This window comes from Streptomyces sp. NPDC044719 (assembly GCF_056433405.1).
On record NZ_JBWKHE010000003.1, the window covers coordinates 226106 to 283776 of the forward strand.

At 68.5% G+C, this 57671-nt stretch carries 51 protein-coding genes and 2 tRNA genes (2 of these 53 running past the window's edge); 30 read left to right on the forward strand and 23 right to left on the reverse strand.

Annotated elements, in window-relative coordinates; translation table 11 throughout:
* A protein-coding gene (locus AC07DF_RS12570) for an MFS transporter (protein ID WP_478969846.1) crosses the window boundary here: on the reverse strand, window positions 1-125 show its start. The gene continues 1084 nt to the left of window position 1, outside the view; the window shows 125 of its 1209 coding nt (coding positions 1-125); it begins with the start codon at window positions 123-125; its stop codon lies off the left edge, out of view.
* 141 nt (window positions 126-266) lie between these two features.
* On the opposite strand from AC07DF_RS12570, the gene AC07DF_RS12575 reads away from it, so the two are divergent.
* On the forward strand, window positions 267-731 hold the full coding sequence (locus AC07DF_RS12575) for a MarR family winged helix-turn-helix transcriptional regulator (protein WP_478969848.1): 465 nt from the start codon (window positions 267-269) through the stop codon (window positions 729-731).
* Window positions 732-770: 39 nt separating this feature from the next.
* Window positions 771-1223: an N-acetyltransferase family protein gene (locus AC07DF_RS12580; protein ID WP_478969850.1), complete on the forward strand. Its 453-nt coding sequence runs from the start codon at window positions 771-773 to the stop codon at window positions 1221-1223.
* A gap of 58 nt (window positions 1224-1281) precedes the next feature.
* Here the strand turns inward: AC07DF_RS12580 and AC07DF_RS12585 are convergent, their stop codons facing one another.
* Both AC07DF_RS12585 and dnaB read right to left on the reverse strand, forming a co-directional pair.
* Entirely contained in the window at window positions 1282-2667 is a 1386-nt protein-coding gene (locus AC07DF_RS12585; RefSeq protein ID WP_478969852.1) for a serine hydrolase domain-containing protein, read from the reverse strand.
* A gap of 80 nt (window positions 2668-2747) precedes the next feature.
* Complete coding sequence (gene dnaB, locus AC07DF_RS12590) at window positions 2748-4229, reverse strand: replicative DNA helicase (protein ID WP_478969854.1); 1482 nt, start codon at window positions 4227-4229, stop codon at window positions 2748-2750.
* Between the two features lie 460 nt (window positions 4230-4689).
* On the opposite strand from dnaB, the gene AC07DF_RS12595 reads away from it, so the two are divergent.
* A complete protein-coding gene (locus tag AC07DF_RS12595; protein ID WP_478969856.1) occupies window positions 4690-6027 on the forward strand; it encodes an MATE family efflux transporter in 1338 nt (445 codons plus the stop codon).
* Window positions 6028-6185: 158 nt separating this feature from the next.
* Here the strand turns inward: AC07DF_RS12595 and rplI are convergent, their stop codons facing one another.
* The 4 genes from rplI to rpsF form a co-directional block, all read right to left on the reverse strand.
* On the reverse strand, window positions 6186-6632 hold the full coding sequence (gene rplI, locus AC07DF_RS12600; RefSeq protein WP_184593844.1) for a 50S ribosomal protein L9: 447 nt from the start codon (window positions 6630-6632) through the stop codon (window positions 6186-6188).
* 18 nt (window positions 6633-6650) lie between these two features.
* Window positions 6651-6887 carry a 30S ribosomal protein S18 gene (gene rpsR / locus AC07DF_RS12605; protein ID WP_003949403.1) on the reverse strand — a complete coding sequence of 79 codons (237 nt, stop codon included), beginning with the start codon at window positions 6885-6887 and terminating at the stop codon, window positions 6651-6653.
* A 44-nt stretch (window positions 6888-6931) separates the two neighbouring features.
* Window positions 6932-7525 carry a single-stranded DNA-binding protein gene (locus AC07DF_RS12610; protein ID WP_432962592.1) on the reverse strand — a complete coding sequence of 198 codons (594 nt, stop codon included), beginning with the start codon at window positions 7523-7525 and terminating at the stop codon, window positions 6932-6934.
* A 76-nt stretch (window positions 7526-7601) separates the two neighbouring features.
* Window positions 7602-7892 (reverse strand): 30S ribosomal protein S6, encoded by a 291-nt coding sequence (gene rpsF, locus AC07DF_RS12615; RefSeq protein ID WP_030847098.1) that lies wholly within the window; start codon window positions 7890-7892, stop codon window positions 7602-7604.
* Window positions 7893-8156: 264 nt separating this feature from the next.
* Between rpsF and AC07DF_RS12620 the strand changes: the two genes are divergently transcribed.
* The 3 genes from AC07DF_RS12620 to AC07DF_RS12630 all read left to right on the forward strand — a co-directional run bounded on the left by AC07DF_RS12620 (window position 8157) and on the right by AC07DF_RS12630 (window position 10849).
* Entirely contained in the window at window positions 8157-8474 is a 318-nt protein-coding gene (locus AC07DF_RS12620; RefSeq protein WP_478969859.1) for a hypothetical protein, read from the forward strand.
* A 166-nt stretch (window positions 8475-8640) separates the two neighbouring features.
* Window positions 8641-9762 (forward strand): peptidoglycan bridge formation glycyltransferase FemX, encoded by a 1122-nt coding sequence (femX, locus tag AC07DF_RS12625; protein WP_399022192.1) that lies wholly within the window; start codon window positions 8641-8643, stop codon window positions 9760-9762.
* A 55-nt stretch (window positions 9763-9817) separates the two neighbouring features.
* A complete protein-coding gene (locus tag AC07DF_RS12630; protein WP_478969862.1) occupies window positions 9818-10849 on the forward strand; it encodes an alanine racemase in 1032 nt (343 codons plus the stop codon).
* Window positions 10850-10943: 94 nt separating this feature from the next.
* Here the strand turns inward: AC07DF_RS12630 and AC07DF_RS12635 are convergent, their stop codons facing one another.
* On the reverse strand, window positions 10944-12455 hold the full coding sequence (locus AC07DF_RS12635; RefSeq protein WP_478970955.1) for a glycosyltransferase family 87 protein: 1512 nt from the start codon (window positions 12453-12455) through the stop codon (window positions 10944-10946).
* 122 nt (window positions 12456-12577) lie between these two features.
* A complete protein-coding gene (locus tag AC07DF_RS12640) occupies window positions 12578-15214 on the reverse strand; it encodes a transglycosylase domain-containing protein (RefSeq protein WP_478969864.1) in 2637 nt (878 codons plus the stop codon).
* A 390-nt stretch (window positions 15215-15604) separates the two neighbouring features.
* Between AC07DF_RS12640 and AC07DF_RS12645 the strand changes: the two genes are divergently transcribed.
* The 4 genes from AC07DF_RS12645 to AC07DF_RS12660 all read left to right on the forward strand — a co-directional run bounded on the left by AC07DF_RS12645 (window position 15605) and on the right by AC07DF_RS12660 (window position 19398).
* Entirely contained in the window at window positions 15605-16288 is a 684-nt protein-coding gene (locus AC07DF_RS12645) for a PadR family transcriptional regulator (RefSeq protein ID WP_478969866.1), read from the forward strand.
* Window positions 16289-16333: 45 nt separating this feature from the next.
* Window positions 16334-17416 (forward strand): inositol-3-phosphate synthase, encoded by a 1083-nt coding sequence (locus AC07DF_RS12650; RefSeq protein ID WP_478969868.1) that lies wholly within the window; start codon window positions 16334-16336, stop codon window positions 17414-17416.
* 89 nt (window positions 17417-17505) lie between these two features.
* Complete coding sequence (locus AC07DF_RS12655; protein ID WP_478969870.1) at window positions 17506-18768, forward strand: MFS transporter; 1263 nt, start codon at window positions 17506-17508, stop codon at window positions 18766-18768.
* 123 nt (window positions 18769-18891) lie between these two features.
* Window positions 18892-19398 carry an LppU/SCO3897 family protein gene (locus tag AC07DF_RS12660; protein WP_478969872.1) on the forward strand — a complete coding sequence of 169 codons (507 nt, stop codon included), beginning with the start codon at window positions 18892-18894 and terminating at the stop codon, window positions 19396-19398.
* Between the two features lie 100 nt (window positions 19399-19498).
* Here the strand turns inward: AC07DF_RS12660 and AC07DF_RS12665 are convergent, their stop codons facing one another.
* Window positions 19499-20944 carry a CCA tRNA nucleotidyltransferase gene (locus AC07DF_RS12665; RefSeq protein WP_478969874.1) on the reverse strand — a complete coding sequence of 482 codons (1446 nt, stop codon included), beginning with the start codon at window positions 20942-20944 and terminating at the stop codon, window positions 19499-19501.
* Between the two features lie 258 nt (window positions 20945-21202).
* Here AC07DF_RS12665 and AC07DF_RS12670 point away from each other — a divergent pair, with 258 nt between their 5' ends.
* The 7 genes from AC07DF_RS12670 (at window position 21203) to trxA (ending at window position 30990) form a co-directional block, all read left to right on the forward strand.
* Window positions 21203-23608 carry a DUF6049 family protein gene (locus AC07DF_RS12670; protein ID WP_478969876.1) on the forward strand — a complete coding sequence of 802 codons (2406 nt, stop codon included), beginning with the start codon at window positions 21203-21205 and terminating at the stop codon, window positions 23606-23608.
* Window positions 23609-23650: 42 nt separating this feature from the next.
* Window positions 23651-25960 (forward strand): murein biosynthesis integral membrane protein MurJ, encoded by a 2310-nt coding sequence (murJ, locus tag AC07DF_RS12675; protein ID WP_478969878.1) that lies wholly within the window; start codon window positions 23651-23653, stop codon window positions 25958-25960.
* A 141-nt stretch (window positions 25961-26101) separates the two neighbouring features.
* Window positions 26102-27799, forward strand: a complete 1698-nt coding sequence (locus AC07DF_RS12680) for a protein kinase family protein (RefSeq protein WP_478969880.1) — start codon at window positions 26102-26104, stop codon at window positions 27797-27799.
* Window positions 27800-27826: 27 nt separating this feature from the next.
* Window positions 27827-28552: an RNA polymerase sigma factor SigM gene (gene sigM / locus AC07DF_RS12685; protein ID WP_478969882.1), complete on the forward strand. Its 726-nt coding sequence runs from the start codon at window positions 27827-27829 to the stop codon at window positions 28550-28552.
* Window positions 28549-29475: an anti-sigma factor family protein gene (locus AC07DF_RS12690; RefSeq protein WP_478969884.1), complete on the forward strand. Its 927-nt coding sequence runs from the start codon at window positions 28549-28551 to the stop codon at window positions 29473-29475. Before sigM ends, AC07DF_RS12690 begins: the two co-directional genes overlap by 4 nt.
* Before the next feature lie 167 nt (window positions 29476-29642).
* Window positions 29643-30611, forward strand: a complete 969-nt coding sequence (gene trxB / locus AC07DF_RS12695) for a thioredoxin-disulfide reductase (RefSeq protein ID WP_478969886.1) — start codon at window positions 29643-29645, stop codon at window positions 30609-30611.
* Window positions 30612-30657: 46 nt separating this feature from the next.
* Window positions 30658-30990 (forward strand): thioredoxin, encoded by a 333-nt coding sequence (gene trxA / locus AC07DF_RS12700; RefSeq protein WP_184593875.1) that lies wholly within the window; start codon window positions 30658-30660, stop codon window positions 30988-30990.
* A gap of 89 nt (window positions 30991-31079) precedes the next feature.
* Here the strand turns inward: trxA and AC07DF_RS12705 are convergent, their stop codons facing one another.
* The 9 genes from AC07DF_RS12705 to rpmH all read right to left on the reverse strand — a co-directional run bounded on the left by AC07DF_RS12705 (window position 31080) and on the right by rpmH (window position 38066).
* Complete coding sequence (locus AC07DF_RS12705) at window positions 31080-31697, reverse strand: GNAT family N-acetyltransferase (protein ID WP_399022164.1); 618 nt, start codon at window positions 31695-31697, stop codon at window positions 31080-31082.
* A gap of 320 nt (window positions 31698-32017) precedes the next feature.
* Complete coding sequence (locus AC07DF_RS12710; RefSeq protein ID WP_478969888.1) at window positions 32018-33118, reverse strand: ParB/RepB/Spo0J family partition protein; 1101 nt, start codon at window positions 33116-33118, stop codon at window positions 32018-32020.
* Window positions 33115-34191 (reverse strand): ParA family protein, encoded by a 1077-nt coding sequence (locus AC07DF_RS12715; protein ID WP_189727359.1) that lies wholly within the window; start codon window positions 34189-34191, stop codon window positions 33115-33117. The genes AC07DF_RS12710 and AC07DF_RS12715 overlap by 4 nt, the downstream gene beginning before the upstream one ends.
* Before the next feature lie 328 nt (window positions 34192-34519).
* Window positions 34520-35236, reverse strand: coding sequence for a 16S rRNA (guanine(527)-N(7))-methyltransferase RsmG (gene rsmG / locus AC07DF_RS12720; RefSeq protein ID WP_184593881.1), 717 nt, complete (start codon window positions 35234-35236; stop codon window positions 34520-34522).
* Window positions 35237-35361: 125 nt separating this feature from the next.
* Entirely contained in the window at window positions 35362-35871 is a 510-nt protein-coding gene (locus tag AC07DF_RS12725; protein WP_478969891.1) for a Jag family protein, read from the reverse strand.
* Between the two features lie 15 nt (window positions 35872-35886).
* A complete protein-coding gene (gene yidC, locus AC07DF_RS12730) occupies window positions 35887-37161 on the reverse strand; it encodes a membrane protein insertase YidC (RefSeq protein WP_478969894.1) in 1275 nt (424 codons plus the stop codon).
* Window positions 37162-37164: 3 nt separating this feature from the next.
* Window positions 37165-37539, reverse strand: a complete 375-nt coding sequence (gene yidD / locus AC07DF_RS12735; protein WP_184593887.1) for a membrane protein insertion efficiency factor YidD — start codon at window positions 37537-37539, stop codon at window positions 37165-37167.
* Entirely contained in the window at window positions 37536-37907 is a 372-nt protein-coding gene (gene rnpA / locus AC07DF_RS12740; protein WP_376645736.1) for a ribonuclease P protein component, read from the reverse strand. Before rnpA ends, yidD begins: the two co-directional genes overlap by 4 nt.
* 21 nt (window positions 37908-37928) lie before the next feature.
* A complete protein-coding gene (gene rpmH, locus AC07DF_RS12745) occupies window positions 37929-38066 on the reverse strand; it encodes a 50S ribosomal protein L34 (protein WP_005482975.1) in 138 nt (45 codons plus the stop codon).
* Window positions 38067-38493: 427 nt separating this feature from the next.
* Here rpmH and dnaA point away from each other — a divergent pair, with 427 nt between their 5' ends.
* The 10 genes from dnaA (at window position 38494) to AC07DF_RS12795 (ending at window position 52111) form a co-directional block, all read left to right on the forward strand.
* Complete coding sequence (gene dnaA / locus AC07DF_RS12750; RefSeq protein ID WP_478970958.1) at window positions 38494-40560, forward strand: chromosomal replication initiator protein DnaA; 2067 nt, start codon at window positions 38494-38496, stop codon at window positions 40558-40560.
* A gap of 859 nt (window positions 40561-41419) precedes the next feature.
* Window positions 41420-42550: a DNA polymerase III subunit beta gene (dnaN, locus tag AC07DF_RS12755; RefSeq protein ID WP_478969896.1), complete on the forward strand. Its 1131-nt coding sequence runs from the start codon at window positions 41420-41422 to the stop codon at window positions 42548-42550.
* A 266-nt stretch (window positions 42551-42816) separates the two neighbouring features.
* Complete coding sequence (gnd, locus tag AC07DF_RS12760; protein WP_478969898.1) at window positions 42817-43692, forward strand: phosphogluconate dehydrogenase (NAD(+)-dependent, decarboxylating); 876 nt, start codon at window positions 42817-42819, stop codon at window positions 43690-43692.
* A 54-nt stretch (window positions 43693-43746) separates the two neighbouring features.
* Window positions 43747-44868, forward strand: coding sequence for a DNA replication/repair protein RecF (gene recF, locus AC07DF_RS12765; RefSeq protein ID WP_478969900.1), 1122 nt, complete (start codon window positions 43747-43749; stop codon window positions 44866-44868).
* Window positions 44865-45392, forward strand: a complete 528-nt coding sequence (locus AC07DF_RS12770) for a DciA family protein (protein WP_478969902.1) — start codon at window positions 44865-44867, stop codon at window positions 45390-45392. Before recF ends, AC07DF_RS12770 begins: the two co-directional genes overlap by 4 nt.
* Window positions 45393-45780: 388 nt before the next feature.
* Window positions 45781-47841 carry a DNA topoisomerase (ATP-hydrolyzing) subunit B gene (gyrB, locus tag AC07DF_RS12775; RefSeq protein ID WP_478969904.1) on the forward strand — a complete coding sequence of 687 codons (2061 nt, stop codon included), beginning with the start codon at window positions 45781-45783 and terminating at the stop codon, window positions 47839-47841.
* A gap of 42 nt (window positions 47842-47883) precedes the next feature.
* Window positions 47884-50478 (forward strand): DNA gyrase subunit A, encoded by a 2595-nt coding sequence (gene gyrA, locus AC07DF_RS12780; RefSeq protein WP_478969906.1) that lies wholly within the window; start codon window positions 47884-47886, stop codon window positions 50476-50478.
* Window positions 50479-50496: 18 nt separating this feature from the next.
* Window positions 50497-51330: a DUF3566 domain-containing protein gene (locus AC07DF_RS12785; protein WP_478969908.1), complete on the forward strand. Its 834-nt coding sequence runs from the start codon at window positions 50497-50499 to the stop codon at window positions 51328-51330.
* A 112-nt stretch (window positions 51331-51442) separates the two neighbouring features.
* Window positions 51443-51519 (forward strand) — tRNA-Ile (locus tag AC07DF_RS12790).
* Between the two features lie 193 nt (window positions 51520-51712).
* Window positions 51713-52111 carry a hypothetical protein gene (locus AC07DF_RS12795; RefSeq protein WP_478969910.1) on the forward strand — a complete coding sequence of 133 codons (399 nt, stop codon included), beginning with the start codon at window positions 51713-51715 and terminating at the stop codon, window positions 52109-52111.
* Between the two features lie 318 nt (window positions 52112-52429).
* Here AC07DF_RS12795 and AC07DF_RS12800 read toward each other — a convergent pair whose 3' ends face one another.
* Window positions 52430-52756, reverse strand: a complete 327-nt coding sequence (locus AC07DF_RS12800; protein WP_478969912.1) for a DUF6344 domain-containing protein — start codon at window positions 52754-52756, stop codon at window positions 52430-52432.
* 336 nt (window positions 52757-53092) lie between these two features.
* On the opposite strand from AC07DF_RS12800, the gene AC07DF_RS12805 reads away from it, so the two are divergent.
* Window positions 53093-53221, forward strand: a complete 129-nt coding sequence (locus tag AC07DF_RS12805) for a DLW-39 family protein (protein WP_003999697.1) — start codon at window positions 53093-53095, stop codon at window positions 53219-53221.
* A gap of 183 nt (window positions 53222-53404) precedes the next feature.
* Window positions 53405-54700, forward strand: coding sequence for a hypothetical protein (locus tag AC07DF_RS12810; protein WP_478969914.1), 1296 nt, complete (start codon window positions 53405-53407; stop codon window positions 54698-54700).
* Between the two features lie 53 nt (window positions 54701-54753).
* On the opposite strand, the gene AC07DF_RS12815 is transcribed toward AC07DF_RS12810, so the two are convergent.
* Both AC07DF_RS12815 and AC07DF_RS12820 read right to left on the reverse strand, forming a co-directional pair.
* The gene (locus tag AC07DF_RS12815) at window positions 54754-56355 is read right to left on the reverse strand and encodes a serine/threonine-protein kinase (RefSeq protein ID WP_478969915.1); all 1602 of its coding nucleotides are present in this window, start codon (window positions 56353-56355) and stop codon (window positions 54754-54756) included.
* A gap of 280 nt (window positions 56356-56635) precedes the next feature.
* Window positions 56636-57184, reverse strand: a complete 549-nt coding sequence (locus tag AC07DF_RS12820; RefSeq protein WP_189727172.1) for a helix-turn-helix domain-containing protein — start codon at window positions 57182-57184, stop codon at window positions 56636-56638.
* Between the two features lie 181 nt (window positions 57185-57365).
* On the opposite strand from AC07DF_RS12820, the gene AC07DF_RS12825 reads away from it, so the two are divergent.
* Window positions 57366-57438: transfer RNA gene (locus AC07DF_RS12825), tRNA-Ala, on the forward strand.
* A gap of 71 nt (window positions 57439-57509) precedes the next feature.
* On the opposite strand, the gene AC07DF_RS12830 is transcribed toward AC07DF_RS12825, so the two are convergent.
* A protein-coding gene (locus AC07DF_RS12830; protein WP_478969918.1) for an MFS transporter crosses the window boundary here: on the reverse strand, window positions 57510-57671 show its 3' end. It continues 1161 nt past the right edge of the window; only the last 162 of its 1323 coding nucleotides appear in the window; its start codon lies beyond the right edge, outside the window — the gene reads right to left on this strand; it ends in the stop codon at window positions 57510-57512.

Genomic DNA, 57671 nt, shown 5'->3' on the forward strand with positions numbered 1-57671 from the left:
AACCCGGCGGTGGGGATGGAGACCCCGTAATCGCCCGCGACCTGGGGCAGCAAGCCCATGATCACGAATTCCGTCGTTCCGATCCCGAAGGCCCCGATCGCGAGGGCCAGAAGCGCGAGAGGCATGGAGGGTTACCTTCCCAGAAGATTGCAGGAGCGCTTTACGTGCGTCCACAATAGTTGCATGCGCGGGCTATGGGCAAATGCCGTCAATTGCGATGCTGCTCTACCCTGGGTGTCAGCCGCTCCGGGACGGAGGAAACGCCAATGACAGCGACGGACCCCGCGCTCACCGCGCTCGCCCAGGGCTGGTGCGCCCTTTCCCTGCTGCACGGGAGGATCGAGGGCCACATCGAGCGCGCCCTACAGGCCAAGCACGACCTGAGCGCGCGGGAGTACTCCCTGCTGGACGTGCTCAGCCGGCAACACGACGGGGACGGCGGCCATCTGCAGATGAAGCAGGTCGCCGACGCGGTCGTGCTCAGCCAGAGCGCCACCACGCGCCTGGTCACCCGCCTCGAGGACCGCGGGCTCCTGGAGCGCTATCTGTGCCCCACCGACCGCCGGGGCATCTACACGAACGTCACCGAGACCGGCCTCGCGTTGCTGGAAGCGGCACGGCCGACCAATGACGCCGCCCTGCGTGAGGCTCTGGACGAGGCGGCGAAGAACCCCGAGCTGGCCCCACTGGTCCGGGTGATCGAGACACTGAAGGCCCCGGTGCCCGCATAGGACGCTTCCGCGCCGACCGTCTCTGCGTAGGGTGCGTCCATGGGAGATCTTGAGATACGTGCCGCCGTCGCCGACGACGTCCCGGCGATCGTCGGAATGCTCGCTGACGACCCTCTGGGCGCACAGCGTGAGTCACCGGACGACCTGGCGCCATACCTGACCGCGCTCGAGCGGCTCAGCGCCGACCCCAACCAGCGTCTGGTCGTGGCGGTCCGAGAGGGCCGGGTCGTCGGCACACTCCAGCTCACGATCGTTCCCGGGCTGTCCCGACGCGGTACGACCAGGTCGATCATCGAAGGCGTGCGCATCCACGCCGACGAGCGCGGCAGCGGCCTGGGAACACAGCTCATCGAATGGGCGATCAGCGAATCCCGGGACTCGGGCTGCCAGTTGGTCCAGCTGACTTCCGATACTTCGCGCACCGACGCCCACCGCTTCTACGAGCGGCTGGGCTTCACGGCCTCCCACACGGGCTTCAAGCTCCCCCTGTGACCGGCATGCGAGGGGCGCTCTGTTTCACGTGAAACAGAGCGCCCCTTGTTGTCGCCGCCTAGCCGATCCCGCGCCACCCCTCCGGATCGACTCCACCCGGCACAGGAGCCGCCTCGTCGTACGGCTGACGCGTGAACACGAACGAGCCGAGGTCCAGATGGCTCACGGATCCGTCCGGCCGCTGTACGGCCTTCAGGAGCTCGCCCGCGTAGTAGCCCTCCAGCCCCGTCCATGTGCCGTCGCCGTTCGGGCGGAACCGCGAGCGGCGGCCACTGCCGGTCAGCGGCCCCAGCGAGAGGAGCCCGTCGGCCGTCAGCCGTAGCGCGAACGCGTGCGTCCCCCAGTACCACTGGCCCGTCAGATCCAGCACCGAAGGATCCACCTCGCTCAAGGGCTTCCACGGGGAGGGGATGCGGGGTTCCGCCTCGGCGACGATGCGAACCAGGTCGGCCGCGACGGAGAACAGCAGCGGGCCCGAGGTGCAGTTGGCCAGGACGACCGCCGCCACGTCCTCCTCGACACCGATCATGAGACACGCGAGGAAGCCGGGCAGCGAACCGGTGTGTCCGACCAGAGAGCGCCCGTTCCGCCGCCGGATCTCCATCCCCAGGCAGTAGGCGTAGCCGCTCGCCACGTCCGCCGCGTCGTGGGGCGCTGCCGGTGTCCTCATCTCCCGCAGCGACTCGGCGCTCAATACCCGTTCGTCGCCGTTGACCAGGAAGGCCGCGAAGCGCGCCAAGTCGCCCGTGGTCGACCACAGTTGCCCTGCCGGGGCCATGCGCCCCAGATCCTCGGTGGGCTCCGGGAGCATCACGTCGGCCCAGGGATGCACCGCCCAGCCCCCCGCATGCGGCGCCTGAGGTCGCACGCTCGTGCGATGCAGACCCAGGGGTTCGAGCACTTCGCGCCGAAGGACTTCCTCCCAGGAGGCGCCGCGCAGCCTCTCGACGAGCGCGCCGAGCAGCGCGTAACCCGGGTTCGAGTAGTGGAACCGTCGGCCGGGAGCAGACAGCCGGGGCCGCTCGCCCAGCACATCGGAGAGTTCGGGCCGCAGCGACCCGGGGCTCCGCTCCCACCACGGCCCCGGCGTCTCGGCCGCCAGCCCTCCGGCGTGCGCGAGCAGTTCGGCGACGGTCGCCTCCCCCACACCGGTGCCCGGGAGGTGCTTCTCCAGCGGATCCCCGAGGTCCAGCGCACCCTCGTCGCGCAGCCGCAGGACGAGAACCGCCGTGAAGGTCTTGGTGATCGAGCCGATCCGGTACTGCACGTTCTCATCCGGCGCATGCCCCTCAACCGAGGTCCGCGCACCTGTCCACACCGGTTTCCCGTCCCGCACGACGGCCGCGACGAGCGACGGAGCCCGTCCTTCGGCCTGAGCGACGGCGATCCGGTGCAGCAGTGCGCGACGCGTGCCGGGAAGCAGCTCTTCCTGAGATGTCGTCATGGGCCCCAGTCCACCCGCCCCGGCCTCGCCGCGTCGAGCACATTCCGGGCTGGCGTCGCGAGCGCGAGACCACGGTCAGGTCAGGTCTGCGCCATGTCGACGAACCGCGAGTAGTGGCCCTGGAAGGCGACCGTGATCGTCGCCGTCGGGCCGTTACGGTGCTTGGCCACGATCAGGTCGGCCTCGCCCGCGCGCGGCGACTCCTTCTCGTAGGCGTCCTCGCGGTGCAGCAGGATGACCATGTCGGCGTCCTGCTCGATGGAGCCGGACTCACGCAGGTCGGAGACCATCGGCTTCTTGTCCGTGCGCTGCTCGGGACCGCGGTTCAGCTGGGAGAGCGCGATGACCGGGATCTCCAACTCCTTGGCGAGGAGCTTGAGGTTACGGGACATGTCCGAGACCTCCTGCTGACGGTTCTCGGCACGCTTGGACCCACCGGACTGCATCAGCTGGAGGTAGTCGATGACGACCAGCCTGATGTCGTTGCGCTGCTTCAGGCGGCGGCACTTGGCGCGGATCTCCATCATCGACAGGTTGGGCGAGTCGTCGATGAAGAGCGGTGCCGCCGAGACGTCCGGCATGCGCCGGGCCAAACGTGTCCAGTCGTCGTCGGTCATCGTGCCGGAACGCATGTGATGCAGAGCGACACGGGCCTCGGCGGACAGCAGACGCATCGCGATCTCGTTGCGGCCCATTTCCAGGGAGAAGATGACGCTCGGCAGGTTGTTCTTGATAGACGCGGCCCGGGCGAAGTCCAGCGCGAGCGTGGACTTACCCATGGCGGGACGCGCGGCGATGACGATCATCTGGCCCGGGTGCAGACCGTTGGTGAGCGAGTCGAAGTCCGTGAACCCCGTGGGCACGCCGGTCATCTCGCCGCTGCGTGAGCCGATCGCCTCGATCTCGTCGAGCGCGCCCTCCATGATGTCTCCGAGCGGCAGGTAGTCCTCGCTGGTGCGCTGCTCGGTGACCGCGTAGACCTCTGCCTGGGCGCGGTTGACGATCTCGTCGACGTCGTCGTCGGCCGCGTATCCCATCTGGGTGATGCGCGTGCCAGCCTCGACCAGGCGCCGCAGGACGGCACGCTCGTGGACGATCTCGGCGTAGTAGGCGGCGTTCGCCGCTGTGGGCACGGTCTGGACGAGGGTGTGCAGATACGAGGCCCCGCCGACCTTGTTGATCTCACCGCGCTTGGTGAGCTCGGCGGCGATGGTGATGGGGTCGGCCGGCTCGCCCTTGGCGTAGACGTCGAGGACGGCCTGGTAGATCGTCTCGTGGGCCGGCTTGTAGAAGTCGTGGCCCTTGAGGATCTCCACGACGTCGGCGATGGCGTCCTTGGACAGGAGCATGCCGCCGAGGACAGACTGCTCGGCCTCGATGTCCTGCGGCGGCACCCGCTCGAACGGTGTGCTGCCGCCGCCGTCCCACTCCCCGTTGTCCCTGCCGCGCTCGTGCTGTTCGTCGCGGCCTCGGGTGCCGTCACCGCGTCGGCGGGCGGAGGGCAGACGATCACTGGGCCCGCTGTCGGCCCACGGGTCGTCCAAGGGCTCGGAAATGCTCACCGAGCCACCTCCTCCCGTCCGCCGCAGCAGACCTCGCCGTGCCCCTCTTTTCTACGGCACGGCACTGACAAATGAGAGGCCCAACTCCGGTTACTGGACGTCGGTTTTGTGACGTTTTCAGAACCGACGGACGGAGCGGGCGCCGGACTACCGTAGGCCCGTCGGCACCGTCAGCCAATCTGGTTATCCACAGGCCATGTGGACGACGGCCCAGATGCTGTGGAGAACTCGGCGAAACCTGTGCACGACCCGGTGGACAGGCCTGTGAACAAGCACCGACCCGTCACAGAGGAACCGCCCTGACCTGCAGCTTTGCCGTCCACCGGCTGTGCAGAAGAAAAACTTCCCCAACCGGCCCAAGATCGCTTCGAATGCTGCACAGCAGTGCGCACCTCTGGCCGAATGGTAAGGGTCACAAAAGCTTTGCATCTCTTACCTGTGGACGATTAGATTGGTGCACATGACACAGGCCCCCGCGCGCCCTCGATCCGGCCGGAGACAGCACGACCGAGAGATCGTCGCACTCGCCGTGCCGGCCTTCGGCGCGCTCGTCGCCGAGCCTCTCTTCCTCATGACCGACACCGCCATCGTCGGTCATCTGGGCACGGTCCAACTCGCCGGTCTCGGCGTCGCCTCAGCCCTGCTGATGACCTCCGTCAGCGTCTTCGTCTTTCTCGCCTACGCCACGACAGCGGCGGTCGCCCGCCGCGTCGGCGCGGGCGATCTCCCGGCCGCCATCCGGCAGGGCATGGATGGCATCTGGCTGGCTCTGCTCCTCGGAGCCGGTGTCGTCGCCGTCGCCCTGCCGACGGCACCCCAACTCGTCGACCTCTTCGGCACCTCGGATGCGGCAGCTCCCTACGCGATCACGTATCTGCGCATCTCCGTGCTCGGCATACCGGCCATGCTCGTCGTCCTCGCCGCGACCGGCATCCTGCGCGGCCTGCAGGACACCAAGACCCCGCTCTACGTCGCCATCATCGGCTTCGTGGCCAACGGCGCTCTCAACGCGGGGCTCGTCTACGGGGCAGGCCTGGGGATCGCCGGCTCCGCCTGGGGCACCGTCATCGCCCAGTGCGGCATGGCCGTGGTCTACCTCGCGGTGGTTCTGCGTGGAGCGCGGAAGCACGGCGCCTCCTTGCGCCCGGACGCCGCCGGCATCAGGGCCTCCGCTCAGGCCGGTGTGCCCCTGCTGGTCCGCACCCTCTCCCTGCGGGCGATCCTGATGATCGCCACGGCGGTCGCCGCCCGACTCGGGGATGCCGACATCGCCGCCCACCAGATCATCCTGTCCCTGTGGAGTCTGCTCGCCTTCGCTCTCGACGCCATCGCCATCGCAGGGCAGGCCATCATCGGGCGCTATCTCGGAGCCGGTGACACACATGGCGCCCGCGCCGCATGTCGTCGCATGGTGGAGTGGGGTATCGCCGTCGGGGTCGTGCTCGGTGTCCTGGTCGTCCTCACCCGCCCGGCGTTCCTGCCTCTGTTCACCAGTGACTCGGCAGTCAAGGACGCGGCCCTGCCCGCCCTGATCATCGTCGCCCTCTCGCAGCCGATCTCCGGCATCGTCTTCGTCCTGGACGGAGTCCTGATGGGCGCCGGCGACGGTCCCTACCTCGCCTGGGCGATGGTGCTCACCCTGGCGGTCTTCACCCCGGCCGCCCTGCTGGTTCCGGTACTGGGCGGTGGACTCACCGCCCTCTGGGCCGCCATGACACTGATGATGACCATGCGGATGCTGACCCTGTGGCTGCGGAGCCGCTCAGGCCGCTGGATCGTGACGGGTGCGACCCGCTGATACCGACTCGGCCGACGGACTGTTTCACGTGAAACACGCTGTTTCACGTGAAACCAGATACGGCTCACCCAGACGCCGCGCACGCATCCGAATACGACGATGGGGCCGCACCCCGAAGGGTGCGGCCCCATCGCTCACTGCATCAGCGAGCGCGGCACTCAGGCCGCGACGACCTCGATGCTGACCTTGGCGTCAACCTCGGGGTGCAGACGCACGGACGTCTGGTGAGCGCCCAGCGACTTGATCGGCGAACCGACCTCGATGCGGCGCTTGTCGACCTCGGGGCCACCGGCAGCCTTGATCGCCGAGGCGATGTCGGCCGGCGTGACGGAACCGAAGAGGCGTCCGGCGTCGCCGGCACGGACGGCCAGGCGGACCTTGACGCCCTCGAGCTGGGCCTTCACCTGGTTGGCCTGCTCGATGGTCTGGATCTCGTGGATCTTGCGAGCACGACGGATCTGCTCGACGTCCTTCTCGCCGCCCTTGGTCCAGCGGATAGCGAACTTCCGCGGGATCAGGTAGTTGCGAGCGTAACCGTCCTTGACGTCGACGACGTCGCCCGCGGCGCCGAGGCCGGAGACCTCGTGGGTGAGGATGATCTTCATGTGTCGGTCACCCTTCCCTTATCGCGCGGTGGAGGTGTAGGGCAGCAGCGCCATCTCACGGCTGTTCTTCACGGCCGTGGCGACGTCACGCTGGTGCTGAGTGCAGTTGCCGGTCACGCGGCGGGCACGGATCTTGCCGCGGTCGGAAATGAACTTCCGCAGCATGTTCGTGTCCTTGTAGTCCACGTACGTGACCTTGTCCTTGCAGAATGCGCAGACCTTCTTCTTCGGCTTGCGCACAGGCGGCTTCGCCATGGTGATTCTCCTGTGTGATCAAGAAGTTTGGGTGCGAACCCGCCCTAGAAGGGGGGCTCGTCCGAGTAGCCGCCGCCACTGCCGCCGCCGGAGTTTCCACCCCAGCCGCCGCCACCGCCCTGGTTGCCACCGGCGGGAGCGCCGGTCGCCCACGGGTCGTCAGCGGGAGCGCCGCCGCCCTGCTGGCCGCCACCGGGGCCGCCGCCCCAGCCGCCGCCACCCTGGCCGCCACCGCCACCGCTGCCGCCGCCGTAGCCGCCCTGGCCACCGCGGCCGGTGGTCTTGGTGACCTTGGCCGTGGCGTTGCGCAGGCTGGCGCCGACTTCCTCGACGTCCAGCTCGTAGACCGTGCGCTTGACGCCCTCGCGGTCCTCGTAGGACCGCTGCTTCAGCCGGCCCTGCACGATGACGCGCATGCCTCGCTGGAGCGACTCGGCGACGTTCTCAGCCGCCTGACGCCAGACCGAGCAGGTCAGGAAGAGGCTCTCGCCGTCCTTCCACTCGTTCGTCTGGCGGTCGAAGGTGCGGGGAGTGGACGCGACACGGAACTTCGCGACGGCCGCACCGGACGGGGTGAAGCGCAGCTCGGGGTCGTCGACAAGATTGCCGACCACCGTGATGACGGTCTCGCCTGCCATGGGGAACCTCTCGGCGGGTTTGCTGCTGGCTGCTTGTGCTGCTACTCGAATCCCGGGATCAGCTGAGCGGGAGAGCTCAGTGGGTCTCGGGGCGGAGGACCTTGGTCCGGAGGACCGACTCGTTCAGGTTCATCTGGCGGTCGAGCTCCTTGACGACCGCAGGCTCGGCCTGCAGGTCGATGACCGAGTAGATGCCCTCGGGCTTCTTCTTGATCTCGTACGCGAGACGACGACGGCCCCAGGTGTCGACCTTCTCGACCTTTCCGCCGCCGTCACGGACGACAGAAAGGAAGTTCTCGATCAACGGAGAGACAGCGCGCTCCTCGACCTCGGGGTCGAGGATGACCATCACCTCGTAGTGACGCATGTGGAACCCACCTCCTTTGGACTCAGCGGCCACGGTCGATCCGTGGCAGGAGGGTTGTGATGCGTATCCGACGGTATCGGCCACCACTGACAGTCGGGGGTTCTGTCGAGAACCCCTCGCCGTGACATGGGCAGACACCGGTGCGGACGGTACAGAGTACCCGCACAGCTGCTTGCGGTTGAAATCCGGCCGCGCGGGCAGCCAATCTGTACACATCGGGTGTGTATGGCGCTACGATGCGCCGACTTTCGCAGGAGGTGCCCTATGGCACAGGCATTGCGACCCAACAGCGCCGGCGGCCTCTTCGCCACGGACGGCAAGCCCCACCCCCTCCAGGACACCCTGCTCGCGGTGACCCTGGTGCTGGGCATCACGTCGTTCGTCACGGCACTCGTCGACGATGACCTGCACCTGCTCAGCTCCTGGACCGGCCTGGTGGGCATTCTCACCGGTGCGTACGGCCAGTGGATCTCGGAGACGACCCGTGAGCGCTTCGGCCTGATCCTGGGCCTGGGAGCCTCGGCTGTCGGGTTCTTCCTGGGCATGGCGCACGGCGGGTTGTTCGGCGGGCTCATCGACTGACGGCAGGCACACCCCACCTGAACATCGTGTGACGCCCCGGCCGCCCACGGGCCGGGGCGAAGGTTCCGTACGCCCAACCGGCGCGCTCCCAAGGCGCAGTAGGCTTCGCGCGAGAGCCGGAGCCCCTGAACCCATGGGGACACACCAGCCCGAGGAGCGCCCCGAAATGAGCCTGACCCTGAGGACCATCAGCCGCGAGCAGCATCTGGCCTACATCCAGAGCCTGCCGTCGGCGAGCCACATGCAGGTCCCGGCCTGGGCTGACGTCAAGGCGGAGTGGCGCTCCGAGCACCTCGGGTGGTTCGACGACAGGACCGGCGAGCTCGTCGGTGCCGGCCTGGTCCTCTACCGGCAGCTCCCCAAGATCAAGCGCTACCTCGCGTACCTGCCCGAGGGCCCGGTCATCAACTGGTTCTCGCCGAATCTGCAGGAATGGATCGAGCCGATGCTGGCTCACCTGAAGCAGCAGGGCGCCTTCTCCGTGAAGATGGGCCCGCCGGTGATCATCCGGCGCTGGGAGGCCGCCTCGATCAAGGCGGGCATCCAGAACCCGGACGTCAAGCGCCTGCGCGACATCGAGGCCGACCACATCGAACCGCGTGCCTTCGAGGTTGCCGACAAGCTGCGCCGCATGGGCTGGCAGCAGGGCGAGGACGGCGGCGCCGGCTTCGGCGACGTCCAGCCCCGGTACGTCTACCAGGTGCCGCTGGCCAACCGTTCCCTGGAAGAGGTCCACAAGAACTTCAACCAGCTGTGGCGCCGCAACATCAAGAAGGCCGAGAAGGCCGGCGTCGAGGTCGTCCAGGGCGGTTACCAGGACCTCGAGGAGTGGCAGCGCCTATACGAGATCACGGCTGTGCGCGACCACTTCCGGCCGCGCCCGCTGTCGTACTTCCAGCGCATGTGGACGGCCCTCAACACCGAGGACCCCAACCGCATGCGGCTGTACTTCGCCCGCCACAACGGCGTGAACCTGTCGGCGGCGACGATGCTGATCGTGGGCGGCCACGTCTGGTACTCCTACGGCGCCTCCGACAACATCGGCCGAGAGGTCCGGCCCTCCAACGCGATGCAGTGGCGGATGCTGCGCGACGCCTACGCGCTCGGCGCCACCGTCTACGACCTGCGCGGCATCTCCGACTCGCTGGACGAGACCGACCACCTCTTCGGCCTGATCCAGTTCAAGGTGGGTACGGGCGGCCAGGCGGCCGAATATCTCGGCGAGTGGGACTTCCCGCTGAACAAGCTGCTGCACAAGGCGCTCGACATCTACATGTCGCGCCGCTGACCGACACACCGCAACCGACACACGTCAACCACGGAGAAAGGTTCCAGGTCCGGCCATGGCGCTCACGCTCTACGTCGACACCGCGCGCTGGCGTGCGCACCACAAGCACGTGCAGGATCAGTTCCCTGGGCTCGTCCCGGTCTGCAAGGGCAACGGCTACGGCTTCGGGCACGAGCGGCTGGCGGAGGAGGCCACCCGGCTGGGCTCGGACGTCCTCGCCGTCGGCACGACGTACGAGGCCGCGCGCATCAAGGACTTCTTCGGCGGCGACCTGCTGGTGCTGACGCCGTACCGGCGCGGCGAGGAGCCGGTGCCGCTGCCGGACCGGGTCATCCGCTCGGTGTCGTCGATAGACGGCGTCTACGGCCTGGTCGGCGCCCGGGTGGTGATCGAGGTGATGTCCTCGATGAAGCGGCACGGCATCAGCGAGCAGGACCTCGCCCAGCTGCACGCCGCCATCGAGAACGTCCGCCTGGAGGGCTTTGCCATCCACCTGCCCCTGGACCGCACCGACGGCTCGGACGCGGTCGAGGAGGTCATCGGCTGGATGGACCGGCTGCGTGCGGCCCGGCTGCCCCTGCACACCATGTTCGTCAGCCATCTCAAGGCCGATGAACTCGCCCGTCTCCAGCAGCAGTTCCCGCAGACCCGGTTCCGTGCCCGCATCGGCACACGGCTGTGGCTGGGGGACCACGAGGCCACCGAGTACCGCGGCGCGGTCCTGGACGTCACACGCGTCGCCAAGGGCGAGCGCTTCGGCTATCGGCAGCAGAAGGCGGCCTCCGACGGCTTCCTGGTGGTCGTGGCGGGCGGTACGTCGCACGGGGTGGGTCTGGAGGCCCCCAAGGCGCTGCACGGCGTCATGCCGCGCGCCAAGGGCGTCGCCCGCGCCGGCCTCGCGACGGTCAACCGGAACCTTTCACCGTTCGTCTGGGGCGGCAAGCAGCGCTGGTTCGCCGAGCCGCCGCACATGCAGGTCTCGATCCTGTTCGTGCCCTCGGACGCGCCGGAGCCGAAGGTCGGCGAGGAGCTGGTGGCCCATCTGCGGCACACCACCACGCAGTTCGACCGGCTCATGGACCGCTGACCGGCGCGGTGCCCTGACTCGCACAGCGCAGCAAGAAGGCCGTACACGGTTTCCGTGTACGGCCTTTCGCTGTACTGCCTTCCGCCTCGTTCGCTCAGAGCGAACCGCCGGTCGCGTCGCGTTTGCCCCACTGGACCTGCGCCCCGCCGAACCGAGCGGTCATGTGCCGCGAGGGACGGGCCGCCGGGCCGAGGACGAAGACGTCCTCGGCGCCGTCGAGCACTCCGCCCGAGGGATCGTCGTCGCCGGACCGGCGCACCGGATCCCGATCCGGCATGAGGATGTCGCGCACGATCATGGCGCACAGGTACAGCGTCCCCAGCAGATGCAGACCGATGGCCCAGTGGTAGCCGTCGGTCGGCAGGCCCTTGTGGGCCTCTCCGCTGGTCGTGTACGCGAGGTACAGCCAGATCCCCAGGAAGTACGCCACCTCGCAGGCCTGCCAGATCAGGAAGTCCCGCCACTTCGGCCGGGCGAGGGCGGCCAGGGGAACCAGCCACAGGACGTACTGCGGCGAGTAGACCTTGTTGGTGAGGATGAACGCCGCGACGATCAGGAAGGCGAGCTGGGCGAGCCGCGGGCGGCGCGGGGCGGTCAGGGCGAGCGCCGCGACAGCCGCGCAGCACACCAGCATCAGCAGGGTGGCGAGCGTGTTCACGGTGTCGGTGCTGAGCGGGTCGTCCGAGTTCTGGCCCATGATCAGCCAGAAGGAGCCGAAGTCGACGCCCCGTTCCTGGCTGAAGGTGTAGAACTTCGACCAGCCCTCGAACGCGAAGAGCATCACCGGCCCGTTCACGACGATCCAGGCGACGATCGCACCGCCCAGAGCCGTCCCGAAGGCACGCCACCTGCCCGCGCGCCAGCACAGCACCATCAGCGGCCCGAGGATCAGGAAGGGATAGAGCTTGGCGGCCGTGGCGAGCCCCAGCAGGACGCCGAAAGCAAGGGGGCGGCCACGTGACCACATCAGCATCGCCGCGGCCGTCAGTGCGACCGCCAGCAGGTCCCAGTTGATGGTCGCCGTCAGCGCGAAGGCAGGTGCCAGAGCCACCAGCAGACCGTCCCAGGGGCGCCGGGCATGGGTACGGGTCACGCAGACGGCGATGACCGACGCACACACCATGAGCATCCCGGCGTTGACCATCCAGTACCACTGCTCCTGGAACTGGATGGTGCCGCTGCCGGGCGTGAGCCAGGCGGCGACCTCCATGAAGACACCGGTCAGCACCGGGTACTCCAGGTACTGCATGTCACCGGGGAGCCGGTCGAAGTACGGCACGAGCCCGTCGGCGAAGCCGCGCCCCTGGTAGAGGTGCGGGATGTCCGAATAGCACGCGTGCGTGTACTGGGAGCTGGCACCGAAGAACCAGGCTCCGTTGAAGCAGGGCGCCTTCTGGACCAGGCCGAGAGCGAACATGCCGATCGCCACCAGCGCGATCACCCGCACCGGAGTCCACCGGGACGCCCCGATCAGGGCACGCCGCCCCAGCGGGCCGCCGATCAGCTCGCTGCCGGCCGCGGCGACCTCGTCCTCCTTGGTCGGCCGCACCGGGTCCGGCTCGTGGACGCTCGATTGCGTCGATTCTGCACTGGGCATGCCGCACATCCTGCCGTACGTCTCTATCAAAACGCCGAGGGCCGCCGTACCCGAGTGGGTGCGGCGGCCCATGTTTCACGTGAAACAGCTTCGCGTTTCACGTGAAACACCCAAGCCGGGCGATCGGTCGGCTATCCCTCGGGGCCTCCGAAGATGCCTCCGTTGCCGTTTCCTCTGCTGCTGCCACCGTTCTCGCTCGTATCCGTTGGCGAAGGCGAGTTGCTCGGCTCTCCGCCCGTGCCGCCGTTCTCCGTTCCACCGTCTTCCTCATCGCAGCCGAAGAAGCCGCAGGTGTCGGTGGGCGAGGGCGACGGAAGCGACGGCGTCTCGCTGGGCGTGGCGCTCGGCGACTCGGGCGCGGTCTCGCTGGGCTCCACACTCGGCGTCGGCGTCGGCGTCGGTGCGCCCACCGCGTCCTGGATGTCGCCGATCTTCTCGGGCTCCGGGAAGCCGAGGTCCGGCTTGCCGTTCAGCGCGGCCTTCATGTACTCGGTCCACACCAGCGTGGGGACGTCACCACCGTGGATGGACACCTCGCCCGCCGTGCCGTTCATGGAGAGCAGTTTGGCGCTCTTGGGGTCCTCACGGAACATCGCGACCGAGGTCGAGAGCTGCTGGGTGTAGCCGACGAACCAGGCCGACTTGTTCTCGTCCGTGGTACCGGTCTTACCGGCCGCCGTACGGCCCAGGGACAGCGCGTTCTTACCCGTACCGTTCTGGATGACGTTCTCCAGAACGTTCGTGACGTTGTTCGCCACGTTCTCGGGCATCGCCTGCGTGATCCTCGGCTTCTCGAAGCCGGGAGCCTCCTGCCCGTTGAACTTGACGCTCGTCACCGAGTACGGAGCGGCCTGCTTCCCAGCGGCGGCGAACGTCGCGTAGGCGTCGGCCATGCGGATCGCGCTGGGAGTCGACGTACCGAGCGCGAACGACGCGTTGAGGCCGGCGAAGCTGCTGTCCAGAATGCCGGCCTTCTCGGCCAGGTCGGCCACGTTCTTCATCCCCACGTCCATGCCGAGCTGCACGAACGGGGTGTTGACGGACTGCTCCATCGCCTTGCGCAGGGAGATGTAACCCCACGGGCGATCACTCTCGTTCTCCTGGAAGAAGGGCGTGTTGTCCTTCTTCATGACGTAGGAGCCGTCGTTGTTCCTGATCTTGAGATGGTCGTTGCCGTTGTACTTGCTGAGCGGCGAGAGGGGACCGTCGCTCCGGTAGGTGCCGTGCTCCATGGCGGCGGCGAGCACGAACGGCTTCCATGTCGAACCGACGGGGACACCCGAGGTGTCCGCGTTGTTGTTGAAGTGGCCGTTCTCGTAGCCCGCGCCACCGTAGAGCGCGACGATCGCGCCGTCCTTGGGCTTCACCGACGCCGCACCGAACTGGACGTGCTTGTCCAGCTCACGCTTCTCCGGGTCGAGTTTCTCCTTCTCGACCTTCTTGACGGCCTTGGTCAGCGCTTCGACCTTGGACTTCTCGAAGGTCGTCTTGATCTGGTACCCGCCCTGGTCGAACTGCTTCTCCGTGATGTTGGAGTGGTTCAGGACGTACTTCTTGGCCGTGTCCGCCAGGTAGCCGATCTGGCCGCTCATGCCCTTGGCCGCCTTGCGGTCATCCGGCATGGGGTACTTGCTGATCGCCTTCTGGTACTCGGCGTCCGAGAGCTTGTTGTCGTTGTGCATCTGCTGGAGGATCCAGCCCCAGCGGTCCTTGGAGCGCTTGAGGTTGTCATCCTTGCTCGCCGAGGTGTCGAGGCTCTCGTTGCCCGCGGGGTCGTAGTACGTCGGCCCCTTGAGCAGAGCGGCCAGGAAGGCGCACTCGCTCGGCTTGAGGTCGACCGCGTCCTTGCCGTAGTAGGTCTGGGCGGCTGCCTGGATGCCGTACGCGCCGCGGCCGTAGTACGAGGTGTTGAGGTATCCCTGGAGGATCTCGTCCTTGGTGAGCTTCGTGCCCACCTTGATCGAAATGAACATCTCCTTGAACTTACGGGTGACCGTCTGGTCCTGGCTCAGGTAGGTGTTCTTGACGAACTGCTGGGTGATCGTCGAACCACCCTGCGTGTCGCCGCCCCGGGCCATGTTCGCCAGAGCCCGGGCGATGCCCATGGGGTCGACGCCCGAGTCCTGGTAGAAGCTCTTGTTCTCGGCCGAGATCACCGCCTGCTGCATGGCCTTGGGGATTTTGTCGATCGTGACGTTCTGCCGGTTCTGGCCACTGCCGGTCGCGATCATCTGCTGGCCGTTGGCCCAGTAGTAGACGTTGTTCTGCGACAGGGCGGCAGCGTTCTCCTCGTTGGGGACGCCCACCATGGCGTACCCGATGCCCGCCACGGCCACCAGGCTTCCGAAGAAGCCGATGCACAGTCCGGAGACGAGCCTCCAGGACGGCATCCAGCGCCGCCAGCCGTACTTACCGGCCCGCGGATAGTCGATCAACCGCTTCTTGTCGTACATGACCGCGTGCCCTGCGCCCCGCCCGGGCCCGCTCGGCCCGCCGGGAGCGGCACGCCGGCCGCCACGTGTCGGTTCGGCCGCTCTGCGGCGGCCGCCCCCACTTCTCTGCGCCGCACGCCGGGCCTCAGCACGGCCGCCGTACTGGCGCTCCTCACCCCCCGAGTCGTAGGAGTCCGACCCATAGGAGTCGGACGGAGACCCGGTGGCGCCTCGCGGTGCCGCGCGGCGGCCGGAGGACGAGCCGGACTGGCCGCGTCGGATCGCGGCACGTCCGCCTCCCTGCGGCTGCGGCGGTTTGCGACGGTGCTCGCTCATCGAACGACTACTCCTCGGGCAGGCGCACCCCTGCGCGCCTGGAAACGGCAGCTTGTTTCCGGTCCCCCCGAAGTACGGATGCGGTCGGCTTGGTATTCATCGGTCCCGCATGCACCCGTACTACACCAAAGACGAGGACGCCCTCAGGCGTCCCACGGTTCCCGGTGATGTGCATGGCGCACAGACTACGCACCGCCAAAACCTGCCGTGGACCGAAGTTCACCCCAAAACAGGCAACTCACGTCTGACGAATCGGTGATGTGACCCCGTTCACCACACCCCCTCTTGTCGCATCCGCAAGGCCGTTCTATCGTCGTGATGTATCGAGTCGATACATCAGCCCGACACATCGGACCGAGACATGGGTACCGCGGGAGAGAGGAGGCGACGATGAGCCGGCGTTCCGGGATCCTCGAGTTCGCCGTACTCGGCCTGCTCCGCGAATCTCCGATGCACGGCTATGAGCTGCGCAAACGACTCAACACATCACTGGGTGTGTTCCGTGCGTTCAGCTACGGAACGCTTTACCCCTGCCTCAAGACGCTGGTCGCGAACGGCTGGTTGATCGAGGAGCCGGGGAACACCACCGAGGACGCCCTCGCCGCCCCCCTCACGGGACGGCGCGCCAAGATCGTCTACAGGTTGACGGCGGAGGGCAAGGAGCACTTCGAACAGCTGCTCTCGCAGACCGGGCCCGACGCGTACGAGGACGAGCACTTCGCCGCCCGTTTCGCTTTCTTCGGGCAAACCTCACGCGATGTGCGCATGCGCGTGCTCGAAGGCCGCCGCAGCCGGCTGGAGGAGCGCCTCGAGAAGATGCGCGTCTCCCTGGCCCGGACCCGGGAACGGCTCGACGACTACACGCTTGAGCTCCAGCGCCACGGGATGGAGTCCGTGGAGCGCGAGGTGCGCTGGCTGAACGAGCTCATCGAGAGCGAGCGGGCGGGGCGGGACCTCAACGGTTCCTCCTCCGGAGAGCCCGCTTCGCGAGACACCACCACTGGAGCGTCGGGCGGCCTGCCCCGGCCGGGGGACGACCCCCGGCCGGATACGCCCGACGACACCGCCACGTGAGAGCCCCCTCAAGGGCCTCACTCATACACACAGGGAGCAACCGGAATGGGTTCGGTTCGCGTAGCCATCGTCGGCGTGGGCAACTGCGCCGCATCGCTGGTACAGGGAGTCGAGTACTACAAGGACGCCGACCCGGCATCCAAGGTGCCGGGCCTGATGCACGTCCAGTTCGGCGACTACCACGTCCGTGACGTCGAGTTCGTCGCCGCGTTCGACGTGGACGCCAAGAAGGTCGGTCTCGACCTCGCGGACGCCATCGGCGCCTCCGAGAACAACACCATCAAGATCTGCGACGTGCCCAGCACCGGCGTGACGGTCCAGCGCGGCCACACCCTCGACGGCCTCGGCCGGTACTACCGCGAGACGATCGAGGAGTCCGCCGAGGAGCCGGTCGACGTCGTCCAGATCCTCAAGGACAAGCAGATCGACGTCCTCGTCTGCTACCTGCCGGTCGGCTCCGAGGACGCGGCGAAGTTCTACGCCCAGTGCGCCATCGACGCCAAGGTCGCCTTCGTCAACGCCCTTCCGGTCTTCATCGCCGGCACCAAGGAGTGGGCGGACAAGTTCACCGAGGCGGGCGTCCCGATCGTCGGCGACGACATCAAGTCCCAGGTCGGCGCCACCATCACGCACCGCGTCATGGCGAAGCTGTTCGAGGACCGGGGCGTCGTCCTGGACCGCACGATGCAGCTGAACGTCGGCGGCAACATGGACTTCAAGAACATGCTCGAGCGCGACCGCCTCGAGTCGAAGAAGATCTCCAAGACGCAGGCCGTCACCTCCCAGATCCGCGACCGCGAACTGGGCGAGGGCAACGTCCACATCGGCCCGTCCGACTACGTGGCCTGGCTGGACGACCGCAAGTGGGCCTATGTCCGCCTCGAGGGCCGCGCCTTCGGTGACGTCCCGCTGAACCTGGAGTACAAGCTGGAGGTCTGGGACTCCCCGAACTCCGCCGGCGTCATCATCGACGCCCTGCGCGCCGCGAAGATCGCCAAGGACCGCGGCATCGGCGGCCCCATCCTCTCCGCGTCGAGCTACTTCATGAAGTCCCCGCCCGTGCAGTACTTCGACGACGAGGCCCGCGAGAACGTCGAGAAGTTCATCAAGGGTGAGGTCGAGCGCTGACGCGCCGCAACGAATCGCTCCTGCCAGGGCTGTGAGGGTCCCCGGGTCGTACGACCCGGGGACCCTCCCCGTATGTGAGGCTGTGCCCCATGGCCGTCGTCCGTGACCTGCGCGTCCTGTTGCGCTTCCAGGGCTTCCGGCGTCTGCTCGCCATGCGCCTGCTCTCCCAGGGCGCCGACGGCGTGTACCAGGTCGCGCTCGCCGCGTACGTCGTCTTCTCCCCGGAGAGGCAGACCTCGGCCGCTGCGGTCGCCTCCGCGATGGCGGTGCTGCTGCTCCCGTACTCCCTCGTCGGCCCCTTCGCCGGTGTTCTGCTGGACCGCTGGCGGCGCCGCCAGGTCCTGCTGTACGGCAGCCTGCTGCGCGCCCTGCTGGCCTCAGTGACGGCGGTGCTGATGCTCAGCCCCGCTCCCGACTGGCTCTTCTACGTCTCCGCCCTGTGCGTCACGGCGGTCAACCGATTCGTTCTCGCCGGCCTCTCCGCCGCCCTGCCGCGCGTGGTCGACGCCGAGCGGCTGGTCATCGCCAACTCCCTCTCCCCGACCGCCGGAACCCTGGCGGCCACCGCGGGCGGCGGCCTGGCCTTCGTCGTCCGACTGGTGGTGGCGGACTCCGACGCCGCCGTGGTGCTCGTGGCAGCAGGGCTGTACCTGTGCGCGGCTGCGGCATCGCTGAGCATGGCTCGGGAACTCCTCGGCCCCGACCGCACCTTGGTGCCCGAGCAGCTCGGGCCCGCTCTCACCGGCACCGCCCGCGATCTGGTGGCCGGCGTACGTCACCTGGCCGCCCCGCAGCGCAGGGAGGCCGCCTGGGCACTGGCGGCGATGGCACTGATGCGGTTCTGCTACGGCGCCCTGCTGGTCATGCTGCTGATGCTCTGCCGGTACGCGCTCACCTCGACCACGGACGACGGACTCGCCCTGCTGGGGCTGGCGTTGGGCGTCTCAGGCGCGGGATTCTTCGCGGCGGCCGTGGTGACGCCCTGGGCCGCTGGGCGGCTGGGGCCGGGCCGCTGGATCGTCGTGTGCGCGGGGGCCGCCGCTTTGCTGGAGCCCGCTCTCGGGCTGCCGTTCGCCACCATCCCGCTGCTGGTCGCGGCCTTCGTCCTGGGGCTGACCACCCAGGGCGCGAAGATCGCCACCGACACCATCGTCCAGTCGTCCGTGGAGGACGGCTTCCGTGGCCGGATCTTCTCGGTCTACGACGTCCTCTTCAACGTCTTCTTCGTCGGCGCCGCCGCCGTGGCGGCCCTGATGCTGCCTCCGGACGGCCGATCCGTGGCGCTGGTGATCACGATCGCCGTTATCTACGCGGCGGTAGCGGCGGCTATGGCCCGGTTTGGCCACCGGTAAGTGTCACATCAATGACACAGAGCCACTCCTGACTACTGGGTTGTCAGTGGGGCCCGATAACTTACGTGCATCTTATCTCGCGACATGTTCGCGTCATTCACCATGTACTAGAGGGACCCCCGAATGACCACTCCGCCGCCCCAGGGCAACCCGTTCGCACAGAACCAGCCCGCTGGTCAGCCCCAGGCTCCGTACCCGCCGCAGGGCGGCTACCCCCAGCAGCCCGGACAGCCCGGCTTCCCGCCACAGGGCGCTCCGTACGCCCCGGTCCCGCCGCAGCCGTCCGGCCGCAAGCTCAGCTTCAAGACCATCAAGAACATCGTGATCGTCATCGCGGTGGCGGGCATTGCCATCGGCGGCTGGATAACCAGCCGGGACGACGCCAAGACGGCGGCCGTGGGCGACTGCATGCACCGCGGCAGCACCAGCGACAACAACCCGGACCTTGAGGTCGTCAAGTGCAGCGACGCGAAGGCTCAGTACGTGGTGCTGGCCAAGATCGAGGGCTCGTTCCTCACGGACACGCTGGCGTCGAGCAAGTGCGAGTCCGAGGCCAAGGACTTCCAGTACTCGTACACCGAGAGCGGTGACGGCAAGGACTTCCTGCTCTGCCTGAAGGACAAGAAGTAAGGCAGGGACAGATCAGGGGCGGTGTTTCACGTGAAACACCGCCCCTGATCCATTCCAGCGGGGTCATGTTTCACGTGAAACATGACCCCGCTTCACAGCCTCAGCCGTCCTGCCCGGCCCACCACTCCTTGAGCGCAGCCAGCGCGGCATCGTGCTCCATCGGCCCGTTCTCCAGCCGCAGCTCCAGCATGTGCTGGTAAGCGCGGCCGATGACCGGACCGGGACCGACGCCGAGGATCTCCATGATCTGGTTGCCGTCGAGATCCGGGCGGATGGAGTCCAGCTCCTCCTGCTCCTGAAGGCTGGCGATCCGGTCCTCCAGGCCGTCGTACGCACGCGACAGGGCCGTTGCCTTGCGCTTGTTTCGAGTGGTGCAGTCCGAGCGGGTCAGCTTATGGAGGCGGTCGAGGAGCGGGCCGGCGTCACGGACGTAGCGGCGGACCGCCGAGTCCGTCCACTCTCCGGTGCCGTAGCCATGGAAGCGCAGATGGAGCTCGACCAGACGCGAGACGTCCTTCACCAGCTCGTTGGAGTACTTGAGTGCCGTCATGCGCTTCTTGGTCATCTTCGCGCCGACCACCTCGTGGTGGTGGAACGAGACCCGGCCGTCCTTCTCGAAGCGACGGGTGCGCGGCTTGCCGATGTCATGGAGCAGGGCGGCCAGGCGGAGCGTCAGGTCGGGACCGTCGTCCTCCAGCGCCATCGCCTGCTCCAGGACGATCAGGGTGTGGTCGTAGACGTCCTTGTGCCGGTGGTGCTCGTCACGCTCCAGGCGCAGCGCGGGCAGCTCGGGCAGCACACGGTCGGCGAGGCCGGTCTCGACGAGCAGCGTCAGGCCCTTGCGCGGGTACCGGGACAGGACCAGCTTGTTCAGCTCGTCCCGCACCCGCTCGGCCGAGACGATCTCGATACGTCCGGCCATCTCCGTCATCGCCGTGACGACCTCCGGGGCGACCTCGAAGTCGAGCTGAGCCGCGAAGCGCGCGGCCCGCATCATCCGCAGCGGGTCGTCCGAGAACGACTCCTCCGGGGTGCCAGGAGTGCGCAGCACCCGCGACGCGAGGTCCTCGAGCCCGCCGTGCGGGTCGACGAACTCCTTCTCCGGCAATGCGACGGCCATCGCGTTCACGGTGAAGTCACGGCGGACGAGGTCCTCCTCGATGGAGTCGCCGTACGACACCTCGGGCTTGCGCGAGGTCCGGTCGTAGGCCTCCGAGCGGTAGGTGGTGACCTCGATCTGGTAGCCGTCCTTCTGGGCGCCGACGGTGCCGAAGGCGATCCCGACCTCCCAGACGGCGTCGGCCCAAGGGCGCACGATCTTGAGTACGTCCTGGGGACGGGCGTCGGTCGTGAAGTCGAGGTCGTTGCCGAGCCGGCCCAGCAGCGCGTCCCGCACCGAGCCGCCGACCAGGGCGAGTGAGAACCCGGCCTCCTGGAATCGGCGGGCGAGGACATCGGCGACAGGAGCGACCCGCAGCAGTTCACTCACCGCACGGTGCTGCACCTGGCTGAGGGCACTGGACGTTTCTTCGTTGGCGTTCGGCACAACAGAAGAGGGTACGTGGCCCGGGCGGCCATGAGCTCCCCCTATTACGCGTGCGGACTCGTCCGTGAATAGACGCACAAGAGCCGCCCTTGAGATGTAAAGAACCGCTCCCTTTTATACGGTCACATACCGGGCAGGGCGGTGCTCGCCCGCGATCTTGTGGAGCGGACCGCGGCACTTCCCCTCAGCGCGCATCGTTACCATGCGTGGACGCACATTCCGACGACCACTGACGACGACGAGGGACGGGCGAAGCGCGTGGCCGACGCGGCAGACTTCCAGGGGACCAGTGCCTCACCGGCCCGCCGGTGGCTCCGGCGCACCGGGGCACTGCTCGCCGGTGCGCCCCTGCTGGCCGGGCTGGTCCAGCTGCCCGCCGCGGCGCCGGCGGACGCGGCCGGACAGGAGGCCCCGCAGGCGGCCGCCGGCGCGGGCTCGGTGTCCGTCGCCGTCGACTCGCTCAGCCCCACCGCCCCCTCCGAGGGGGACACGGTGAACGTGTCGGGCACGGTCACCAACAACGGCAAGCAGCCGGTCACCGACGCCCACGTCGATCTGCGGGTGGGCCCCTCGCTCGACACCCGCTCCTCCATCGACGCCCTCGCCAAGAAGAGCGACGCCGTCCAGGGACCCACCGGCAAGGCGGTCGGCGGCAAGTACAGCGAGAAGTTCTCCAAGCTCACCCCCGGCGTGGCCGAGCCCTTCAACATCTCCGTGCCGGCCGACGAGCTGGACCTCGGCCCGGACGGTGTCTACCAGCTGGCCGTCGCGCTCTCCGGGGAGACCTCCGCGCAGCCCTGGGACCAGGTCCTGGGGGTCCAGCGCACATTCCTGCCGTGGCAGCCCGAGGAGGCCGGCACCAAGACGAAGACCACGTTCATGTGGCCGCTCACCTCCACCGTCCACATGACGGCCGAGACGGGGTCGAACGAGCAGCAGACGCCGGTCTTCCGCAACGACGACCTCGCCGAGGAGATCGCTCCGGGCGGCCGTCTCGACCAGATGGTGTCGCTGGGCAAGGGTCTCGACATCACCTGGGTGATCGACCCGGACCTGCTGGCGTCCGTCGACGCGATGACGCGGAACTACGAGGTCAAGGACGAGGACGGCACCACCACTCCCGGCCGGAACCAGGCGGTCGCCAAGCAGTGGCTCGCCGAGCTCCAGCAGGCCGTCACGGGCAAGGAGGTCGTCGCCCTGCCCTTCGGCGACCCGGACCTGGCCTCCCTCGCCCACAACGGCACGAACGTCACGGGATCGCTGAGCCACCTCAAGGAGGCCACCGACGTCGTCGACGACACGGTGGAGACGATCCTCCACGTGACACCGTCCACCGACTTCGCCTGGCCCGCGGACGGCGCCGTCGATCCGTCGATCGTGAAGGTCGCGACTTCCGCGGGCGCCGACAAGGTGATCGCCCGCAGCGACAGCCTCCAGGACAATCTGTCGTACACGCCGTCGGCGGCCCGGCCCGTCGGAGGCGGCACCACGGCGGTCGTCGCGGATGCCAGGATGTCCACGGCGTTCCAGGGCAACCTGACGAAGGCCTCCGCGTCCACGCTCGCCGTGCAGCGCTTCCTGGCCCAGAGCCTGACGCTCGGCCTGCAGACCGGCAAGCAGCGCAGTGTCGTCGTCGCTCCGCAGCGCATGCCCTCCGTGAGCCAGGCGCAGGCCATGGCCGAGGCGCTGGCGACCCTCCAGAGCGGCACCTGGTCCGACTCTCAGGACCTCGCGGACGCCGCCAAGGCCAAGCCGGACCCGGCGGCCAACACCAAGGTGCCATCGACCTCCGCATATCCCGCCTCGCTGCGTAACCAGGAGCTGCTTCGAGCCGGCTTCGAGCAGATCGCGAGGACACAGGGCAAGCTCGACCGCTTCAAGGTGATCCTCACCGACCAGTCCCGGGTGGTGACCCCCTTCGGGCGGGCCATGAACCGTGAGATGTCCACGTCGTGGCGTGGCCGGGGCGTGGCGGCGGCGGGGTACCGCGACGGTGTCGAGTCGTACCTCGACGGGCTCACCGATGGGGTCAAGCTGATCGAGAAGTCGGAGACCAAGCTCTCCGGCCGCAGCGCCACGATCCCCGTGACCGTCCAGAACAACCTGGTCCAGGGCGTCGAGCACCTGGAGCTGCGGCTCACGTCGAAGAACCCGACGCGCCTGAAGATCGGCGACGACGCCTACGAGGAACAGCGCGTCACGGTGAACGGCGGCCACAGCCAGTCGGTGAAGTTCAACACGTCCGCCAACGCCAACGGCCGGGCCGAGGTCGTCGCCCAGCTGTACACCGAGGACGGCCAGAAGTACGGCGCCCCCGTCACCTTCGACGTGAAGGTCACCGAAGTCACGGCCACCGTGATGCTGGTCATCGGCGGCGGTGTCCTGCTCCTGGTCCTCGCCGGCTTCCGTATGTACACCCAGCGCAAGCGCGCCGCCGCCGGCGAGACGGGCGAGGACGGCACCGCCGGTACGGACGACGACGCCGACAGCCCGCAGAGCCCGGTCGGCGCTGCGCAGAACCCCGAGGCCCCCGGCGACCGTCTCAAGCAGGAGACCGGGGCCGGACCACGGGCAGAGGGCCCGGAGCAGCCGAGTGACCCGGCCCCGGACACCGCAGCGGAAAGCGCCGACCCGTCCGGCACGGGTGAGAGAGTGGACCGTTAGATGTCGTGGCCGGTGGGCCGGGGACGATGAGGTGGGGTAACCATGAACGCGCCGTACGACGGTGACCGCGGCCGTGCCGCGGGCAGCCCGGGCTACCCCGAGTCGGGTGGGCCCGAGGGCTCGTCGGCCGAGCACGGCCAGGTACCGCCGCAGCCCCCCGCGGACATGTACCTCCAGGACGCCTACGACCAGGACCCCTACCGGGCACAGGACCTCTCCGCCCAGGACCCGGTCGCCGAGGCGCTCTACGACCGCGCCGCGCACCCGCCGCCCCCTCCGGGCACGTACCAGCCGCAGCAGATGTACGCCCAGCCGCCGCAGTCGCCGTACGCGCCCGACCCTCGGGTGTGGGCCCAGACGCCCGCGCCGGAGCCGGAGGGCCCGACGCGGCACCTGCCGTACGGCGACGACCCCAGGACCACCCAGTTCGTGGGGGTGGACGATCTGGTCTCCCAGGCGGGCGAGCCGCGCCAGGAGCCGGACGCCTTCGCACACCTCTACAGGGACCAGCAGCAGAACAGCGGTCACCCGTCGTACGAGCAGCCGTCGGTCCCCGGCCCGTCCCAGGCCCCGGGCCAGATGGGACAGGGCCAGTACGCGGGGCAGGGCCAGTACGGGGCGCAGGGTCCGTACGGCGCGCCCGGCCAGACCGCACCGACGCCGCACATCGGCGACCCGCCTCCCGCCCCGGAGCCCGCGGCCTCGCCAGCCCCCAAGAAGGGCGGCCGCGCCGCCGGGCTCATGAAGTCCAGCGCCGTGATGGCGGCGGGCACGATGGTCTCCCGCCTCACCGGCTTCATCCGCTCCGCGCTGATCGTGTCGGCCATCGGCGTCGGCTTCCTCGGTGACACCTTCCAGGTCGCCTACCAGCTGCCGACGATGCTCTACATCCTCACGGTCGGCGGCGGTCTCAACTCCGTCTTCGTGCCGCAGCTCGTGCGCGCCATGAAGGACGACGAGGACGGCGGCGAGGCGTACGCCAACCGCCTGCTGACCCTCGTCATGGTGGCGCTCGGCGCGCTCACCGCACTCGCGATCTTCGGTGCGCCGCTCCTGATCCGCATGATGTCCCCCTCGATCGCCAGCGACCCCGCCGCGAATCAGGTCGCGATCACCTTCGTCCAGTACTTCCTGCCCTCGATCTTCTTCATGGGCGTCCACGTGGTGATGGGCCAGATCCTCAACGCCCGCGGGAAGTTCGGCGCGATGATGTGGACCCCGGTCCTGAACAACATCGTCATCATCGTGACGCTGGGCATGTTCATCTATGTCTACGGCACCGCGGCCGACTCCGGGATGGAGGTCACGACCATCCCGCCGGAGGGCCAGCGCCTCCTCGGCATCGGCGTCCTGCTCGGCCTCGTGGTCCAGGCGCTGGCGATGATCCCCTATCTGCGCGAGACCGGCTTCCGGCTGCGGCTGCGCTTCGACTGGAAGGGCCAGGGCCTCGGCAAGGCCATCACGCTCGCCAAGTGGACGGTCCTGTTCGTCCTCGCCAACCAGGCGGGCGCCATGGTCGTCGTCTGGCTGTCCACGGCGGCGGGCAAGGACTCGCCCGTCGACGGCACCGGCTTCTCCGCCTACGCCAACGCACAGCTGATCTGGGGCCTGCCGCAGGCCATCATCACGGTCTCCCTCATGGCGGCTCTGCTGCCGCGTCTGTCGCGCTCGGCGGCCGAGGGCGACGGTGGCGCCGTCCGCGACGACATCTCCCAGGGCCTGCGCACCACGGCGGTCGCGATCGTGCCGATCGCGTTCGGTTTCCTCTCGCTCGGCATCCCCATGTGCACGCTGATGTTCGGCTCCTCGGGCACCAGCGAGGCCACCAACATGGGCTTCATGCTGATGGCGTTCGGTCTCGGCCTGATCCCGTACTCCGTGCAGTACGTCGTGCTGCGCGCCTTCTACGCCTACGAGGACACCCGAACCCCCTTCTACAACACGGTCATCGTGGCCGCGGTCAACGCGGGCGCGTCGGCGATCTGCTACTTCGTCATGCCGTCCCGCTGGGCCGTGGTCGGCATGGCCGCCTCCTACGGCCTGGCGTACGCGATCGGTGTCGGCGTCGCCTGGAGCCGGCTGCGCAAGCGGCTGGGCGGGGACCTCGACGGCGCCCGTGTCCTGCGGACTTACGCCCGGCTGTGCATCGCGTCGATCCCGGCCGCCCTGCTCAGCGGCGCGGCCTGCTACGGCATCGGCCAGACCCTCGGCCAGGGCGTCGGGGGCTCGATCGCCGGAGTACTGGCCGGCGGTGCCGTGCACCTCGGGATCTTCTTCGTCGCCGCCCGCCGCATGCGCATCGAGGAACTCAACTCGCTGGTCGGCATGGTTCGCGGGCGCCTGGGACGCTGAGTCGGGGGGTAGGCGCACAACCATCGTCAGCCGCTGCGTGTCGTGCATAGCGGCGGACTGTGGGCACAATTGGTTTCGGCGTCGGACGGCGCGCAACGGATGCCGGACGGCGCGCACATGGATGGGGAGGCAGGAACGACGGTGGCGGAACGTAGTACGGCTGCCGTCGACGTGGCAGACAACAGCGACGACTCGTCGCTGACCGCGAAGGCGGACCAGTCCACGGCCGACGGGGTGGCCAAGAACCGGGAGCGGGACACGGACAGCGACGAGGTACAGGAGAGCACCCGGACCGACGGTCCCGGAACGACCTCGCCGCCTGAACTGCACAGTGGGCACAAACTCGCCAGACGCTACCGCCTCGAGGAGTGCGTCACCCGTCTGGACGGTTTCAGCAGCTGGCGTGCCGTGGACGAGAAGCTCCGCCGCGCCGTCGGCGTGCACATCCTGCCCGCCGACCATTCACGGGCCCGCTCGGTCCTGGCCGCCGCACGCTCCTCCGCGCTCCTCGGCGACCCCCGCTTCGTCCAGGTACTGGACGCGGTGGAGGAGAACGACCTCGTCTACGTCGTCCACGAATGGCTTCCCGACGCGACGGAGCTGACCCCGCTCCTGGCCTCCGGGCCGCTGGAACCGTACGACGCCTACCAGATGGTCAGTCAGATCTCCTCCGCCATGGCCGCCGCGCACCGCGAGGGTCTCGCCCATCTGCGGCTGAACCCCAACGCCGTGCTGCGCACCTCGACCGGTCAGTGGCGCATCCGCGGACTCGCCGTGAACGCCGCCCTGCGCGGCATCACGACCGACACCCCGCAGCGCACCGACACCGAGGCCATCGGCGCCCTGCTGTATGCGGCGCTCACCCAGCGCTGGCCGTACGAGAGCGACGCCTACGGCCTGTCCGGCCTGCCGAAGGACATCGGCCTGATCGCACCCGACCAGGTGCGTGCCGGTGTGCACCGCGGGCTCTCCGAGCTGTCCATGCGCGCGCTCGTCAACGACGGAGCCACCGCGTCCCGGCACGAGTCGCCGTGCACGACGCCCGAGGAGCTGGTGAAGGCGATCGGCGAGATGCCCCGCATCCGCCCGCCGGAGCCGGCGTTCACCGCCCCGCCCGAGTACCAGCGCACGACGTACCAGCAGGGCACGTACGGCCGCCAGGCCCCGCGCCTCGGCGCCACCCAGCCGGTCCCGAGCCCACCGCCCCCACTGCAGAGCCGCACGGGCAAGGCCCTGAAGTGGGCCGTGTCCGCGCTCCTGATCGCCGCACTGGGCCTCGGCAGCTGGCAGCTGGCGGACGCGCTCATGGACCAGGGCGGCAAGAACGAGGACCCGGGCCAGACGCAGACGAACGACGGGAACGACAAGAGCCCGAAGAAGCCGACGGGCGGCAAGCCCATCGCCATCAGCGGTGCTCGCGACTTCGACCCCTTCGGCGCTGACGGTTCCGAGAAGCCGTCCGACATAGGGAAGGTCTACGACAACAGCACGGCCACGTACTGGCAGACGGACTTCTACCTGAGTTCGGACTTCGGCCGCCTGAAGTCGGGTGTCGGTGTCATCCTCGACCTCGGCAAGGTCCAGCAGGTCGGCAAGGTGAAGGTCACCTTCGTCGGGGACACCTCGGTCGAGCTACGCAGCGCGAGCGCGGACGCGGGCTCGGAGCCGACATCCTTCGACGCCTACACCAAGGTCGCCGAGGGCGCCGGGACGACAGTGGAACTCAAGCCCAAGGCCCTCAAGAGCCGCTACCTCCTGGTGTGGCTGACCGAGCTGCCCATGCAGTCGGACGACGGCAAGTGGCGCGGCAGGGTGGCGGACATCAAGGTGACCAGCTGACGGCATCTGCCTCGAGGAAGGAGGCCGATGGCAGACGGCACCGGGTACGACGGAGTAAGCGATCAGGATCTGCTCGCCCGCCATGTCGAAGGCGACCCCGACGCCTTCGGTGAGATCGTGCGGCGGCATCGCGATCGCCTCTGGGCCGTCGCCCTGCGGACGCTGGGGGACCGCGAGGAGGCCGCTGACGCGGTGCAGGACGCCCTCGTTTCCGCCTACCGGGCCGCTCACACCTTCCGGGGCCAGTCGGCCGTCACAACCTGGCTGCACAGGATCACGGTGAACGCCTGCCTGGACCGCGCCCGCAAGGTCGCCTCCCGGAAGACCTCTCCCGTCGACGACACCGAGCGCCTCGAGCAGCTGCTGGAGCCGCACGAGTCGGCTTCCGCGCCCGCCGAGCGCAACGATCTCCACCGGCAGCTCATCGAAGCCCTGGGCACCCTGCCGACCGACCAGCGCGCGGCACTCGTCCTGGTGGACATGCAGGGCTACCCGGTCGCGGAGGCGGCCCGCATCCTCGACGTGCCGACCGGCACGGTCAAGAGCCGATGCGCACGCGGCAGAGCCAGACTCCTGCCGTTGCTCACCCATCTACGACCGGACAGCGGCGGCCAGGACAAGAACCCGGGCGGGGAACGGAACCGGACGCAAGAGCCAACCGTCCCACCCGCAGCGGGACCACGCCGAGCGGGACCGCCGGACACAGGACCGAGTGACTCAGCTGCAGTGAAGGGCGGAGGTGGACGAGCGTGACGTCGACGACAGACATGGCCGGGCACCCGGACGTCGCGGAGATCTCCGACCTCTCCGAAGGCATTCTCCCGCCGTCCCGGAGCGCCGACGTGCGTCGCCATCTGGACGAGTGCGAGCTCTGCGCGGACGTCTATGCATCACTGGAGGAGATCCGCGGTCTGCTCGGCACGCTGCCAGGACCGCCGCGTATGCCCGCCGATGTCGCAGGCCGCATCGATGCCGCACTCGCCGCCGAGGCTCTGCTGAACGCCACGGAGCCCGAGGCCGAAGACGGGCCGACGCCGGTCAGTGCTTCCCGCTCGGCTGCCGAGGACGACAGCGGTGCACATGTTTCACGTGAAACATCGACGCCCGCCGACCGGCCCGCCAGCCGCCCCCGCTCTTCCACCACGGGACCCGGACGCAAGGGACGCACGCGGAACGGGCGGCGCAGGATCGCCGTCCTGGGGACCGTCTTCACGGTGGCAGCCCTGGGGCTGGGCTCCGTCCTGCTGTCGTCACTCGGCGACAACAAGCCGCCCCACGACACAGCGGGCGACCAGCAGACCACCGCGGCGGACACCTTCTCCGAGGGGAAGCTGCAGAAGCAGGTCACCGATCTCCTGGCCGAGAACCAGAGCGAGGAAGGCGGCAGTTCCCGCACCCCCCTCGGCGCGGCGACCGCCCCCGGCAGCAACCACCCCAGGGTCCTCAGGGAGCCCACCGTGCCTGGCTGCGTCCGTGACGGCATCGGGCGCAAGGACGCGGCCCTGGCTGTGGAGAACGGCCGGTATCAGGGGAAGAAGGCCATGCTCGTGCTGCTTCCCGACGCCACCGACGCCACCCGGGTCACCGCCTATATCGTCGACGCGACCTGTGTGGATCACCAGGCGTCCACTGCTGGGGGCAAGGTCCTCCTGGAGCGCTCCTACTCGTCCTCCTGAGCGAGTGCATCGTCTTTGCCCTGCGTGGTATCCAGCACAGTGCCGCATCTCCGTGTGCCCGGACACAGCGGGAATGCGCGCCCCTTAGGATCCGTTGGGTGGTGTGAGAGTTCCGAGAGAAGCTCCCACCGGTCGAACGATGCAGACCAGAGACGAGGAAACAAGCCGTGAGCGACGTCCGTAACGTGATCATCATCGGCTCCGGGCCCGCCGGCTACACGGCAGCGCTTTACACCGCGCGCGCGTCGCTGAAGCCACTGGTGTTCGAGGGCGCCGTCACCGCCGGCGGTGCGCTCATGAACACCACCGACGTCGAGAACTTCCCTGGCTTCCAGGACGGCATCATGGGCCCCGAGCTCATGGACAACATGCGTGCCCAGGCGGAGCGCTTCGGCGCCGAACTCGTCCCGGACGATGTCGTGGCCGTCGACCTGTCCGGCGAGATCAAGACCGTCACGGACACCGCCGGTACCGTCCACCGGGCGAAGGCCGTCATCGTCTCCACCGGCTCGCAGCACCGCAAGCTCGGTCTGCCGAACGAGGACGCCCTCTCCGGTCGTGGGGTGTCCTGGTGCGCCACCTGTGACGGGTTCTTCTTCAAGGACCAGGACATCGCCGTGATCGGTGGCGGCGACACCGCCATGGAGGAGGCCACCTTCCTCTCGCGGTTCGCCAAGTCCGTGACCGTGGTCCACCGCCGCGACACCCTGCGCGCTTCCAAGGCCATGCAGGAGCGTGCCTTCGCCGACCCGAAGATCAAGTTCGTATGGGACAGCGAGGTCGCCGAGATCCAGGGCGACCCGAAGCTCTCGGGCCTGAAGCTGCGCAACCTCAAGACCGGTGAGCTCTCCGACCTGGCGGTGACCGGCCTGTTCATCGCGATCGGTCACGACCCCCGCACCGAGCTCTTCAAGGGTCAGCTCGACCTGGACGAAGAGGGCTACCTGAAGGTGGAGGCGCCGTCGACGCGCACGAACCTGACCGGTGTCTTCGGTGCCGGCGACGTGGTCGACCACACCTACCGCCAGGCGATCACCGCGGCCGGGACCGGCTGCTCCGCTGCGCTCGACGCCGAGCGCTTCCTCGCCGCCCTCGCGGACGAAGAGCAGCCCGAGCCCGAGAAGACCTCTGTCTGAACCCCTCCGTACCCGCCCCGCGCACCAACCAGTTAAGGAGCCCGCCGTGGCCGGCACCCTGAAGAATGTGACCGACGACTCCTTCGAGCAGGATGTCCTCAAGAGCGACAAGCCTGTCCTGGTGGACTTCTGGGCCGCCTGGTGCGGGCCGTGCCGCCAGATCGCGCCGTCCCTCGAGGCAATCGCCTCCGAGTACGGCGAGAAGATCGAGGTCGTCAAGCTGAACATCGACGAGAACCCGGGTACGGCCGCCAAGTACGGCGTCATGTCCATCCCGACCCTGAACGTCTACCAGGGTGGCGAGGTTGCCAAGACCATCGTGGGCGCCAAGCCGAAGGCCGCGATCGTACGCGACCTCGAGGAGTTCATCGCCGAGTGAATCGGCTGAGCCGTCGCAGCGGCGGTGCATGTTTCACGTGAAACACGAATGGGCCAACCCGGAAGGGTTGGCCCATTCGTTTGACCGCACTACAGCGGTCGCAGCGCCGGCTCCTTCTGTACGGCGCCCAGGAGCCGGTCCAGCGCCATCTCGACGTCTTCCTTCCAGGAGAGCGTCGATCTCAGCTCCAGCCTCAACCGGGGACTGGTGGGGTGCTGCCTGACCGTCTTGAAGCCCACCGCCAGGAGATGGTCAGCCGGCAGCACACAGGCCGGCTCCTTCCAGCGCACATCTCCGAACGCCTCGATCGCCTTGAAGTCGCGCCGCAGCAGATCCTTGGCGACCGTCTGGACCATCACCCGGCCCAGTCCCTGCCCCTGATAGCCCGGCATGATGAACGCGGTCATCAGCTGAACCGCGTCGGGAGAGATGGGACTCGTGGGAAACGCCGTGGAGCGGGGGACGTAGGCGGGCGGGGCATAGAGCACAAAGCCCACCGGCACATCGTCGACGTACACGACCCGGCCGCAGGATCCCCAGTCCAGCAGAACAGCCGAGATCCAGGATTCCTTCTCCAAGGCCGGTGTGCCCGCCTTTACCGCGGCCTCACCGCTGACTGGGTCGAGCTCCCAGAAGACACACGAGCGACAGCGCTTGGGAAGGTCCTGAAGGTTGTCCAGCGTGAGCGGTACGAGCCGACGCCCCATGAAGGCTGTTCCTCGCTTCCTTCGCCCGCCGCATCGCGGGCGGCTGTCAGAGCACTCCGTTCCCTGAGGAGACTGCCGATGAACCCACCGACCGCCCCCAGTCCCAAACCGGCGCTCACCAGTCCGGTGCGGCTCATCGTTCCCATGGCCCCTGCCTGCCTTTCAGAGGTGCTGCCGGGTGGTCGCGCCGTACCCCAACGCATCGTATCCACGATGCGATTCCATAGATACCGCCAGAAAGGAAAGAGCGGGCCATGTTCCGGTACACACCGGACACGGTCCGCTCTGTCGGATGCACAGCGGAGACTCCTGCCGGAGGCTCAGGACTCGCTCTCCTCGGGGTCGCCCTCCAGAAGGCTCGTCTGCAGGACCGGCCCCTCTCCAGGAGCAAGGGAACCGAGGATCCGCTCGAGGTCCTCCATGGAGGCGAACTCGACGGTGATCTTGCCCTTCTTCTGCCCCAGGTCGACCTTCACCCGCGTCTCGAAGCGGTCCGACAGCCGCGTGGCGAGGTCGGACAGCGCGGGAGAGACCCGGGCACCGGCACGCGGGCCCTTGGGCCGCTGCGCCTTCTGAGGCCGTGAGCCCATCAGGGTCACGATCTCCTCGACAGCCCGTACCGAGAGCCCCTCGGCCACGATGCGGTGGGCCAGCCTGTCCTGCTCCTCCGAGTCCTCGACGGACAGCAGTGCTCGTGCGTGGCCGGCGGAGAGCACCCCGGCGGCAACGCGTCGCTGGACAGCCGGAGAGAGCTTCAGCAGGCGCAGGGTGTTGGAGACCTGCGGGCGGGACCGGCCGATGCGATCTGCCAGCTGGTCGTGCGTGCAGTTGAAGTCCCTCAGCAACTGGTCGTAGGCGGCTGCCTCTTCCAGCGGGTTCAGCTGGGCGCGGTGCAGGTTCTCCAGCAGAGCGTCCAGGAGGAGCTTCTCGTCCTCCGTGGCCCGCACGATCGCCGGGATCGCCTCCAGTCCCGCCTCGCGGCAGGCACGCCAGCGGCGCTCGCCCATGATGAGCTCATAGCGGGCGGGACCCACCTGCCGTACGACGACCGGCTGGAGGAGCCCGACCTCCTTGATGGAGGTGATGAGCTCGGCCAGCGCGTCATCGTCGAAGACCTCACGCGGCTGCCGGGGATTCGGCGTGATGTCGTCAAGGGGGATCTCGGCGAAGTGCGCACCGATGGGCGCCGCAGGCGCGGCGGGAGCACTGGGCTGAATGGGCTCCTCTGTTTCACGTGAAACAGTCGGTAGAGTCGCTACCTTCGCTGCCGCCACCCCACGGTCGTTCGGCAGTGCGGGCACTGCCGTGGGGGATGTGGGCGCGGCACTGCCTGCCGCCGCCTGGGCCACCGACTTCTCCGTGGGGGCAGCAGGGATCAGTGCGCCGAGTCCACGGCCCAGTCCCCTCCGTCGCTCGCTCACTGGATGCCCTCCACCATGCTCGGGTCGTTCTGCTGTACGCCAATGTGGGCGTGCGTGGCTTCATAGCTGATGCCGACGCCCTTCAGCGCGATCTCTCGTGCCGCCTCAAGGTATGAGAGGGCACCACTCGAACCTGGATCGTATGTCAGTACCGTCTGCCCATAACTCGGCGCCTCGGAGATACGGACGGAACGGGGGATGCTCGTCCGCAGTACCTCGTCGCCGAAGTGGGTGCGCACCTCGTCCGCGACCTGGGACGCGAGCCGCGTCCGGCCGTCGTACATGGTGAGCAGGATGGTCGACACATGCAGGGCGGGGTTGAGGTGCCCGCGCACGAGGTCGACGTTCCGCAACAGCTGGCCCAGGCCCTCCAGCGCGTAGTACTCGCACTGGATGGGGATCAGGACCTCCTGGCCCGCCACCAACGCATTGACCGTCAGGAGGCCGAGTGAGGGCGGGCAGTCGATGAGGATGTAGTCCAGCGGCTGCTCATACGCCTGGATGGCACGCTGCAGCCTGCTCTCCCGGGCGACCAGGGACACCAACTCGATCTCCGCACCGGCGAGATCGATCGTGGCGGGTGCGCAGAAGAGACCCTCGACATCGGGGACCGGCTGGACGACCTCGGAGAGCGGCTTGCTCTCCACCAACACGTCGTAGATGGAGGGAACTTCGGCGTGATGGTCGATACCCAGCGCCGTGGACGCATTGCCCTGTGGGTCGAGGTCGACCACCAAGACGCGGCCGCCGTGCAGGGCCAGTGACGCGGCAAGGTTGACGGTCGTCGTCGTCTTGCCCACACCGCCCTTCTGGTTGGCGACCACCATGATTCGGGTCTGCTCGGGCCGTGGCAGGCCCTCGCCGGCGCGGCCCAGTGCCTCCACCGCCAGTTGGGCAGCACGACCGATGGGAGTGTCGTCCATCGGAGGCGGTGTTTCACGTGAAACATCCGCCCCCATCGACTCGGTACGGGGACCGGGGACCGGATCGGTCATCGGTCCCGCGATGTTGGCGTCGGACCGCAAGGATTCACTCTCCTCGACTTCAGGCTCGCTATGAACAGAGCCTCCCATGCCTTCGGGGTCGTGAACCAGTGAGGCCTGGCGTTCTGTGGAGAAATCCACCTCTGTGGACAACTCGGCTCCCTCATCGAGTGAACCGAGAGGCTTGCGGTCGCGGGGTTCGGCCGCAGCGCGGCCACGACTGATGATGCCGTGCAGCAGTGAGCGACGTTTCACGTGAAACACGATGCACAGCAGCCGTGGCCGAACTGACGCGACACTCCGGCATGCATCGGTTTGGCAGCTTGTGTGGAGTACGTCTCGTCCTCAGGACGGATCAGCGTCGTCGGGACAAAGCAGCGTCGTCGCGACAGATCAGCGTCGTCCGGACGGGATCCGCTCAGCGTCGTCGACGTGCCCGACCCGTGCGAGCCGCCTTGGCGCGTTTCGCCGCGAAGCGCACACCGCCGGGGCTCTCCCCGACCTCGACCCGAACGACCGTGGACATCGGGTCCACCACGCCTTCACCCACGTGCAGGATGGACGTCTCCACAGCACCCAGCTTGCTCAGTGCCGCCGACGCGCTCTTCAGCTCCTCCTCGGCGGCGTCGCCCTTGAGCGCGAGCATCTCCCCGTAGGGACGCAGCAACGGGACGCCCCAGGTGGCGAGACGGTCGAGCGGCGCGACAGCGCGGGCGGTCACGACGTGGACAGGCTGGATCTTCCCCATGACCTCTTCGGCCCGGCCGCGTACGACCGTCACGTGATCGAGGCCGAGCAGCTCCACGACCTCGGTGAGGAAGTTGGTGCGCCGCAACAGCGGCTCCAGCAGCGTGATCTTCAGGTCCTCCCGGACGAGTGCCAGGGGAATGCCGGGCAGGCCCGCGCCCGAGCCGACATCGCACACGGTCACACCCTCCGGCACGACCTCCGAGAGCACCGCGCAGTTCAGCAGGTGCCGCTCCCACAGGCGGGGCACTTCACGCGGGCCGATGAGACCGCGCTGCACACCCGCCTGCGCGAGCAGCTCGGCGTACCGCACCGCATCCGCGAAGCGATCACCGAACACCTCGCGCGCCTGCTCGGGCGCGGGGGGAAGCTCCGCTGCCTCCGTCACGGGGGACCGTCCTTCCGTACCGCGTCAGCGCGCCCAGCGCCGACGCCAGAACCACCAGAACTATCAGGCTGACAAAGTTCGGCCCCGCCTGCGCAACAGACGGGGCCGGGGAACCTAGGGGCCGATCAGGCGGGCAGCACGACGACGAAGCGCTGCGGCTCCTCGCCCTCGGACTCGCTGCGCAGGCCCGCGGCCTTGACCGCGTCGTGCACGACCTTGCGCTCGAAGGGCGTCATCGGCTTCATCTTCACGGCCTCACCGGTGCTCTTAGCCTCGGCGGCGGCCTTGGCGCCCAGCTCGGACAGCTCGGAGCGCTTCTGGGCGCGGTATCCCGCGATGTCGAGCATCAGACGGCTGCGGTCGCCGGTCTCCCGGTGCACCGCCAGACGAGTGAGCTCCTGGAGCGCCTCCAGCACCTCGCCGTCGCGGCCGACCAGCTTCTGCAGGTCGCGGCCCGAGTCGCTGATGATCGAGACGGAGGCACGGTCGGCCTCGACGTCCATGTCGATGTCGCCGTCGAGGTCGGCGATGTCGAGCAGACCCTCCAGGTAGTCCGCAGCGATCTCGCCTTCCTGCTCCAGGCGGGACAGGGTGTCTGCACCCTTGGCAGCGGCGGAGGTGGTGCCTTCCGTCACGGGATGGACTCCTTCTTACTTCTTGGACGGGGACTTGGGCCGCTGCGGGCCCTTGCGCTGTCCGGACTGGGCCTTGCTGCGGGCACCGCCGGCGGGCTTGGCGCCGCCCTTCTGGGCAGCGGCGGCGGGCTTGGCGTCCTCGGGCTCGTCCGACTTGCTCAGCGACGTCTTGGACTCGCCCTCGCCGGCCGGCTTCGCACCACCATGCTGTCGCTGAGCCTTGCTCTGGCGCTTGGGCTGCTGGCGCTTCGGGGCGGCGGTGGTCGACGTACCGTCCTCGGTCTCCACAGCGGCCGAGGTGTCGCCCTTGATCACGGTGCCGTCGGCCTGGGCGACGAGTCCGGCCTTGCTGAGGCCGTTGATGAACTTGCGCTCGTACTCGTTGCGGTCGCGTCCCTTGGCGACGATCGCCTTGACGATGGCCCGGTCGCGACGCCGGCCGACCTTGCTGTGCTGCGCGACGTGCTTCTGCAGGCGCTCCAGGTACGAGGCCTGGGCCTTGGAACCCGGGGTCGGGTTGTTGCGGATGACGTACATCTGCTGGCCCATGGTCCACACGTTGGTGGTCAGCCAGTAGACGAGGACACCGACGGGGAAGTTGATGCCGAAGACGGCGAACATGACGGGGAAGACGTACATCAGCATCTTCTGCTGCTGCATGAACGGTGTCTTCACCGTGGTGTCGACGTTCTTCGTCATCAGCTGGCGCTGGGTGAAGAACTGCGACGCCGACATCAGGACGATCATGACGGCGGTGACCACGCGGACGTCGGTGAGGGAGGCACCGAGTGCTTCCACCTTCGACGAGCTGTCGGTGAACTTCGCCGCCAGCGGCGCACCGACGATGTGGGCCTTCTGCGCGCTCTGCAGCAGGCTCTGGTTGATCACACCGATGGTGTCGCCCGTCGCGATGCTGTTGAGCACGTGGTACAGGGCGAAGAAGAACGGTGACTGCGCCAGGATGGGAAGGCACGAGGAGAGCGGGTTGGTGCCCGTCTCCTTGTACAGCTTCATCATCTCTTCGGACTGACGCTGCTTGTCGTTCTTGTAGCGCTCCTGGATCTTCTTCATCTCGGGCTGCAGCGTCTGCATGGCCCGGGTCGACTTGATCTGCTTCACGAAGAGCGGGATGAGGCAGATACGGATGAGGATCACCAGGGACACGATCGACAGGCCCCAGGCCCACCCGGTGTCGGGGCCGAAGAGGGCGCCGTACACCGAGTGGAACTGGACGATGACCCAGGAGACGGGTGTGGTGATGAAGCTGAAGAGGCTGGCAATCGTGTCCACTAATCATGCTCCTTGGGCATGGGACGGTGTCTCTGCGGCCGGGCTCGAAGGACTGGACTGACTTGTGGGAGAAGTCTGTCCCTCGATGGCCGGGTCGGCGGCGGAGGGCCCGCCCTTGCGTGCACGCCACGCGGTACGCAGCATTTCGTGCCACCGCGGGCGCTTGCGCGGCGGGACATGGTCCACACCACCCAGCGACCACGGATTGCACCGCAGGATGCGCCAGGCCGTGAGTGCCGTTCCCTTGATGGCACCGTGCCGGTCGATGGCCGTGTAGCCGTAGTGGGAGCACGACGGGTAGTACTTGCAGACCGGCCCGAGCAATGGACTGATCGTCCACTGGTAGAGCTTGATCAGAGCCAGCAGCGGGTACTTCATCGCGCGCCCCCTCCCAGCAACCGCTGGAGAGCGGCATCCAGGTCTCGGGCCAGCTGTGCATGGTCGGCGTCGCCCGAACCGGGCAGCGCTCGTACGACTACCAGGCTACCGGGGGGCAGCTGGGCGACTCGCTCGCGCATCAGATGGCGAAGCCGGCGCTTCACCTTGTTGCGCACGACCGCGCCACCCACAGCTTTGCTCACGACGAAACCCGCACGCGTCGGGGGAGCGCTCTCCCCAGGCGCATGCGGGTCCGTGGCACCGCTTCGTAGGTGGACGACGAGGTGCGGGCGTCCTGCCCGGCGTCCTCGCCGTACTGCGGTCGCGAAGTCCTCGCGCCGCCTCAGCCGATGCTCGGTAGGCAGCACGACGTCATGACCTGATCGGGATCAGGCGGACAGGCTGGCGCGACCCTTGCTGCGGCGGTTCGCGAGAATCGCGCGGCCGGCACGGGTGCGCATCCGCAGGCGGAAGCCGTGGGTCTTCGCGCGACGACGGTTGTTCGGCTGGAAGGTGCGCTTGCTCACTCGGGGGCTCCAGAAGAAATCGGTAGTTGCGGGGTGCCGTCCTGGCTGTCACCGTGCGCCCACGAGTAGCTCGCAGTTACGCCCGAGTGCACCGCTGACCGATCACCCAAATGATCTGTGCCCATCGGAGGCAGGCGGCAGCAGCCATCGACAACTCGACCTGGTTACGGTACGCGCGGCTACGCCATCCGGTCAAACCAGGAGTCGCCGGGAGACACTTGTCCACAGGCTGGGGACAACAACTTGAACCGTACCGGCCGCCCTGACTACCGTGACGGAACTCCGATTCGTTCCCTTGTCCCCGCCCCGGCGGGTTTGCTCCCGCCCACCCACCCGGATTACATCCCAAGCCGTCCCAGAACCACACGTTCGTGGGACCTGTGAGAGAGCGTGCCCTGTGGCTGACGTACCTGCCGATCTTGCCGCAGTGTGGCCACGCGTATTGGAGCAGCTCCTCGGGGAGGGTCGCGGTCAGGGGGTCGAGACCAAGGACGAGCACTGGATCCGGCGCTGCCAGCCGCTCGCGCTGGTCGCGGACACCGCCCTGCTCGCCGTACCGAACGAATTCGCGAAGGGCGTACTCGAGGGCCGTCTGGCGCCCATCGTCAGCGAGACGCTGAGCCGCGAATGCGGCCGCCCGATCCGGATCGCGATCACCGTCGACGACTCCGCGGGCGAGCCCCCGGCAGCGCCAGCACCCCAGGCCCGCCCCCAGCAGCCCCGCTACGAGGAGCCCGAGCTCCCCGCCGCGCGCCAGGACCGCGACGGATACGAGGGGTACGGCCGCCACCGCGCCGACCCGATGCCCGGAACGGCAGGCGATCAGCTTCCGCCTACGCGCGGAGATCAACTGCCCACCCCGCGCCCCGCGTACCCGTCCGAGTACCAGCGCCCCGAGCCCGGCGCCTGGCCGCGGCCCACGCAGGACGAGTACGGCTGGCAGCAGCAGCGCCTCGGCTTCCCCGAGCGTGACCCGTACGCGTCACCGACCCAGGACTCCTACGGCTCGCAGGAGCCGTACGGCGGCCAGGACCAGTACAGCGGCCAGGACCAGTACGGCGGCGCTCAGGACTCGTACAACGCGCAGGACTCCTACGGGTCCCAGGACTCCTATAAATCCCACGGGCCCCAGGACTCCTACGGACCCCACGGCTCGCAGGAGTCATACGGCTCCCATGGATCCCGTGGCTCCCACGGATCACAGGAGTCGTACGGCTCGTCCCCCCAGGACTACCGCCCGCAGTCCATGGAGCGCCCCTCCTACGAGCCGCCGCGCTCCGACTACGACACCTCACGCCCCGAGTACGACCAGCGCGACGCGGTCCGCCGGGAGCTGCCCGAGCCCCCGGCCGGCTCGGGGCACGTGCACCGCGGCGGCCCCGTCGGCCCGAACCTGCCGACCACCGGTGCGCCCGGCCCGCTGGCCGCGCAGCCCGCGCCGGCGACCGGCCCCGGTGAGCCCACCGCGCGCCTGAACCCCAAGTACCTCTTCGACACCTTCGTCATCGGCGCCTCCAACCGCTTCGCGCACGCCGCAGCGGTCGCTGTCGCCGAAGCGCCGGCGAAGGCGTACAACCCCTTGTTCATCTACGGGGAGTCCGGGCTCGGCAAGACGCACCTGCTGCACGCGATCGGGCACTACGCCCGCAGCCTCTACCCGGGCACTCGGGTGCGGTACGTGAGCTCGGAGGAGTTCACCAACGAGTTCATCAACTCCATCCGCGACGGCAAGGGCGACAGCTTCCGCAAGCGGTACCGCGAGATGGACATCCTGCTCGTCGACGACATCCAGTTCCTGGCGGACAAGGAGTCGACGCAGGAGGAGTTCTTCCACACCTTCAACACGCTCCACAATGCGAACAAGCAGATCGTGCTGTCCAGCGACCGGCCGCCGAAGCAGCTGGTCACGCTGGAGGACCGGCTGCGGAACCGTTTCGAGTGGGGCCTGATCACCGACGTCCAGCCGCCCGAGCTGGAGACGCGTATCGCGATCCTCCGCAAGAAGGCGGTCCAGGAACAGCTGAACGCGCCGCCGGAGGTGCTGGAGTTCATCGCGTCCCGGATCTCGCGCAACATCCGCGAGCTGGAGGGCGCCCTGATCCGGGTCACGGCGTTCGCCTCGCTCAACCGGCAGCCGGTGGATCTGGGCCTGACGGAGATCGTCCTCAAGGACCTCATCCCCGGCGGCGAGGACTCGGCCCCCGAGATCACGTCGACGGCCATCATGAGCGCGACGGCGGACTACTTCGGGCTGACCGTCGAGGACCTCTGCGGCACCTCCCGGGGACGCGCCCTCGTCACCGCCCGGCAGATCGCCATGTATCTGTGCCGTGAGCTGACGGACCTGTCGCTGCCGAAGATCGGCGCGCTGTTCGGCGGCCGCGACCACACGACGGTCATGCACGCGGACCGCAAGATCCGCAATCTGATGGCCGAGCGCCGCTCCATCTACAACCAGGTCACCGAGCTGACCAACCGCATCAAGAACGGCTGAGGTACCGAGCGACAGACCGCCGAGGGCGCTCCCGGAGAAGGATCCGGGGGCGCCCATCGTCATGTCGCGGTCCCCGGCTGTTCGATTACCTGCCGGGTTACGGCCACCCTCCACAGATTCGGTGACTTTCTCCCGTCCACATCCTGGGGACTGGGAAGTTGTCCAGACTGTGTCCACAGAGGCTTCGGCTGAAGGGCTATCAGGCCAGGTCACCCGCATGTGGATTCGTGGACGAACGATCTCCACAGACTGTGGACAGAGAGGAGATCCACAGGCTGTGCATCGAGTTTTCCACCGACAACCCACAGGCTGGCGCCAGTTGTCCCCAGGGATCCCCGGCTTCTCCACATCGCTGTCCACTGTTCGGCAACATGACGCGCCTCCTCACCGGGTCGAGTGAAAGGCGTCACACAAAGCTGCCAGGTTGGGCTGTGGGAAAGGTGGGTAAAGCTGGGGACGGCGTTGGGGAGAACTCGCCTCTCCCTGTGCACGGTGTGTGCAGAACTTTCCGTTCTCCACAGAGACACCAGGTTGTCCACTGCCGTCACCCACAGGCCCGGTGGACAAAATTTCCGCTCTGAGCTGGGCAAACGCGGTTATCCACGGTATCCACAGCCCCTACTACTACTCCCAACTAGAGAGAGCTGGGAATTCGTTTCGAAGCGGGTCCTGTGCACAACTCGCTCCTCGGTGCCCGACCGCCCCTCGTCACGACTTGACCCCGAGAGGCACCTACTGTCAGTGCGGTGCGTCAGACTGGTCCCCGGTGTCCTCCCCATGCCGGGGACCGTCGACACCGAGACAGACGACGAGGGCCAGGCAGAGCGAGAAGCGCCGGCAACAGCAGGAGGCGGCAACAGTGAAGATCCGGGTGGAACGCGACGTACTCGCGGAGGCAGTGGCCTGGGCAGCGCGCAGCCTCCCGGCCCGTCCGCCGGCGCCTGTCCTCGCCGGCCTCCTGCTGAAGGCCGAGGAAGGCCAGCTGAGCCTGTCCAGCTTCGACTACGAGGTCTCCGCGCGGGTCTCGGTGGAGACCGAGGTCGAGGAGGAGGGCACGGTCCTGGTGTCCGGCCGCCTGCTCGCGGACATCTGCCGCGCCCTCCCCAACCGGCCGGTGGAGATCTCCACAGACGGTGTACGGGCGACCGTGGTCTGCGGCTCCTCCCGGTTCACACTCCACACCCTGCCTGTGGAGGAGTACCCGGCCCTGCCCCAGATGCCGAACGCGACGGGCACGGTCCCCGGCGAGGTCTTCGCCTCCGCGGCCGCCCAGGTGGCCATCGCGGCCGGCCGTGACGACACGCTGCCCGTCCTCACCGGTGTGCGTATCGAGATCGAGGGCGACACCGTCACGCTGGCGTCCACCGACCGCTACCGCTTCGCGGTCCGCGAGTTCCTGTGGAAGCCGGAGAACCCGGAGGCCTCCGCGGTCGCCCTGGTGCCCGCCAAGACGCTCCTGGACACCGCCAAGGCCCTGACCAGCGGCGACCAGGTGATCCTGGCGCTGTCCGGCGGGGGCTCCGGCGAGGGCCTGATCGGCTTCGAGGGCGCGGGGCGTCGTACGACGACCCGTCTGCTGGAGGGCGACCTCCCGAAGTACCGCTCGCTGTTCCCGACCGAGTTCAACAGCGTCGCCGTGATCGAGACCGCCCCCTTCGTGGAGGCCGTCAAGCGGGTGGCCCTGGTCGCCGAGCGCAACACCCCGGTGCGGCTCAGCTTCGAGCAGGGCGTGCTGATCCTGGAGGCCGGTTCCAGCGACGACGCACAGGCTGTGGAGCGGGTCGACGCCCAGTTGGAGGGCGACGACGTCTCGATCGCCTTCAATCCGACGTTCCTGCTGGACGGCCTGAGCGCGATCGACTCCCCGGTCGCCCAGCTGTCCTTCACGACGTCCACGAAGCCAGCGTTGCTCAGCGGCAAGTCGGCGCTGGACGCCGAGGCGGACGACGCCTACAAGTACCTGATCATGCCGGTGCGGCTCAGCGGCTGAGTCTGAGAGCTGACTCCGGCGCGAGGTCTGCTGGGGGTGTGGGGGTTATCCCCCACGAGATCGCAGCATGCCGGTGCGGCTCAGCGGCTGAGCCTCCGAAGGTCGCCGGTGGTTGTCCACAGGCTGGGGGTAAAGCCGCAGGTGAGGGCCTACGACTGAGCGCGTATGCCCACAGATGTGCGCGAGCGTCCGGGTTTAGGCTCGGACGCGGCACGCGAGTGCTTCAACGCCACGTCGGACACCTGTACACCTAAGGAAAACAACTGATGGAGCTCGGTCTCGTCGGCCTCGGCAAGATGGGCGGCAACATGCGCGAGCGGATCCGCCGCGCGGGCCACACCGTCCTCGGATACGACCGCAACCCGGATCTCGCCGATGTCCACAGCCTGCAGGAGCTTGTGGGCAAGCTCAGCGGCCCGCGCGTGACCTGGGTGATGGTCCCGGCAGGCGAGGCCACACAGTCCACGATCGACGAGCTCGCCGACCTGCTGGAGCCCGGTGACGTCGTCGTGGACGGCGGCAACTCCCGCTGGACCGACGACGAGAAGCACGCCGGGGAGCTGGCGGCCAAGGGCATCGGCTTCGTCGACTGCGGTGTCTCCGGCGGCGTCTGGGGCCTGGAGAACGGCTACGCGCTGATGTACGGCGGCGACAAGGAGAACGTCGCCAAGGTGCAGCCGGTCTTCGACGCCCTCAAGCCGGAGGGCGACTTCGGCGCGGTGCACGCGGGCAAGGTCGGCGCCGGCCACTTCGCGAAGATGGTCCACAACGGCATCGAGTACGCGATGATGCAGGCCTACGCCGAGGGCTGGGAACTCCTGGAGAAGGTCGACTCCGTGACCGACGTCCGGGACGTCTTCCGCTCCTGGCAGGAGGGCACGGTCATCCGCTCCTGGCTGCTGGACCTCGCGGTCAACGCGCTCGACGAGGACGAGCACCTGGACGGGCTCCGGGGTTATGCACAGGACTCCGGCGAGGGACGCTGGACTGTGGAGGCCGCGATCGACCACGCGGTGCCGCTGCCGGCGATCACCGCGTCGCTGTTCGCGCGGTTCGCCTCCCGCCAGGAGGACTCGCCCCAGATGAAGATGATCGCGGCGCTGCGGAACCAGTTCGGCGGCCACGCGGTCGAGAAGAAGTAAGCAACAGCCGGAAGCAAGCAGCACCCGAGGGCCTGGGAGGTCGGCGAAACGACCATGCACGTCACGCATCTGTCGCTGGCCGACTTCCGCTCCTATCCCCGGGTCGAGGTCCCGCTCGATCCGGGGGTGACGGCCTTCGTCGGGCCGAACGGGCAGGGCAAGACCAACCTCGTCGAGGCCGTCGGTTATCTCGCCACGCTCGGCAGTCACCGGGTCTCCTCCGATGCCCCCCTGGTCCGCATGGGCGCCGAGCGCGCCGTCATCCGGGCCCAGGTCCGGCAGGGCGACCGGCAGCAGCTGGTCGAGCTCGAGCTGAACCCGGGGCGCGCCAACCGCGCCCGTATCAACCGGTCCTCGCAGGTCAAGCCGCGTGACGTGCTGGGGATCATACGGACGGTCCTGTTCGCGCCCGAGGATCTCGCCCTGGTCAAGGGGGACCCCGGTGAGCGGCGCCGCTTCCTCGACGAGCTGATCACCGCCCGCTCCCCTCGCATGGCCGGGGTCCGCTCCGACTACGACCGGGTCCTCAAGCAGCGCAACACCCTGCTGAAGTCGGCCGCGCTGGCCCGTCGCCACGGCGGCCGCAGCGTGGACATGTCCACTCTCGACATCTGGGACCAGCACCTCGCGCGCGCGGGCGCCGAGCTGCTCGCCCAGCGTCTGGATCTGATCGCGGCCGTCCAGCCGCTCGCCGACAAGGCGTACGAGCAGCTCGCTCCCGGCGGTGGTCCCATCGCCCTGGAGTACAAGCCGTCCGCGCCGGGCGAGGCGCACACCCGCGAGGACCTCTTCGAACAGCTGATGGCCGCGCTCGCCGAGGCCCGCAAGCAGGAGATCGAGCGGGGCGTCACCCTGGTCGGCCCGCACCGGGACGACCTCCAGCTCAAGCTCGGCCAGCTGCCCGCCAAGGGCTACGCCTCGCACGGCGAGTCCTGGTCCTTCGCGCTGGCCCTGCGGCTGGCCTCGTACGACCTGCTGCGTGCCGAGGGCAATGAGCCGGTGCTGGTGCTCGACGACGTCTTCGCAGAGCTGGACACCCGGCGCCGTGAGCGCCTCGCCGAGCTGGTCGCGCCCGGCGAGCAGGTCCTGGTGACGGCCGCGGTCGACGACGACGTACCGCATGTGCTGTCGGGGGCGCGTTACGCGGTGTCCGAAGGGGCGGTGGAACGCGTATGAACGCGCAGGAGCCGAAGAACACCCCCGAGCCCTCAGGCGTCGACCTCGCGCGCGTGGCGCTCCGAGCCGCCAAGGAGGCCGCACGCGCGCGTGGGGACGCGGCGCAGCAGAAGAAGCAGGCACGCCGCGGCGGACTGCGCTCCGGCGCGCGCGCCGACGGCCGCGATCCGATGGCCCTCGGTTCCGCGATCAACCGGCTGATCACCGAGCGCGGCTGGGAGGCCCCGGCCGCGGTGGGCGGGGTGATGGGCCGCTGGCCGCAGATCGTCGGCGAGAAGCTCGCCGATCACTGCACGCCCCAGAGGTACGACGAGGACGAGCGGGTCCTGATCGTGCAATGCGAGTCTCCGGTCTGGGCGACCGAGGTGCGCCGTCTCGCTCCCAGCCTGGTCGCGCGCCTCAACGAGGACCTGGGCCACGGCACCGTGCGGCAGATCAAGGTCCTGGGGCCCGGTGGCCCGGCCCGCCGCTACGGCCCGTTGCGGGCCCCTGGAAGCAGTGGTCCCGGGGACTCCTACAGGTGACTTACGTCACGTCTCTCCGGCCTGTGGCGACTGGCTGGAGGCTCCCGTCATGCCACCGCACACGGTTGCGAACAGCGACCTGACTCCGAAGTAGCCAAGGGTTGACGGCCGGAAGCGCTGAGTGGCTCCGTGAGCCTCTTGGAGCCCCCATCCGCATATCGGGAGTCGGGGAAGACCCGTCGAGGGCGGCACATGCGGACTCAGGTACCGGCAAACCCCCATCAGTGTCAGTGCTACCGGTAGACTGGAGGCAATCCCGCCCCACTCACTGGGGACCGTCCGGGAAAAGCTGAGCAACGCTGATCAAGGCTTACCAACGCAACATGCCGCAGCCGCTCCGGCAACCCGCCGACGAGCCTGGCTCGTGCTGTGCCAGAAAGGGCGCTTCGTGGCCGATTCCGGCAACCCCAACGAGAACATCCCGTCCACCGACGAAGGCGTGAGCAGCGAGGCGATCACCTCCAACGGCGAGGTCACCGCCTCGTACGACGCCAGTGCCATCACCGTCCTCGAGGGTCTGGACGCGGTCCGCAAGCGGCCCGGCATGTACATCGGCTCGACCGGTGAGCGCGGCCTGCACCACCTGGTGCAGGAGGTCGTCGACAACTCCGTCGACGAGGCGCTGGCCGGGCACGCGGACACGATCGACGTGACGATCCTCGCCGACGGCGGTGTACGGGTCGTGGACAACGGCCGTGGCATCCCGGTGGGCATCGTGCCGACCGAGGGCAAGCCGGCCGTCGAGGTCGTGCTGACCGTGCTGCACGCCGGCGGCAAGTTCGGCGGCGGAGGCTACGCGGTCTCCGGCGGTCTGCACGGCGTCGGCGTGTCCGTGGTGAACGCGCTGTCGACCAAGGTCGCCGTCGAGGTCAAGACCGACGGCTACCGCTGGACGCAGGACTACAAGTTGGGCGTCCCGACGGCCCCGCTCGCCCAGCACGAGGCCACGGAAGAGCACGGCACGACCGTCACCTTCTGGGCCGACCCGGACATCTTCGAGACCACCAACTACTCCTTCGAGACGCTGTCGCGGCGCTTCCAGGAGATGGCGTTCCTCAACAAGGGCCTGCGGATCAACCTCGCCGACGAGCGCGAGTCCGCGAAGGCCACGGCCGGTGCGGACGAGGCCGGTGAGGACGAGAAGCACGAGGTCAAGGCCGTCTCGTACCACTACGAGGGCGGCATCGTCGACTTCGTGACGTACCTCAACTCCCGCAAGGGAGAGGCGGTGCACCCCACCGTGATCGACCTGGAGGCCGAGGACAAGGACAAGCACCTGTCCCTCGAGGTCGCCATGCAGTGGAACGGCGGCTACACCGAGGGTGTGTACTCCTTCGCCAACATCATCCACACGCACGAGGGCGGTACGCACGAAGAGGGCTTCCGGTCCGCGCTGACCTCGCTGATCAACAAGTACGCGCGCGACAAGCGGCTGCTGCGCGAGAAGGACGACAACCTCACCGGTGACGACATCCGTGAGGGTCTGACCGCGATCATCTCGGTCAAGCTGAGCGAGCCCCAGTTCGAGGGCCAGACGAAGACCAAGCTGGGCAACACCGAGGTCAAGACCTTCGTCCAGCGCGTCGTCTACGAGCACCTGGCCGACTGGCTGGACCGCAACCCCAACGAGGCCGCGGACATCATCCGCAAGGGCATCCAGGCGGCCACCGCGCGCGTGGCGGCCCGCAAGGCGCGCGACCTGACGCGCCGCAAGGGCCTGCTGGAGACGGCCTCCCTCCCGGGCAAGCTGAGCGACTGCCAGTCGAACGACCCCACCAAGTGCGAGATCTTCATCGTCGAGGGTGACTCCGCCGGCGGCTCGGCCAAGTCCGGCCGCAACCCCGAGTACCAGGCGATCCTCCCGATCCGAGGCAAGATCCTCAACGTCGAGAAGGCGCGGATCGACAAGATCCTGCAGAACCAGGAGATCCAGGCGCTGATCTCCGCATTCGGCACCGGGGTCCACGAGGACTTCGACATCGAGAAGCTGCGCTATCACAAGATCATCCTGATGGCGGACGCCGATGTCGACGGTCAGCACATCAACACCCTGCTGATGACCTTCCTGTTCCGCTTCATGCGGCCGCTGGTCGAGGCCGGGCACGTGTACCTCTCCCGTCCGCCGCTCTACAAGATCAAGTGGGGCAAGGACGACTTCGAGTACGCGTACTCCGACCGCGAGCGCGACGCCCTGATCGAGATGGGCCGCAACGCCGGCAAGCGCATCAAGGACGACTCGGTCCAGCGCTTCAAGGGTCTCGGCGAGATGAACGCCGAGGAGCTGCGCATCACGACGATGGACCAGGAGCACCGCGTCCTCGGCCAGGTCACCCTCGACGACGCCGCCCAGGCCGACGACCTGTTCTCGGTCCTCATGGGCGAGGACGTCGAGGCCCGCCGCCAGTTCATCCAGCGCAACGCCAAGGACGTCCGCTTCCTCGACATCTGAGTCGGTCTCAGCTGACCGCACCAGGAAGGACCTTCACCAGCAATGACCGACGAGAACACTCCCGTCACCACGCCCGAGGGTGACGCTCTGGCGATGCGCGTCGAGCCCGTCGGGCTCGAGACGGAGATGCAGCGCTCCTACCTCGACTACGCGATGTCCGTCATCGTCTCGCGTGCCCTCCCGGACGTCCGCGACGGCCTCAAGCCCGTCCACCGCCGTGTGCTGTACGCCATGTACGACGGCGGCTACCGCCCCGAGCGCGGCTTCTACAAGTGCGCCCGCGTCGTCGGCGACGTCATGGGCAACTACCACCCGCACGGCGACTCCTCGATCTACGACGCGCTCGTGCGCCTCGCCCAGCCCTGGTCGATGCGCATGCCGCTCGTCGACTCCAACGGCAACTTCGGCTCTCCGGGCAACGACCCGGCGGCGGCCATGCGCTACACCGAGTGCAAGATGGCGCCGCTGTCGATGGAGATGGTCCGTGACATCGACGAGGAGACCGTCGACTTCACGGACAACTACGACGGCCGCTCCCAGGAGCCGACCGTCCTGCCGGCCCGCTTCCCGAACCTGCTGATCAACGGCTCGGCCGGTATCGCGGTCGGTATGGCGACCAACATCCCGCCGCACAACCTCCGCGAGGTCGCGGCCGGCGCCCAGTGGTGCCTGGAGAACCCCGAGGCCTCCCACGAGGAGCTCCTGGACGCGCTGATCGAGCGCATCAAGGGCCCCGACTTCCCGACCGGCGCGCTCGTCGTGGGCCGCAAGGGCATCGAGGAGGCGTACCGCACGGGCCGCGGCTCCATCACCATGCGCGCGGTCATCGAGGTCGAGGAGATCCAGAACCGCCAGTGCCTGGTGGTCACGGAGCTGCCGTACCAGGTCAACCCGGACAACCTCGCGCAGAAGATCGCCGACCTGGTGAAGGACGGCAAGATCGGCGGCATCGCGGACGTCCGTGACGAGACGTCGTCGCGCACGGGCCAGCGCCTGGTCATCGTGCTGAAGCGGGACGCGGTCGCCAAGGTCGTCCTGAACAACCTGTACAAGCACACCGACCTGCAGACGAACTTCGGCGCCAACATGCTGGCGCTGGTGGACGGCGTGCCGCGCACGCTCTCGCTCGACGCGTTCATCCGCCACTGGGTGACGCACCAGATCGAGGTCATCGTCCGCCGTACGCGCTTCCGGCTGCGCAAGGCCGAGGAGCGGGCGCACATCCTGCGCGGTCTGCTGAAGGCCCTGGACGCCATCGACGAGGTCATCGCGCTGATCCGGCGCAGTGACACCGTCGAGATCGCGCGCCACGGCCTGATGGAGCTCCTGGAGATCGACGAGATCCAGGCCAACGCCATCCTCGAGATGCAGCTGCGCCGACTGGCCGCCCTGGAGCGCCAGAAGATCGTCCAGGAGCACGACGAGCTCCAGGCGAAGATCACGGAGTACAACGAGATCCTCGCCAGCCCGGTCCGCCAGCGCGGGATCGTCAGCGAGGAGCTGGCCGCGATCGTCGAGAAGTACGGCGACGACCGCCAGACGAAGCTGATCCCGTACGAGGGCGACATGTCCATCGAGGACCTGATCGCCGAGGAGGACATCGTCGTCACGGTCACCCGGGGCGGCTACATCAAGCGCACCAAGACCGACGACTACCGGGCCCAGAAGCGCGGCGGCAAGGGCGTGCGCGGCACGAAGCTCAAGGAAGACGACATCGTCGACCACTTCTTCGTGTCCACCACGCACCACTGGCTGCTGTTCTTCACCAACAAGGGACGCGTCTACCGCGTCAAGGGCTACGAGTTGCCCGACGCCGGCCGGGACGCGCGGGGTCAGCACGTCGCGAACCTGCTCGCCTTCCAGCCGGACGAGGCGATCGCCGAGATCCTGGCGATCCGCGACTACGAGGCGGTTCCCTACCTCGTCCTCGCCACCAAGGCCGGACTGGTGAAGAAGACGCCTCTGAAGGATTACGATTCGCCCCGTTCCGGCGGTGTGATCGCCATCAACCTCCGTGAGCAGGAGGACGGTTCGGACGATGAACTGATCGGAGCCGAGCTGGTCTCGTCGGACGACGATCTGCTTCTGATCAGCAAGAAGGCCCAATCGATCAGGTTCACCGCGTCGGACGAAACTCTGCGACCCATGGGCCGTGCCACCTCGGGTGTCAAGGGCATGAGCTTCCGCGAGAGTGACGAGCTGCTCTCGATGAATGTTGTTCGACCCGGTACGTTCGTGTTCACTGCCACAGACGGCGGGTACGCGAAGCGGACCAACGTCGACGAGTACCGCGTCCAGGGTCGCGGCGGCCTCGGCATCAAGGCCGCCAAGATCGTCGAGGACCGTGGCTCCCTCGTCGGCGCGCTGGTGGTCGAGGAGACCGACGAGATCCTCGCCATCACGCTGTCGGGCGGTGTGATTCGTACGCGAGTCAACGAGATCAGGGAAACCGGCCGTGACACCATGGGCGTCCAACTGATCAATCTGGGCAAGCGCGATGCCGTGGTCGGCATCGCTCGCAACGCCGAGGCGGGACGCGAGGCGGAAGAGGTCGACGGCGACATCGTCGTCGACGAGACCGCCGAGGGTGCCGAGACCACCGGCACGGACGAGGGTGAGGCGCCCTCCTCCGAGTAGCACGAGGAGTGAGTCAGCGTGAGCGGAGCCACGGGCGCCGGACCGAGCGGTACCTCGAGGGGTACGGACACGGACGACGGCGGCCGTGGCTCCGCCGCGCGTGCGGCGGACCCGCACACGACCAACCTGAAGGCGGTCAAGCCGGCCGCCCAGGACGACTCGCCCTCGCCTGACACGCATGGATCCCAGGGGGGAACTGTGACGGACACCCGAGGTCCGCAGACCCAGCAGCACAGCGCTGGAGCGGGCCCGGCCGCATCCGGCGCCCAGCCACAACCGCAGCCGCAGCCCAAGGGGGCCGCGCCGGAGCAGGGCACCGCCGTGCAGACGGCCTCACCCCTGCCGGGGGAACGGCAGGCACAGCAGCAGGCCGGGCCGTACCACCCGCCGCAGGCCTATCCGGCGCAGCAGGCCCCGGCCGGCGCCGGTGCTTCGGCCGGGGCCGCACGCCGCCCGCGCACGGGAGCGCGCACCGTGCCCCGCGTCCGCAAGGCGCGGCTGCGGGTGTCGAAGGCCGACCCCTGGTCGGTGATGAAGGTCAGCTTCCTGCTCTCCATCGCGCTGGGCATCTGCACGATCGTCGCGTCCGCGGTGCTGTGGATGGTCATGGACGCGATGGGCGTCTTCTCGACGGTCGGCGGCACGATCTCGGAGGCGACCGGCTCGAACGAGTCGAACGGCTTCGACCTGCAGGCCTTCCTGTCGCTGCCCAACGTCCTGATGTTCACATCGGTCATCGCGGTCATCGACGTCGTCCTGGCGACGGCCCTCGCGACCCTCGGCGCGTTCATCTACAACCTCTCCGCGGGCTTCGTCGGCGGTGTGGAGCTGACGCTCGCCGAGGACGAGTGACACGACCCTCTGACATGGATTGACGTTGTCCCGACAACCGATTTTGGGACTGCCCATGTCGTGCGCTAATCTTCAGGAGTCAGCGCGCGGGACACACCCCGCACAGCGCGGCGGGGCTATAGCTCAGTTGGTTAGAGCGCATCCCTGATAAGGATGAGGCCACAGGTTCAAATCCTGTTAGCCCCACCAGCGAAAAGAGCACCCCCTCACATGAGGGGGTGCTCTTTGACATTTACGCTCGACATCAGCCGATGAGTGGATCTTCCAAGCCCGTCCATGGTCATGCTGATCTGGCTGTGTCGGAGGATCGCCTGGGCGACCTTGGGGTGCACCATCAGGAAAGCGAGCAGGGTCCCGCAGGTGTGCCTCGTAGAGTGGTCTGATGTTCGATCAGCTGGAGATCAAGGTGCTGCCGCGGGGACCGAGGTGGGGTGCTCAACTGCGGTTCTGGATCAACGGCGAAGACCTGGTTGAAGAGGCAGTCGACAGGGGTGGGCGCGGACCGTTCGCGGCTGAAGTGCTGCCTGCCGACCAGCCCAGCCTGCTGCGGGCCACCAGCGAGGCGCGCCGCTTGGAACTGGGAGAGCCCGAGTGCACCGGCGGCTGCTGCGGTTTCCTGTCCGTGGTCGTGCAGCGGTTCGCTGGGATCGTGCAGTGGTCGGACTGGCAGGTTCCCTTCGCCCCTACTCCTCCGCCGTTGGAGTTTCACTTCGAGGCGAGCCAGTACGACGCCGAAGTGGCTCGCGTCGAGGCAGACCGGTCGTGGCAGGCCCACACGTAGGCCAACATGGCACGGCCCGTCAGCGGACAGCTGATCTGTCAAGAGGATGCCGGTTGGCTGACATCAGCGGCTGACATCAACAGGCGCGGACAGCGCCGACCGGCGTCGTATGGCATGGACGCTCAGCCGAGGACACCGGGCAGTTCGCTGACGTTGCCGACTTAGCCCCACCAGCATGAAAAACCCCTGACCCGTAGCGGTTGGGGGTTTTCTGCGTCATCAGGCAGGGGCGGGCCGGACATGAGGAAGCCCGGCGGCTCTGTCGAGCTGCCGGGCCTGTACGCAGGGTCGCCGTTCGGATGGGATGGTCCGGGGGTTTCAGCGCTGCAGGGGAGCCAGGTAGTCCGCCATGGGGTCCGACTCCGCGTCGGCGTCCGCGAGCGGGCGGTGGCGGCAGCGGGGGGTCTTGCCGTGGGCCTCGGCCCGGATGCGCTGTTTCATCGTGGGGGGCAGGGCTTTCGCCAGGGACACGGGAGACGTCGCCGATGCCGTCCGCTGTCGCGGGATGCGCTCGCTGTTGCGCTCCGGCTCGGTCTGCGCTACCGCCGGGGCGGCGGTCCTGGTGACGAATCCGAGCGTCGTGCACAGCGCCAGGAAGGCGGTGACGATGGCGGTCCACAGCTTCATGACCTTGTTCCGGGCCATGGCCCCTCACTTTCGGGTCGGGCGATTTGCGTACTTTCCTCATGATGTGTATGAGGGTCGCGAAGTGGTGGACCGACGCCCCTGGCGCGGCGATGTTCCGATGAACACCACTCGGATGGACGCAAGAGGGGCGAAAATGTGAGGAGAGAGGAGAAGAGCACCAAAGTAACCGTCCGTCGGGGTGTGATCACCCTCCGATCGGAGCGGTGAACTCCGCTTCTATCCCGGTTCCCGGGACGGGAGTTGAGGTCCGACTCAGGTCACCGATCGGTATCGGTCGGTGTGTATAGTCGGGCGCCAGAGGTCCCCTACGTCAACGAAAGACGAGGTCGCGCGGTGAAGAAGCTTCTCCTGGTCGCACTGGCCGCCATCGGCGGGCTCCTCGTGTACCGCCAGATCCAGGCGGATCGCGCCGAGCAGGATCTGTGGACGGAGGCGACTGACTCCGTGCCCACGGGTTCGTGAGTCACGACATCCCAAACCGAGCACACCCCGGCCGCCTCGCGGTCGGGGTTTTGTGTGTCCTGGGGCCGGCCGTACGGGCAGGATGGGCCACGGCTCGCGGATTTTCATGGTGAGGGGTGGCGCGTGAGGGGACGGTGTCGTACGGCGCGGGGGCGTGCGGGCGCGTGGCGCGGTGGTCCGTCGGTGGCCGTGGGCCTGGGGGTCGTGGGGGTGGTGCTGGGAGCGACGGCTGCCGTGGCGCCGGCCCCGGCCGCCCTGGCCGCCGCCGGGGCCTCCGGGGCGGCCGTGACGCCGAGCCCGTACGCCTTCGCCGACGGTGCCCCGAGCATCGAGGGAGCGAGGAGCACCGCGGACGCCGAGATCCTGAAGCTCGGCACGGCCTACAAGAGCTCGCTCCCGAGCAGCGGCAAGGTCAGCTACAGCATCGAACTCGACGCCGCGTCGAACGCCTATGTGTCCGTCACCGCCGCCCCCTCCCCCGACAGCACCGTCTCCGTCATCGACGGGCTGAGGGTGTCCATGCAGGACGCCGAGGGCAATTCCTGCTCCGTCGACACCGCGAGCTTCGGGGCCGCCCGCAGTCCGCACCCGATCGCGGCGTGGGCCATGCGGGAGGTCTCGCCCACCAAGCCCCTGTGCCGGAAGGCCGGCACCTATTACGTGTCCGTCGAGCGGGTCGACCCGCAGGGTGAGGGCTCCTCGCCGGACGCCTGGGACCTGGAGCTCCTCGCCACGACGGAGCCGCGGACGGCGAAAGCCGGGCCGACCGGCGCGCCCGAGGCGTGGAACTCCGCCTCGCCCCAGCCGCTCCAGGGGGAGGCCGAGCGCCGCCGTGGCGGTGCGGGATTCGCCGGGGCGACCCCCCTCGACCAGGGCGTCTGGCGGGACGACATCCGGCCCGGCCAGACGGTCTTCTACGAGGTGCCGGTCGACTGGGGCCGGCAGCTCCACGTCACCGCCGAGCTGGGCAGCACGGACTCCGGCGGCACCGGCTACACGTCCGGCGCCCTGGATCTGGCCCTCTACAACCCCGCCCGCGGTCACGTCGCCGATGCGAGTGTCGGCTACGACGGCGACCAGAAGTCCGGCAGCCTGCCTCCGCTGCCGCCGGTCGACCACGCCAATCGCAACGCCGCCACGGCCCAGGTCAGCGCCATGCGCTTCGCCGGCTCCTATTACCTCGTCGCACACCTCGCGGAGAGCGTCGCCGACAGCTTCGGGGACGGGCCGTTCGCGATGACCCTGCGCGTCCGGGTGAGCGGAGCGGCGAAGAGCGGGCCCGAGTACGTGGGGGAGTCCGAGCCCGCGGGCGTCTTCGAGGTCTCGGACCAGGAGCGCGAGGCGGCGGCGGACGGTGTGGCCGGGAGTGACGACACCGCGATGAGGGCGGTCGCCGTCGGCGGGATCGGCACCGGGAGCGCGCTGCTGGTGGGGCTCGGGGTGTGGACCGTGGTGGCTCGGCGGAGGAGCGCCGTCTAGCGCCGTCTAGCGCCGGCTGGGCCTGCGACGCCGGGACTGATGCCCGCGCGGGCTCAGATGCGGGTCAGGGCCCAGAAGCCGACGGCGTAGCAGGCCAGGGCGAGCAGCAGGAGCGGGACCGCCACCTTGGCCGGAGGGCCGGGGCGGCGGCGCGGCCGTTCCGCGCGATGCCGTGAAGCCGCCCGGCCGGGCGGTGGGGCCTGTGGGGCCTGTGGGGCCTGGGACGGGTTCTGGGTGGTGTACGAGGCTGTGGAGGCGTCGGCGCGGTGGTGCTGCGCCGCAGGGGGCAGAGGCTGACCGGGGTGGCCCGCGTGGCTGGAGTACGCCGGGGGGAGTGGCTGGGAGGTGTGCGAGGCGTGCAGCCGGTGCGTGGGGTCGTAGGGGGAGACAGGGGGCTCGGGGGTCTCCGGCTGGTGCGCGGTCTGCGCCTGCGCGTCGTGGGGCAGGCCGCCGGGCGTGGGGGAGAAGGTGCCGGTGCTCTGCGGAGGCGGCAGATGGAAGCTGCCGGTGTCCGACATGGAGTTCGGCTGAGGCTGGGCGGGGGTGGCCGGGGCGCCCGGCGGGTCGGTGTCCTGGCGAGGGCCGGGCGGGCCGTGCACGGCCTCTGGGCCCGGGGACCAGGCATCGCCGTTGTCGTCGCTGTTCCTGCGGCCCGCGGCTTCGGCGCGCTGCCAGGAGCCCGTTCCTTTCGGAGCCTGGGCGGCCCGCTGTGACGGTGCCTCGTCCGTTCCCGAGCCGGACGGCTCTTCCCTCCGGCTCAGCCCCCGCGCTCTCTCCAGCGGGCCCTCGGGGACGAACCCCGGGGGAAGCGGGCCGAGTTGGTCGAAGATCTCGATCAGCTCGTCGTCCGGGCCGGGCTCCGGGAGGAGCTCCGCGGCGGCGGCCAGCGCCTTGCGCGCCCCCGTGGCCGTACGGAACCGTGCCTGCGGGTCCGGCTGCAGCAGCGTGGCCACCACCTGCCACAACGGCTCCGGAATGCCCTTGGGCGCACCGGGCGTCCCGTGCTCGGCGAAGTACTGGATGAGCGCCTTGCTGTCCGGCTTGGCCCCCTCCAGCAGATAGAGCGCGACCAGTCCTACGGCGAACAGGTCGGCGGGGAAGTCGGGTTCGGCGCCCATCAGCTGCTCGGGCGCGAGATAGCCGGGCGTTCCCACGACGAGGTTGGTCTCCGTCAGGCGTGGCTCGCCCAGCCGCATCGCGATGCCGAAGTCGGACAGCCGCAGTCGCGGCCGGCCGGTCCCGGTGGCCTCCAGCAGCACGTTGGCCGGTTTGACGTCACGGTGCACGACGTCCTCCGCGTGCACCGCGGCCAGCCCCGCCAGCAGCTGGTCGAGCAGGGTGCAGACGAAGGCCGGCGGGAGAGGGCCGTAGTCCCCGACGAGATGGACCAGGGAACCGCCCGCCACCAGGTCCATGGTGAACAGGACCTTGTCGTCGTCGGCTGCCCAGCTGGAGGGGGCGAGCACATGGGGGTGGTCGATCCGCAGGGCCTGTTCGCGTACGAAGCGCAGCAGTGAGTGCGCGTCGCTCTGGAGCAGCACCTTGGCGGCCACGTAGCGACGGCGGCGGTGGTCCCAGGCGCGCCAGACGGCACCGACCCCTCCGCGCCCGATCGGGTCGACCAGTTCGTACCGGCCGGCGAAGACCTCACCCATGGCTGTACGTCGCTCCTCCCCCTGCGGCTTCCCCCCTTGCTTCCCCCTCGACGAGCGCTACGACTCCTCGATGAGTGGTACGACTCCCCCGTTGTTGAGCGTTATGGCTCCCCCCGTTGAGCGGGAGCACCCGCTCGCGCCGGCTGGTCCCCCGTGCGTGACACGCCCCCGCGTGTCCGCCCGTGCCGTGCGCTGTCCCCCGTGACGCCGGTCAGCGTCCGTCCCCCGTCAGATCACTCCGTTCCGGCTGCCGAACCCCCTTCGGCTGCCGGGGTTGTGATCAGCTCTGGTGGGACTGGTAGTGCGCGACCGCGTCCGAGGTGCGGCCGGCCCCGTACACCCGGAGGAACTCTGCCAGTTCCGGGTGGGTCGGGGCGAGGGTCTCCGCGGCCTCGATGATGTCGCCCGCCGCCGCGACCGAGCGCAGCAGCGACTGGATCTCCCGGACCACGCGCTTGACCGTGGGCGCTCCCGAACTGGTCGTCGTCTGCGTGGTGTTGCTCAGCACCGAGCCCCCCTGTGACTTCTTGATCTCCTCCATGCGCTCAGTGGCCTCGGCCGCGCTCACGCTGCCGTCCGCGACCTGCCCCGCCAGGTCCTGCAGCAGCTGCACGCGCTGCACGACGGCCGGGTTGCCGATCTTCGCCCGCTGTCCGCTCATCAGCTGCGACAGCATCGGTGCGGACAGTCCCAGAACCCCCGCGAGACGAGCCTGGTTGAGACCAAGATCGTCGATGAGCCTACGGAAGAGCGCCCCCAACGGCTCCCCGTACCAGTTCCGCTGCAGTTCCCGCGCTCTTGCGGTGGCTTCCTGCTGTGCGGCGTCCATTGCGTCTCCCCATCGCTTCCCCATGTACGGCGGTTCGCGGTAGCGAACCACGCCGAGCATCTTACGGAGAGTGGTCGGCGACGGGGACCCCCAATCCTTTTGCGGAATCACGGGGGTGACCCGGTACTCTGGTCTCCGACGCCCGCCGGGACATGCTTCGTCCGGGCGGATGTCCCCTTCCGGGGCCTTAGCTCAGTTGGTAGAGCGCTGTCTTTGCATGGCAGATGTCAGGGGTTCGACTCCCCTAGGCTCCACCTCATCGGACCCCTCTGATCTGCGGAAACGCGGCCAGAGGGGTCTTTCTTGTTCCGCCCGGCGCATCGGGTCAGACGGTGCTCACGGGTTCGGCCTCGTTCACGTCGTACGTGCCGAGGTGACGGTTGAAGACGACCCAGGAGATGGAGGTCGCGAGGCCGCAGGACGCGATGACCAGGGCCGTGGTGGGACTCAGGAACTGGGAGACGGTGCCGCCCACGATCGCGCCGAC

Coding starts and splice junctions, on each gene's coding strand:
- sigM (WP_478969882.1), top strand. CDS start 27,827: ATGGCAGACGGCACCGGGTACGACGGAGTAAGCGATCAGGATCTGCTC.
- AC07DF_RS12610 (WP_432962592.1), bottom strand. CDS start 7,525: ATGGCAGGCGAGACCGTCATCACGGTGGTCGGCAATCTTGTCGACGAC.
- gnd (WP_478969898.1), top strand. CDS start 42,817: ATGGAGCTCGGTCTCGTCGGCCTCGGCAAGATGGGCGGCAACATGCGC.
- AC07DF_RS12770 (WP_478969902.1), top strand. CDS start 44,865: ATGAACGCGCAGGAGCCGAAGAACACCCCCGAGCCCTCAGGCGTCGAC.
- AC07DF_RS12795 (WP_478969910.1), top strand. CDS start 51,713: ATGTTCGATCAGCTGGAGATCAAGGTGCTGCCGCGGGGACCGAGGTGG.
- AC07DF_RS12815 (WP_478969915.1), bottom strand. CDS start 56,355: ATGGGTGAGGTCTTCGCCGGCCGGTACGAACTGGTCGACCCGATCGGG.
- AC07DF_RS12650 (WP_478969868.1), top strand. CDS start 16,334: ATGGGTTCGGTTCGCGTAGCCATCGTCGGCGTGGGCAACTGCGCCGCA.
- AC07DF_RS12800 (WP_478969912.1), bottom strand. CDS start 52,756: ATGGCCCGGAACAAGGTCATGAAGCTGTGGACCGCCATCGTCACCGCC.
- AC07DF_RS12660 (WP_478969872.1), top strand. CDS start 18,892: ATGACCACTCCGCCGCCCCAGGGCAACCCGTTCGCACAGAACCAGCCC.
- AC07DF_RS12620 (WP_478969859.1), top strand. CDS start 8,157: ATGGCACAGGCATTGCGACCCAACAGCGCCGGCGGCCTCTTCGCCACG.
- AC07DF_RS12640 (WP_478969864.1), bottom strand. CDS start 15,214: ATGAGCGAGCACCGTCGCAAACCGCCGCAGCCGCAGGGAGGCGGACGT.
- AC07DF_RS12595 (WP_478969856.1), top strand. CDS start 4,690: ATGACACAGGCCCCCGCGCGCCCTCGATCCGGCCGGAGACAGCACGAC.
- AC07DF_RS12645 (WP_478969866.1), top strand. CDS start 15,605: ATGAGCCGGCGTTCCGGGATCCTCGAGTTCGCCGTACTCGGCCTGCTC.
- gyrA (WP_478969906.1), top strand. CDS start 47,884: ATGACCGACGAGAACACTCCCGTCACCACGCCCGAGGGTGACGCTCTG.
- AC07DF_RS12820 (WP_189727172.1), bottom strand. CDS start 57,184: ATGGACGCCGCACAGCAGGAAGCCACCGCAAGAGCGCGGGAACTGCAG.
- yidD (WP_184593887.1), bottom strand. CDS start 37,539: ATGAAGTACCCGCTGCTGGCTCTGATCAAGCTCTACCAGTGGACGATC.
- AC07DF_RS12635 (WP_478970955.1), bottom strand. CDS start 12,455: ATGTGCGGCATGCCCAGTGCAGAATCGACGCAATCGAGCGTCCACGAG.
- recF (WP_478969900.1), top strand. CDS start 43,747: ATGCACGTCACGCATCTGTCGCTGGCCGACTTCCGCTCCTATCCCCGG.
- AC07DF_RS12580 (WP_478969850.1), top strand. CDS start 771: ATGGGAGATCTTGAGATACGTGCCGCCGTCGCCGACGACGTCCCGGCG.
- rplI (WP_184593844.1), bottom strand. CDS start 6,632: ATGAAGATCATCCTCACCCACGAGGTCTCCGGCCTCGGCGCCGCGGGC.
- rpsF (WP_030847098.1), bottom strand. CDS start 7,892: ATGCGTCACTACGAGGTGATGGTCATCCTCGACCCCGAGGTCGAGGAG.
- femX (WP_399022192.1), top strand. CDS start 8,641: ATGAGCCTGACCCTGAGGACCATCAGCCGCGAGCAGCATCTGGCCTAC.
- AC07DF_RS12655 (WP_478969870.1), top strand. CDS start 17,506: ATGGCCGTCGTCCGTGACCTGCGCGTCCTGTTGCGCTTCCAGGGCTTC.
- AC07DF_RS12585 (WP_478969852.1), bottom strand. CDS start 2,667: ATGACGACATCTCAGGAAGAGCTGCTTCCCGGCACGCGTCGCGCACTG.
- murJ (WP_478969878.1), top strand. CDS start 23,651: ATGAACGCGCCGTACGACGGTGACCGCGGCCGTGCCGCGGGCAGCCCG.
- rpsR (WP_003949403.1), bottom strand. CDS start 6,887: ATGGCGAAGCCGCCTGTGCGCAAGCCGAAGAAGAAGGTCTGCGCATTC.
- AC07DF_RS12705 (WP_399022164.1), bottom strand. CDS start 31,697: ATGGGGCGTCGGCTCGTACCGCTCACGCTGGACAACCTTCAGGACCTT.
- AC07DF_RS12575 (WP_478969848.1), top strand. CDS start 267: ATGACAGCGACGGACCCCGCGCTCACCGCGCTCGCCCAGGGCTGGTGC.
- AC07DF_RS12715 (WP_189727359.1), bottom strand. CDS start 34,191: ATGGGAGGCTCTGTTCATAGCGAGCCTGAAGTCGAGGAGAGTGAATCC.
- AC07DF_RS12630 (WP_478969862.1), top strand. CDS start 9,818: ATGGCGCTCACGCTCTACGTCGACACCGCGCGCTGGCGTGCGCACCAC.